Genomic DNA, 57,671 nt, shown 5'->3' with positions numbered 1-57,671 from the left:
TGGCATCCGCTCGGAGTGGTCGGCATTATCTCCGCCTTCAATTTCCCCGTTGCCGTCTGGAGCTGGAACAGCATGATCGCCTGGGTCTGCGGCAACACCTGCGTCTGGAAACCCTCCGAGAAGACCCCCCTTTGCGCTGTCGCCTGCCAGAACATCATCGCATCCGTTTTCGCCGCCAACAAGGTTCCCGAAGGCGTCGGCTGTCTCGTCACCGGGGCCCGCGATCTCGGCGAATGGCTGGCCGCCGATACCCGCATCCCGCTCATTTCCGCCACCGGATCGACCCGCATGGGGAAGGCCGTGGGAACCGTCGTGGCTGCGCGCCTGGGCCGGTCGCTCCTCGAGCTGGGCGGTAACAACGCGATCATCATTTCCGCGGACGCGGACCTCAATATCGCCATTCCCGGCGCGGTCTTCGGGGCTGTCGGCACGGCCGGTCAGCGCTGCACCACCACCCGACGGTTGATCATCCACGAAAAAGTGTACGACAAGGTAAAGGAAAAGCTGGCCGCCGCCTATGGCCAGTTGAGGATCGGCGATCCGCTGAATGAGAACAATCACGTAGGTCCGCTGATCGATACCGATGCCGTCAAATCCTACCAGCAGGCGATTGCCGCCGCCAAAGAACAGGGTTGCCGTTTCGTCGTTGACGGCGAAGTGCTCGCCGGGGACGGCTTCGAAAGCGGTTGCTATGTCCGTCCCTGTATCGCCGAGGCGCCTGCTACGGCCCCCATCGTGGCGCAGGAGACCTTTGCCCCCATTCTTTACCTGCTGAAATATAGCAGTCTCGAGGAAGCCATCGCCATCCAGAACGGCGTTCCCCAGGGGCTTTCGTCCGCTATCATGACGCTCAACCTGCGGGAGGCCGAACAGTTCCTTTCCGCCGCCGGCAGCGACTGCGGCATCGCCAATGTCAATATCGGCACCAGCGGTGCGGAGATCGGCGGCGCTTTCGGTGGAGAAAAAGAGACGGGCGGCGGCCGGGAAAGCGGCAGCGATGCCTGGAAAGCCTATATGCGGCGCCAGACCAATACTATCAACTATTCGACCCAGTTGCCTCTGGCTCAGGGGATAAAGTTTAATCTGTAGGTTGGGCCGAAGGCCGGGAGTCAGCAAAATAAACGGCTGCCCGTAGGCCCGGAGGGCCTTCGCCCGAAGGGCAGACATTAGCGAAAATGCGCCAAAGGCGCAAAAAATAAAAGACTGGTTTGCACGTTAATAGGGTATCAGTTTATGAAAAAATGGGTACCGCTTTTACTGTTCGCCGTAACCAGCTACTGTTCTCTCCATGCACAGGTCAAGCTGGGTATCCTCGGTGGTCTCAATTCGTCTAAAGTTATCGAAACCAACCATATACCGGGATGGGACACGACTACGAAACCCTTTATGAACTCGCGTTCCGGCTTCCAACTCGGTTTCATTCTGGAAATACCCACCGGTATCAAGGGCCTTTTCTTCCAGCCCGCCATTACGTATATCACCAAGGGCCGGGTCTATAATAAGAACAACGACAGCCTGGCGGCTCTCTCCACCGATACGGTCTACAACAAACAGACGCTTAAGCTCGGCTACATGGAGGTTCCGCTAAACCTGACGTATAAGTTCCCGCTCACCGCCAGCCGCCAGAGTTTCTTCTTTATCAGCGCCGGTCCTTATCTTAGTTTCATTCACAACGGAAGCACCACAACGGAAAGTCTCCTTTCGTCTACTCATAAGTACCATAGCGAGACCGACCCCATAACCGTCGGCAAAGGTAGTGAGACCTACACGACCTTTGACTGGGGCGTTAACGGCCGCGCCGGTTTCGAGATCGGGAAGATGATGCTTAGCGCCTACTACAGCCGCGGATTCGGCGATTTCTACCATGCCGGTTATTCCGGTACATTCCATCATGAAGTGATAGGCGCGACTCTCGCCGTCTGGCTTACGGCTTCGGGCCCGGCAAAGGTCCCGCGCAAGAAAGATACCGATCGCGACGGGGTCACCGACGATGTCGACCTCTGCCCGCTCCAGCCCGGCTCCGCTGCCTGGCATGGCTGCCCCGTCCCCGACACCGACCATGACGGAGTTGACGACGACCACGACTCCTGCCGGTATGTGCCCGGCGTAAGCCGCTACCACGGCTGCCCGATTCCCGATACCGACCACGACGGGATCGATGACGACCACGACTCCTGCCGCACGGTCGCCGGCCTGGCCCGCTACAACGGCTGCCCGATCCCCGACCGCGATCACGACGGCGTCAATGATGAAGAGGACAAATGTCCCGACAGTGCAGGCACCGCCGGGAACCACGGCTGCCCGGTGATTGTCGTCCCCGAAATCAAAAAGGAAGAGACCGACCGGATCAACTTCATCGCCCATAATGTCAACTTCACCTCGGCCAGCGACAGGCTGATGGATAGCTCTTTCGTGGCCATGGATCAGCTGGCGGGTCTGCTTCTTGCCCATCCCGCATGGCATCTCACCATCGAAGGCTATACCGACAATTCCGGCAGCCCGGCAAAGAACCTTGCCCTGTCCCGCAAACGGGCGCAGGCCGTGAAGGTCTTCCTGATCCACAAGGGCATCGCCGCATCGCGGCTGACCGCGGAAGGATTTGGCCAGGAACACCCGATCTCCGACAACCTGACCGCGAAGGGCCGATCGATCAACCGCCGCGTAGAACTAAAGCTATCCATTGAGAAGAAGCCGGCCCCTTAAGAAAACTTTAACATCTTGATAGTGCCATTCCTGTAATTTATCATCGGGTTGGCGTGAGTTTTATTTATTTTACAGGATTCACGACACTTCGTTTAAACTAAAAAAAGACAACATGATTCGACGCCGGAACGGATGGTTATTGATGACGATACTTGGTTGCCTGCCTCTAGCGATATTTGCCCAGGGGACCAGTGCAAAAACCGAACTGCCGAAAGGCTGGCACCTCCTCGACAAACAACAGGATGGATATTATGGGATCAGCCTCAATAAAGCCTATGAATTCGCCAAATTAAAAAAGCTGAAAAGCAAGACGGTCCTCGTCGCGGTCATCGACTCCGGAGTCGATACCCTGCATGAAGATCTCAAAGCTATTCTCTGGACCAATCCCAAAGAGATCCCTGGCAATGGCGTCGATGATGACCACAACGGCTATGTCGACGACATCCATGGCTGGAACTTCATCGGCGGCAAGGACGGCGCCAATGTAAAGGACGACTCGCAGGAAGAAGCCAGGGTCTACTATGCATTCAAAGAAAAGTTCGACGTACCGAATCTGGACACGGCGGCGCTGAACCCCGAGGATAAGGACAATTTCCATATGTGGCAGAAAGCCCGTCGCAGCGTGATGGGCGACGGCACCGACGCCGGCGTGGATCTGGTGATGTTGCACAAGGCCCTCATGGCATCTATCCGCAACGACAGCATCCTCCAGCTGGCCATGGGTAAACCCGAATATACCGGCAACGACCTGGATACTTTCGAGACCCGGACCACGGAAGCCCGCAATGCCAAGGCCGTCTTCCTCTATCTCTTCAAGGCCAATAAGATCATGGACATGAGCAATAAGACCTTCCTTTCCGAGTTCTCCGAACAGGTGGACCAGGAGGAAAGAAAGGCCTCGGCAAAAGAAAACCCGCCCAAAAATTACCGCCATGATATCGTAAAGGATGACGAGAACGATATCAACGACAGCCATTACGGGAATCCCGACGTGATGGCCGGAGATCCGATGCACGGCACGCACGTCACCGGCATCATCGCCGGGGAGAAGCTGCCCGGCAAAAGTCAGATAGGCATCTGCGACAACGTCCGGGTGATGATGATCCGCGCCGTTCCCAACGGCGACGAACACGATAAGGACATCGCGCTGGCCATCCGGTATGCCGTCGACAACGGCGCCCGCGTCATCAATATGAGCTTCGGCAAGAATCTTTCCCCTGAAAAGATCTGGGTGGATTCGGCCGTCAGATATGCAGAGAGCAAGGGCGTCCTGCTGATCCATGCGGCAGGCAACGACAACGCCGATGTCGACACGACGGACAACTTCCCCAATCCGAATTTCAAAAACAGCGACTACACGGCTTCCAACTGGATCACCGTCGGCGCCAGCAGCGACCCGCTCGCCGAGCCCGGTTTCCAGAGCTATACCGCCTCCTTCTCCAACTACGGGAAGAAAGAGGTCGATGTCTTCGCCCCCGGCACACGGATCTATTCCACCCTGCCCGGCGGCAAGAACTACGGCAATCTGCAGGGGACCAGCATGGCCGCCCCCGTCGTTACCGGCGTGGCCGCCCTTATCCTGGAATACTATCCCAGCCTGACCCCGCAGCAGGTAAAATATTGCATCGAGAAGTCGGCCGTCGCCCCGCCCGCCAAGGTAAAGGTGCCCGGCTCGGAGTCTACCATGGTTCCGCTCTCGGATATCGATAAGTCCGGCGGCATCCTGAACGCTTATGAAGCATTGAAGCTCGCCTCGACGCTGAACGCGGCGCCGGAAAGACCAAAGAAGTCGACGTTAAAGAATAGCATGAATTAAAAAAAATACCGGGGCTTGCCCCGGTTTTTTTTATATTTAACCTATGATCCCAAAGACCGAAATTATCGCCGACGACGCCTACAATGGCTATATCGCCCTCGTCAGGGAGAATGATTTTCGCGAGGCTATCAAGAAGAACACCAGGCAGTTTCGGAAGCTCATCGAAAGCATTCCCCGCAAGCAATACGATCATGCCTATGCCGAAGGCAAATGGACCATCCGTGAAATGCTTCAGCATATCATCGATGCTGAAAGGGTCTTTGCCTTCCGCGCGCTTCATCTCTCGCGCAAGGATGCGACGCCGCTTCCCCCGTTCGACGAGAACCATTGGGCGGCCAATGATGGGGGCGCCACCCGTAAGTGGAAAGATCTGCTGGAAGAATTCAAGGCCGTTCGCGCCGGCACCGAATATCTCTACGACGCGCTGACGGACGATCAGCTTCGCTTCGTGGGCACCGTCCGGTCGAAGGCGCTAAACGCGTTTACCATCGGCTATATCATTCCCGGTCACGTTACTCATCATATGAAGATATTGGAAGAGCGTTATCTATGAGATCTCTCCCACCCCGGCGGCTGAATCGTATCGCCGTCAGCGTCTTCTTTTTCCTGGCCGGCCTTTGCTTCTCTTCCTGGGCTTCCCGGATCCCCAGCATCCAGCAAAACCTCGGGCTCAACAACGTCTCGCTGGGCGGCGTATTGCTGTCCCTGCCCTGCGGATTGCTGGTCTCCCTGCCTCTTGCGGGCTGGCTGGTGGCCCGGTTCGGCAGCAGGCCAATCGCCATCGGTGCGGCCGTACTCTACTCGTCCATCCTCCCTGTGTTAGGCTTCGCCTCGGAAGTTTGGCAACTGGTGACCGGCCTGTTTTTCTTCGGCATGGCGGGCAACCTGCTCAACATTGCCGTCAATACCCAGGCGGTCGGCACCGAAGCACTCTATGGACGCAGCATCATGGCTTCCTATCATGGACTGTGGAGTCTTGCCGGCTTTACCGGCGCCTCGGCCGGCAATCTCTTCCTGGGTCTTGGCTGGCGGCCCTGGCAACATTTCCTCGTTATCACCGGCCTGGCCTGGATCATGCTCCTTGTGACGGCCCGGAAACTCATCGTCCGCGACCTCGCCGCCGATGAAAACCGTCCCATCTTTGCCCGGCCGGACCGGTCGCTGATCAACCTCGGCGTTATCGCTTTCTGTTCGATGATCTGCGAAGGGACGATGTTCGACTGGAGCAACGTATACTTTCAGAAGGTCATCCTGCCGCCCAAAGCGCTCGCCGGCATCGGCCTCACGGCCTTTATGTCGACAATGGCCTCCGGCCGGTTCTTCGGCGACTGGGTCGCCACCCGTTTGGGTGTCCGCCGTATCCTGCAACTCAGCGGCAGCCTTACCGCTTCGGGTCTCCTGCTGGCCATCCTGTTCCCCTCGCTGTTGCCGGCCCTGCTCGGCTTCCTGCTCGTCGGCGCCGGTGTATCCTCTGTCGTACCCCTGGTCTATAGCGCCGCCGGCCGTAGCAAAACCTTCTCTCCGGGAGTGGCCCTCGCCGCCGTTTCTACTCTGGGCTACCTGGGATTCCTCTTCGGCCCGCCTTTTATCGGCTTTGTCGCCCAGCTCTCCAGCCTTCGCGTTTCCCTCGGACTTATTGCCGTCCTCGGCGCGACGATCGCCATATATGCAAATAAAATAGGGGACCGATAGATCCCCTATTTTATTTAAAGTAAGCTCTCTTATTTGTTGTATACTAAGTTCTTCTGAGCGATCATATCATCCATGACATTCACCGCCTCGCCCAACCAGAGATCCGACTTCCTATCCTTTAACCAAGCCTGGAAGCGGTCGGCTTTGTTCTTGTCATCGTCATATTTGTGCGCGTCCTGCGGCAGAGCCGCAACATTCAGCTGGCTGCCGTCGGGCAGTTTGCTGAGGTTCTGAAGCTGCTTGACCGTCTCCTTCACCTTCTTCTGCTCTTCCTGGTATTTCTTCAGGCTCAGCGGGTATACCTTGTCCTGGATGCTGCTCAGCCATTCCTCATCCTGGCGGATCTGGTGGAAGGAGGTGTTGGTCCTCAGCCGCTCATTGCTCAGCCCGCGGATATTATTGACGTCATAGGCATACCTCCAGGTGTTGTAGTCGGCCTTGGGGATCGTATCCCAGGGCAGCGCATCCGGGTTGTCCTTTTCGCGGATCTTGCTGTATTCATAGATATCGGGATAGATATCCGGCAATACGATATCGGAAGTCACACCGCGCAGCTGGGTGCTGCCACCATTGACGCGGTAGAACTTCTGCAGGGTCAGCTTGAGGGTGCCCAGCTCGCTGTTGGCATCCAGGAAACCCAGGTTCTTATCGAGCCCGTAAGGCCGCTGCACCGTGCCCTTTCCATAAGTGGACGTGCTGCCGATGATCACCCCGCGGTGATAGTCCTGGATCGCTGCTGCGAAGATCTCCGACGCAGATGCGCTCAATTCATTGACCATTACCGCAAACGGCCCATCATACAGTACCGTTTTGTCGTGATCGGGGATGATCGAGGGTCTGCCGTCGCGGTCCCGTACCTGTACGATGGGCCCCTGCTCGACGAAGTACCCGGCCATCTGCACGACGTCATATAAGCTGCCGCCGCCGTTATCGCGCAGGTCGAGCACGATCCCGTCGACCTTCTGTTCCTTTAGCTTGAAGATCTCCTTGGCTACATCGATGCTGCAACGGCTGCCTTTGGGGTTGTCGAAGTCGGCATAGAATTCCGGCAGGTAGATATACCCGATCTTTCCGCGAGGCGAATTGACGATCGCGCTGCGCGCAAAGGTCAGCTCATCCTGAACGATCTCATCACGGATCAGCGATACCATCTGCACCGTACCGTCCGGTTTCTTCAGCCAGAGCCGCACCTCCGTACCCTTCTGACCACGGATGATCTTGATGGCATCTTCGGTGAAATAGCCGCTCATATCCACCGGCTCCCCATTGCCCTGGGCCACCTTTTGGATGATGTCGCCGACGCCCACTTTCCCGGACTTCCAGGCAGGGCTGCCGGTTACGAGGCTGCTGATCTTTATATTACCGTCGTCGTAGGACAGCGAAGCGCCGATGCCGAAGAAGTGACCGCTCATCTGCTCGTCGAAATATCTTTTCTCCACCGGCGGGAAGTAATCCGTATGGGGGTCCATCGACTGGACGATACACTGCACGAACATATTGAACCGGTCATCATCGGTCTCCTTTACCTTCAGCCGCTCATAGATCCGGTCCTCCACCTTCAGGCTGCGGGCCCGCGCGTCCTTCTCCAGCTCCTCAGGACTCTTGGCCACGAAGCCGGGCTTGTTCTTATTGGTTTCCTGCTGGTCCACCAGCTCGGCATAGCGTTCGAGCGTAAGGTATTTGAGCCGCTTGCGCCAGGCCTCCCGGCGCTCGGCATCGCTGACCGGGAATTTGATCTGGTCATAGTTCATGTTGAAATCCTCATCCTTGGTAAAATCGAAAGGATGCGAGAGGATGTCTTTATAGATGGCCTCAGTCTCGGCGAGCCGCTTCCGGTAGACCTCGGTGACGGCCGGCACGAACTGGATCGGCGTACTGCCAAGGATCTCGTCGTCGATCTTTGACGAATACCGGCCCTTCAGGTTGTCCACATCGGACTGGAGGAAAATATCCTTTTCCCCATCCACCTCTTTGATGTACTTCTTGAACACCTCGTTGGAGAATTTATCGTCGATGGGTTTGGGACTATAATGCACGTTCGCGAGGTACTCCCCTACACTGTGCAGGATCCTTTCATACTTCGTCGGCGGATTTCCCCCGATCCCCAGGGTCCTGAAGGCCACGAAGACGCCCCCCGCCAAAATCATCAGGACGATGGGTAGATTTCTTTTATTCACCATATACTTTAGCAAGTTTAACATAGCTATCCAAAAATAACGATAAATCGGCGGGTATGTTGCCGGTTAACTCGAATATTAACAAGCAGTTTGGACCGCTCGTCAAATTATTTTTTCACAAGGTGTTTGTGGCAAACTGTTTTTACATTAATTTCGCGCTTCCAATGGTGGCTGTAGCTCAGCTGGTTAGAGCATCAGATTGTGGTTCTGAGGGTCGCCGGTTCGAACCCGGTCAGCCACCCTGGCTAAGACGAAGAGAGGTCGCGAAAGCGACCTCTCTTCTTATAATCGAATTCACATGTCGAAACTCTCCTGGTGGTTCTATACCATTCCCTTTATCTCCGCCTTTATCCACTGGCTGACGATCTGGATGGCCCTCAAGCTTCTCTTTCATCCCCGTCACCCAAAGAAAATACTCGGCTTCACACTCCAAGGCGTATTCCCCAAACGGCAGCAGCAGATCGCCGAAAGCCTCGGCCGCATCGTCGGCCAGGAGCTGCTCTCCTTCGGCGATATCGAACAGGCCATCACCCATCCCGACAATGTCCGGCGCATCCTTCCCCTGGCGGAAGAACATATCGATCATTTCCTTCGCGTACGGCTCAAGGAACAGATGCCGATGATCTCGATGTTCATCGGCGATAAGACCATCGGTCAGCTGAAGACCGTCTTTATGAACCAACTGGAAGAACTCTTCCCCGTCATCATGAAGAACTACGTCGCCAATCTCCGGCACGATCTCGATCTTGAACGCATCGTCGTCGAAAAGATCGCCTCCTTCTCCGCCGACCGCCTCGAGACCATGCTCAACGAGTTCCTGACGAAGGAGTTCCGCTTTGTCGAGATCATCGGCGCGGCACTTGGATTTTTGATCGGCGCGCTACAGATATTGCTGACTTTGCTGATGAGATAAAATTTGCTTATTGACGGTTAATTCATTAACCCTACCATATTGGATTCCTACCGTTTGTATATAAACCGGTGTTTTCCTCCCCATTTTGACCTGAATTTTGCAGGCGAAATGAATAATTAATACTCATGAGAAAAACTTGGCTTTTGTTCCTGGCTTTGGTAGTGTCGACGATTGGCTTTTCCCAGGGGCCGCCCGTGGGTGCACCCGGTGGTGGCGGCAGACGCTTCGGCGGCGGCCAGGCTGCCGCTATAGGGCATTTCTATGGCAAAGTGGTGGACGCAAAGACGGGAAAGGGGATGGACGGAGCATCGGTTCAGCTGGTGGCTACGCGCGGCCAGAAGGATACCGTCATCGGCGGCCAGATCACCGGCCGCCACGGCGATTTCAGCCTCGAGAACCTGCCCCTCTTCGGCAACTTCAGGCTCCGGATCACCGCCATCGGTTATAAGACCTACGAACAGAAAGTGGCTTTCGATCTCAAAGGATTGCACGGCGCGGGCGGCGGCGGCAATCCCAATGGAGACGGCCAGCCCAGCAATGCGGCCCTGCAAGCGCTCAATGCGATCGATAAAGACCTGGGTAATATCAAGCTCACCGAAGACGCGCAAAACCTCGAGCAGGTGACGGTCACCGCCTCCAAACCCCTCATCCAGATGGGCGTCGACCGCAAGATATACAATGTGGAAAAGGACATCTCTGCGGCCGGCGGATCGGCTACCGATGTCATGAAGAATGTCCCCTCCGTGCAGGTCGATATCGACGGAAACGTAACCCTACGCAACAGCCCGCCCACCATCTTCGTCGACGGCCGGCCCACGACGCTGACGCTCGACCAGATCCCGGCCGATGCGATCCAGAGCGTGGAGATCATCACCAACCCCGGCGCCAAATACGACGCTTCCGGCGGAACGGCAGGCATTCTGAATATCGTCCTGAAGAAAAATCGGAAGGCCGGTTATAACGGCAACGTACGTGCGGGCATCGACCAGCGCGGAAGAGGCAACCTCGGTGGAGATATCAACGTCAAGCAGGGAAAGGTCAACTTCTTCCTCAGCGGTAACTACAACCAGCGCAAGAGCATCGCTACCGGCAATACCGAACGCGTCAGCATGTTCGACGCCGACCCTACCCGCAACCGGTCGGCCTTTTCCAGCGACCTCAACCAGGCCGATAAGAACGTCAACAAAGGCTACTTTGCCTTTGCCCGCGGCGGGTTCGACTTCCTCGTTGACAACCGGAATACTATCTCGCTCGCCGGCAATATCGTCCATGGCACCTTCAAGCCGTTTATCAACAGCGATCTCTTTACGAACAACGATTCGGCAGGCGGTCAGACCTCGGCGTTCTATACCAACCGGTATTCGACCACCAACGCGCAGTTCAACAATCATGGCGCGATGCTGAGCTTTAAGCACACCTTCCCCAAGGCAGGTGAAGAGTGGACCGCCGATGTCAACTATAGCCAGGGTTCCAACGACAATTTCAACCTGGTCCAGACCCAGCAGCATACCACGATCGACAAAGGCAGCCCTTCCCTGGGCGTCTACCAGCAGCAGCAGACGGGGAACGGCGACAATAAATATTTCACTGCCCAGACCGATTATACGCTGCCGCTCGGTGAGAAATCCAAGTTCGAGGCAGGCGGCCGCATCGCGATCCGCAACAACACCAGCATCAACAATATCGACACCCTCCAGAACGGGCAGTTCGTCGTCAATCAGCTGCTTTCCTCCAACTATACCTTCCGCGACCGTGTCTTCGCCGGTTATGTCACCTACTCCAACGCGATCAACAACTTCAACTACCAGTTAGGGTTACGCGGTGAAAGCTCCGACTATAAGGGTACCGAACATTTCACCAACGTGGATGCCGGCGGTAACCAGTTCCCCGATATCGGTCATTTCAGCAACAAATTCCCGATCAGCCTCTTCCCGAGCGTCTTCCTGACCCAGAAGCTCGGCGGGGACCAGGACCTGTCCTTCAATTATACCCGGAGGATCGACCGGCCCAACTTCTTCCAGTTGTTCCCCTTTACGGACTACTCCGACTCCCTCAACCTGAGCAGGGGTAACCCCGGGCTGACGCCACAGTTCACCAACTCCTTCGAAGCCGCTTACCAGAAGACCTATTCGGGCAATAATACGTTCCTGGCTTCGGTATATTATAAATACACTACCGACCTGATCACCCGCTACCAGCAACCGGGCGTCAACCCCGTCACCAAACTCCCCGTATTTATCAATACCTATATTAATGCGAAGTCGAGCTTCGTCGGTGGCGTCGAGCTGATCGGCCGGAACAGCCTCACAAAGTGGTGGGACCTGACCAGCAGCGTCAACCTCTTCACCTCGCACATCAATACCATCGACACCGGTAAGAATGCGATCCCCACCCAGCCGCAGTCCTGGTCCTGGTTCGGAAAGATCAACAACAGCTTCAAGGTAATGAAGGGCGTCACCATCCAGCTTTCCGGCGACTATACGTCCAAAACGGTATTACCGCCCGGCGGCAGCGCCAGCAACGGTGGCGGCGGCGGTCGTGGATTTGGCAACAACAGCAGCGGCAATGCCCAGGGCTATTCAAAACCCACCGGCGGCGTCGATGCAGCCATCCGGTATGAGTTCCTGAAGAATCGCACCGCCGCGCTGACCCTCAGCGTGAACGACATCTTCCGCACCCGGATCAACGACGTCTATACGACCTCTACCGGCATCACCCAGGACTATGCCCGCAGAAGAGACCCGCAGTTCTTCCGTCTCCAGTTCAACTGGCGTTTCGGGAAGTTCGATATGGCCCTGTTCAAACGTAAGAACATGAAGGGCGAGAGAGACAGCATGGAAGGCATACAGGGCGGCGGCGGCCAGCAACAATAAGACACCGGAAAGGGCGCCCGCCAATGGCGCCCTTTTCTTATATTAGCAGATGCATACGTATCTCGCGCTCGGCGACTCCTACACCGTCGGCGAAGGCGTCCCCCTTCACCAGGGATTTCCCTATCAGACCGTCCAGCTACTCCGCGCCGCCGGCCAGCCGTTCAATGCTCCCGAGATCGTTGCCCGGACCGGCTGGACCACCGACGAGCTGGCGCATACGATGCAAACCCTCCGGCTTCTTCCGCAATATGATCTCGTCACCCTTCTCATCGGGGTCAATGACCAGTATCGCGGGCGGAGCACCGGAGAATTCTCCGTTGTCTTCCGGCAGTTGCTTCAAACGGCGCTTCGCCTCGCCGGGAGCGCTTCCCGCGTCATTGTCCTCTCGATTCCCGACTGGGGCGTTTCCCCTTTCGCAGCCGGCCGCGACAAGGGGTTGATCGCCGGCGAGATCGACGCCTTCAATTCCGCTGCGGCGGACATCGCCCGGCCTCAGAAGGTCCGGGTCATCGATATCACCACACACAGCCGCAACCAGGGCGCAGGTCCCGATTGCTTCGTGGCCGATGGCCTCCACCCCGCCCCATCCACCTATCGCTTCTGGGCCGATCAGCTGGCGGCCGCCGTCAATACGGTCATCCCGTTGCGCCAGTTCCCGGTCGATTAATAGATACTGTTCAATCCATCCGTATTCAGGAAGACGACATCCGGCTGTCGCACATAGGTGCTGTTGTACCGGAATTGGATACCGGTATTGATCATGATCTTAAAGGAAGTGTTCTGCAGCGTCTTTCGCGGGAAATAGACTGCACGCAGCTCGATCGTATTGAAGACGAGGTTCTCGTTACGCGTCCGGATACCGGCGCCGATGCCATGGTACAACGCGGATTTTTGCAGTGCGCCGTTCTCCGGCGTCAGAAAGGAAAGATCGCCGAAGGCAAAAGGCGCGAACTTGAAGCCAAGAAGCTTGTAGTTGAGATAAAAGGTCGTCTCCGAGTGAAGCGTGATCCGCTGCGCGCCAAAGGTCGAATCGCCCGTGAAATACCGCAACCCGAAGACGTTGTTGATGGTCAGGGGATCGATACCCACCCGGTTGATGAGCCGCGAAAAGCTGAAATTGATATACTGCCGGATCTTCAGGTTCGGCCAGGTAAAGAGCGGGCTGTAATAGCTGGCTCCGACGAGTACGCTGGCGTCCTGGGCATGACCCTGGTAAAGAAACACCCCACTGCGTAGAAAAAGCTGTGCAAACCCACCCCGTTTTGTCACCACGAATTCGTTGGCATCGACACCCGTGTAAAACCGGTCGAGAAAGAGCTGCCGGTACCAGCCACTGTTAAAAGCGACGTTGTAGCCGACGGGCAGATCCTCCGTCGTTCCAAAGCCATAAACATAGTTGGTCTTGTAGAAGTCCTGCCGGAAGAAGGTGAAGGATAAAAGCGCCGCTTCCCGGTTATTGAACCGGAAATTGAATGGATCGGGATTCAGCTGTAATTGTTTGGGAATGGTATCGAAGTCATTTCGGAAATACCGCACTGCCAGGAATCGCCGGTCCCGCACGGCGGTGTTGCTCAGGAACCGGTTGGAACCGATGTTCCAACCGATCCACGCATCGTGAGTATGGTACCGGTATTTAAAGAAAAGACTGTCGGCCTGGTGATAGACATTGAAATTGTTAAAGTCTCCGATCCGGAGCCCACCCGCCAGGTGGGCGTAGGGCGCATAGAGGGGCCGGTCGAGTTGAAGGAACCAGGCCGTTTCGGTTGGCGATCCATTGTAGATATTACTGTTGATCTGGGTATAGGAGGCGGTGGCGTTGACAAAGGAATGCCCGATATTGGACTTGCTATAGAGCAACTGCGGCCCAAAGGTCGGGTTGCGGCTTTGTTCGACATTCGCGCCCACCAGCACCCGCTGGCCCATCCCCAGGAAATTCTGCTCCTGGACATTGCCCCGGATGCTGAACGGCGGATAACCCAGGCTGCCGATGGCGCCGCTGATGCTGAAAAGATCCTTGACCACCACGACAAGATCCACCGAATCGGTGTTGTCCGGCTGGGGCACCACGAGGATGCGGGCATCCTGGATAAAGTTCTGGCTGCGGATCAGCCGTTCGTTGTCGGCCAGCTTATAGGCGCTCAAAGCGGTGCCCTCTTTGATAAAAAGGCCGTCCCGGATCACCCAGTCCCGCGTCTTGCGGTGCAAGTGGTTCAGCAGGTTGGTTCCGAAATATTGCAGCCGCTTCGAGGTGTCCGTAAAGGTCTGCTCGAAACCATAGCCCCGGATAAAGATATGCCGGATGACCTTGCCTTCATAGGGTTGAAAAGGACTTTCGCTCTTGGTATTCAACGGGGCGAGCGTATTGATATTGACCACCGAGTCCGGACGGCCCTTGGTGATCGCGTTCCTGAACCAATTGAAGATATTGTTGTTCCTCCATCTTTGGAACCGGTGATGCGTGCTATCCGGACTTACCCGTGGCAGGGTGTCCTGGGCATGCCCGGCAAGGACACACCAGCAACAGGCCAAAGCCGCTACAAGCCGTATAAGGATTGCTCTCCTCAAATAAATGGGTCAAATCCCAAGGGGATTATCAAAGCCCAATATAAGAAGAATAACCCTTCGATATCGCTGCGCGAATTTTGGTTAGCAGAATGTTATATAACAAACGCGCTTCGTATGGCGGCCACCGGTGGTATCCTTTTTGAATATAAATATTAACACACCACTCTCAAATATCCACAAACCATTCTCATGAAGACAAATCCTATTCATGCCTGGCCCCTGGCGCTGCCTGAATCGACGATCAGCGCTTACAACAGCAAGACCCGCAGAAGCCGCTCAGGCTCGAAATTGCTGATACCCCCGCCTGCTCCGCCGGACGAGGCGACCATCCGCCATCTCAATGAGCTGGCGAAAAGGAAACCGTTCTGCACCCATTACAAGGTCAGAAAACACGAATTACTGTAAAGGTTTTGGGGAAAAAAATTCCCCCACAGGGGGTAATTTCTACATCGGGGCATGTGCTCCTGGAGTCGGACCCCGATGCTCCTAGAGGATATCTTCCTCCCTGAATCCATACCGGGCTTTGATCCTGCGAGTCAGCTCCTCCATGGGAATCCGCTGGGGAATGTGGTCCTCTCCCCGCTCCCACTGATCCAATTCCTCGCGGATATGCTTCTTTTGCAGCTCGTTTACCTGTTGCAGCAGGTCCTTTGTCGTCTCCTTTTGTTTTTCATTGATCGACTGCTTTTTGTCCTGCCGCATCTCCCGGTCGCGGCGCATTTCGTCTTCCGCGGAAGCCATCTGCCGCAACTCCAGCGAGGCCAGGGCCAGGTCATAGGGCCCGGTATTCATGATCAGCTTCGACAACACGGGCCCCGTTTCGATCAGGATGATCAGCAGCGACAGCAACAGGCTGGTCCAGAAGACGCTTGGTTCATGGGCCGAAAGATCGGCCAGGGCCTTGTTTCGTTCCAGGAAGCCCACGTCCGCCTTTACCTGTTCCTCGTACTGGCGGTTGCGGAGTTCCCGGCCGGCGTTGGCCTCTGCGATCAGGCTGTCCTGGTAGTGCATCTGCTGATCCAGCTGCGCCAGCTCGGGTGCGTGTTGCTGCCGGGTCGATTCATAGGCCTGCTGCTTCAACCGGGTCAGCTTGTCGATGCCCCGCCGTTGCGATCCACCCGTCCCGTCCGCTTCCCGCAGATAATCCTGTTGCAGCCGGTGGAGAGTGTCTTCCACCGCGGACTTGCGGGCGCTCAGCCTGTCCCGCTCCTGCTGGGCCGCCAGTAGTTTCCCGCGGTTCTCGGCCTGCAGGAGACTGTCGTTCATCAGCATTTTCTGGTGGCGGTTGGCGGCCATCTGCACGTCGACCTCCTTTTCGAATATCTTCAGCTCCAGCGGCCGGGCGATGGTAAACCCGATCAATATCGCCAGCGCCAGCCGCGGCGTCGCCATCCATATCTGCTTTTGTCGTGTGACCCCATACTTCCGCATGGTCGAGACCAGGAACCGGTCGAAGTTGAAGATGATCAGTCCCCATACGATCGCGAACAGCACCGCCCAGACCGGGTCGGCGAAAACGCTGTAGATCGCATAACCGGCCGATAGGGCCGCCAGTGCGAAGGTCGCCAGCAACACGCCTCCCAACCCCGCGTACTTGGACTGCTCGGAAGGACAGTCCTTCAGCAATCCCTGGTAGGCGCCCGAGCACCACCATAAAAAATGTCTTTCGAGAGGCTGCTTTGCCCTTTTCGTCGTCCCGGTGAAAGAGTCATAGGTATAGCCGCCCTCTAGCCGGCCGCCGTCGGTGGTCGTTGTTGCCATAAAAAATGGATTGGGTTACGCCCGGCAAATCCGCAGGACGCATTCGTGGGTTGAAGTGGGAACCCTGAAAGAACGGGAATTCTCCGGACAAATTGCAAAGGAAAAGCTAAAACGGCGCCGCGATCCGCACTGCTTCGGCGCTGAGCGCCCCGTGGATCAACCGGGCAAACTCCACCGCATGCGCCCCATCCCCATGCAGGCAAACCGTCTCCCCACGCCCCTCGCGCACCATCTTCAACACCTGCGCCACCGCCACCGCGCCATCCCCGATCAGCGCGCCTGGCTCCGACCTCGGCGTAAGACTCCCATCCGGCCGGTAGCTGCGGTCAGCAAACACCTCACGGACAAAGCGCAGCCCCGCCCTCAAAGCCGCAGGCTCCAGCAAACTCGCGCTAAGGCCATATAAAAGCAATGAACTATCGAAACCCGCCACCACACGAGCGATCACCGACGCCACTTCCAGATCCCGGGCTGCTCGGTTATATAAGGCACCATGTGGCTTCACATGGTGCAAATGCACTCCCAGCCCCTTACACACCTCATCGAGCAGCCGTAGCTGGGCAAACAGCGAATCCTCCAGCGCGTCCAGCTCGGCCGCAACGACCGGTTCGTGCAGCGTATCCACCCGCCCGAACCCGGCGCGATCGGGATAGGAAGGATGCGCCCCGATGGCCACGCCGTGCCGTATCGCCAGCTCGACCGTCCGGCGCATGACGTCAAGATCACCCGCATGAGCGCCACAGGCAATATTCGCACTACTGATAAAAGGAAAGATCGCCGCGTCCGTCTCCATCCCCTCCCCCATGTCGCAATTGAGGTCCACCGAAAACACGGCATCGGCACGAGATTTCAACACACCATCTCATTTAAGTGATCCATACAGCTGCGCTGCAGGATGTGCAGCTCTTTCTGACGCGACAGGAGCAACTGTTCGGCAAGGATAGGGTCCATCAGCTTGAACTGGATCGTATCGGAAGGCCGCAGCTGCGCCAGCTTGGGCAGATGGGCGGTGACGACATGCGCGATACGCGGATAGCCGCCGGTCGTCTGGTGGTCGGCCATCAGCACGATCAGCTGCCCGCTGGGCAACAGCTGTACCGTCCCGAAGCTGACCGCCGAAGAGACCAGCTCCACGGACCGCTCGAGGGCCAGCGGAGAGCCCTTCAGCTGGTAGCCCATCCGATCGGAGGAAGGATGGATCAGGAAATTGTTCTCCAGCAAGGCGTTCTTCGAAGAGGGAGAAAGACATTCCCATTCCCGCCCGGGGAGAAACCCGATCTCGTGCGGATATTGGTAGATCTTTTCGGTATTGACCCGCCAGGGAAGCGTCTCAAAATTGCTTTCGTTCTTCAAAAGCCCGGCGAAGTAGATCGTGTTCTCGTTAAAGGGAAGCTCATCTCCCTTCTTTAACGCCAGCCCGGCAAAGCCCCCGGCCCCGGCCTTGAGGTTCGTGCTGTAGCTGTTGAGCCATTTCTTCAGGCAGTACCCGCCATGCACGCTCAGGTAGCATCTTCCGCCCTGCACGAGGGAGGGAAAATGCAGGACAGTATTCTTCCGGACCACGACAGGCTGCCACCGCGGGATCTCTTCATCGTTGATCGTTGGGGAGAAGTTGGCGCCGGTGATGGCGATCAGCGTATTCTGCTCGAAAAGGATCTGCGGACCCGGAAAATGGATCTCGATCACCGCCTCATGCTGGTCATTCCCCACCAGCAGGTTGGCCACCTGGGCCGCATACACATCCATCGCTCCGCCGGGATTTACCCCGATGTTTCCGAAACCATGCCTGCCCAGATCCTGAATAGTGTCGAGCAAGCCGGGCTTAATAATGGAGAAAGCCATAGAATGAGTTTGATTTGGGGTGTGGGTCGCAACAGTGGCTTCAAGAGACGGGATTTATCGGGCGCTGCGGAATACTTCGGAGGCATGTAAGCTACAAATTCGCGCTTGAATTTGCAAATGAGATTTCGCGAAAGTCCACGGGTGAGATCGTCCGAAACCGGACCTGGTCGCCGGCCCGCAGCAAGGCCGGCGCTTCGGCGTCTGCATCGAACAGCTTTACCGGCGTCCGGCCAATGACCCACCATCCACCGGGACTGTCCAGCGGATAAATGCCAGTCTGCATGCCCGCAATCCCCACGCCACCCGCTCGAACAGCCTCCGGTTGCGGCTTTCGGGGGATCTCGAGCCGGCCGTGCAATCTCCCCAGGTAGGGAAAACCCGGCAAAAAGCCAATCATATAGACCCGGTATAAGCCGGCCGTATGCAACCCGACCAGTTCCTCCGGCGGCATTCCCTTTTGTGCCGCCACCTTTTCGAGGTCAGGGGCATATTCGCCGGCATAACAAACCGGTATCTCGACGATCCGTCCCCCTTCAAGGGTATCCGGCAGAGGCCCCGCCTCCTCAAAGGCCTTCCGCAATAACCCCTCCAACCAGGCATACGCCTCTCCCGGACCGGCAATTCCCGCCAGCACCATCCCGGCAGGATCGTAGAATACCGTCACGGAGCTGTACGCTGCGACGATATCCAGCCGGCCGGGAAAGGGCCGTGCAACCAACCAATCCTGAATAGCAATGGATTTTACATTAAGGTATTCATCAATGCAGTTGCCGAGGTCAATTGTGATTGCCGAATCACCCAGGGGGAAGACGGAATAAGAAGAGGACAGGCCACTCACGGCATATGATTTGGTTGACAAAATACGCTATTTTGAACAATGAGCCGGCCCCGGGTGTTCATAAACTTATAACTTCAATTTTTTACCTGTTTGTAACCTTCTGATTTTCATTGGATACGGAAAACGTCTCATCCGTCTGCCGTCCCCTACGGGTTCCGGCTGATTTTTTAGTTTGATGGTTATACTGTAAAATTGCAAGCCGACAAGGCGTAAACGGGCCACGGGCCCGTTGGCCGAAGGCCGATAATTGGCCGTCTGGCGCAAGGGCTGATTTTGCTCTTAGCCCGATGGCGACAGACAATAATATTATAATGGCGAAAAATCTATTGATAGTGGAGTCTCCGGCGAAAGCCAAGACCATAGAAAAGATACTGGGCGAAGACTTTGAGGTGAAGAGCTGCTATGGGCACATCCGCGACCTCGAAAAGGATGATATGGGCATCGATATCAAGAACAACTATCGCCCGCGATATATCGTTCCAGCTGATAAAGAAAAGGTTGTCAAAGAGTTAAAATCCGTCGCGAAGAAATCCGGCGAGGTATGGCTCGCGACGGATGAGGACCGTGAAGGGGAGGCCATATCCTGGCATCTGTGCGAGGTCCTGGGTCTCGATCCCGTGACCACCAAGCGGATCGTCTTCCATGAGATCACCAAACCCGCCATCCAGTCGGCGGTCACAAAACCCCGGACGGTGGACATGAACCTGGTCAACGCCCAGCAGGCCCGCCGGATACTGGACCGCATCGTAGGCTTTGAGCTCAGCCCCGTCCTCTGGCGGAAGATGAGCATGAAGAACAACCTCAGCGCCGGCCGCGTACAAAGCGTTGCCGTCCGCATCATCGCCGAACGCGAACGCGAGATCAACGCCTTCACACCCGTCAGCTCGTTCAAAATAGAAGCCCTGTTTACGGCCAAGGACGTCAGCGGCAAGGCCGTCACCTTCTCCGCCGAAGGCCGCAAACAATCCTCGGCCGAGAACGCCGAGAAATTCCTGCAGGGCTGTATCAAGGCCGACTATACGGTAACGGATATCCAGGTCAAACCCGGGAAGAAAAGTCCGGCCGCGCCGTTCACCACCTCCACCCTCCAGCAGGAAGCCAGCCGCAAACTGGGCTATTCCGTCAGCCGCACCATGCTGCTGGCCCAGAAGCTCTACGAAAGCGGTAAGATCACTTATATGCGTACCGACAGCGTCAACCTGAGCGACCTCGCGATGGACGCCGCCGCCAACCAGATCAAGAGCCAATACGGCAATAAATATCACCAGGCGCGGAAATTCAAAAACAAGAACGAATCCGCGCAGGAGGCCCACGAAGCCATCCGCCCCACCTATATGGACGCCATGACGGTGGAGGATGCCGACTGCCGCCGCCTCTATGAGCTGATCTGGAAACGGACCATGGCCAGCCAGATGGCGGACGCCGAGTTGGAGAAGACCATCGCCAAGATTAGGATCAGCACGAATAAAGAAGAACTAACCGCCAGCGGCGAAGTGCTCAAGTTCGACGGCTTCCTGAAAGTCTATATGGAAGACCGTGATGAAGAGGATATGACGGAGGAAGATGGCCAGGAAGGAATGCTTCCCCCATTGACGGTCAACCAAAAACTCCCGCTGAAGGAAATGCGGGCCGTCGAGCGGTTCACCCGCCCCCAGCCCCGGTACACGGAGGCATCTCTCGTAAAGAAACTCGAAGAATTGGGCATCGGCCGGCCCTCCACCTATGCCCCCACCATCTCCACGATCCTCAAACGCGGCTATGTGGAAAAACGCGATAAGGAAGGCGTAAAAAGAGATTTCCGTATCCTGCAGCTGAAGAACGACAAGATCGAAAAGCTGGTCGAGCAGGAGAACACCGGCGCCGAAAAGTCCAAATTATTCCCCACCGACCTTGGCCTGGTGGTGACGGACTTCCTCAAGCAATACTTCGACGACATCATGGATTACCATTTCACCGCGCGTATCGAAGAGGAATTCGACGAAGTGGCGCGGGGAAAAATACAATGGAGCAAGATGATCGATGATTTCTACAACCCTTTCAAAAAGGATGTGGAGAACACCATCGAGAATGCCGAACGCATCAAGGGCGAACGCGAGCTGGGCATCGATCCGGCCAGCGGAAAAAAGGTCGTCGCCCGCATGGGCCGCTATGGTCCCATGGTGCAGATCGGAGATGTGAATGACGAAGAAAAGCCGCGTTTCGCCAAGCTGAAGAATACGCAAAGCATCGAGACCATCAGTTATGATGAGGCGATGGAGCTGTTCCGTTTGCCGCGTAACCTGGGGCCCTTCGAGGATAAGGATGTGACGGTCAATATTGGCCGCTTTGGTCCCTATATCGCCCATGACGGGAAGTTCTATTCGCTGGGCAAAGAATTCGATCCCTATACGATCACCTTCGACCAGGCCCAACCTATGGTCGTTGAAAAGCGGGCGGCAAAGGAACAACGCACCATCAAGGTCTTCGAGAAAGAGAAGATCCAGCTGCTGCGCGGTCCCTACGGCCCCTATATCAAGCAGGGCCTGCGCAATTACAAGCTGCCGAAGGAAAAGCAGGAAACCGCAGCCGATCTGACCCTTGAAGAGGTGAAAGCCATCATCGAAGAGGTCAAGGCCAACCCGCCCAAGCGGGTGCCCCGCAAGAAAAAAGGCAGTTAACCCGCAGTTCCCATGATGGGAATATCCGCCGCGTCCGAAATAGTCTGGCACGCAATTTAATGAACATCCGGGGCGTTAGTGTGGATAAGAAGTCCACTAAACTCTTATGAACTTCCCCGATCTTGGTGCCGTACGGAATCCGTAGATTTGAGAAGGCAACGAACCGCTATGCAGGAAAACAAGGAAATATTAGCCCTGTTCCATTTGATCGACGACCCCGACCAGGAAGTATTCGACTCTGTCAGCAGCCGCATCGTCAGCTACGGCAGGGGCATCATTCCCAATCTCGAGAGCCTGTGGGAGAATACGATCAGCAACGAAGTGCAGGAACGTATCGAGCTGCTCATCCACAAGCTGCACTATCACGATCTTACCGAAGATTTCAACCACTGGAAAAACAGCAGCTACCAGGACCTGCTGACCGCCTCCCTCCTCGTGGCCAAATTCCAGTTCCCCGATCTCATTACCACCCCGGTGCTGCAGGAAGTCGAAAAGCTCCGCCGCAATATCTGGCTCGAGCTCAACAGCTATCTCACTCCGCTGGAGCAGGTACATGTCGTTACCAGCATCCTCTATAACTACTATGGACTGAAAGGAACCGAGGTCGCCTACCAGCATCCCGAAGAATTCCTGATCAACAAGCTGATCGAGACGAAACGAGGGAATTCCATCACCAACGGTATCCTCTACCTGCTGCTCAGCGAGCTGCTGGACATCCCGGTAAAGGCCATCAATATTCCCCGGCAATTCGTTCTCGCCTACATCAAACCGTATTACGAGGAGAATCCCGAAAAGCTCAGCCCCCTGCAGCGCATCGAGTTCTTCATCGATCCCACCAGCGGCCAGGTGTTCTCCCACAAGGACGTCGAAAGCTATTTCAAGCGCATCTCCGTCCCGCCCGTGAACAGCTACTTCAAGCCCCTGACGCATAACCGCATCATCCAGACCGCGCTCGAAGAGTTCAGCAAATGCTTCGACGACGAACGCAACGCCTACAAGCAAAAGGAATTATTGGAACTGGCTAAACTGCTTTGCGATTAACGACCGCCGCCAACGCCCTCCCACAAAGCACTAAGGGCCGCCCCTTGCGGAGCAGCCTCTTAGGTATTTTGCCGAACCAAGACAAAAACTATTTATTCCAAACCGTCCACTGGGCCGTCCAGTCATTGGAGGCATCCAACGCGCCGATATAGGTCACTTTATCGAAAAAGGCCACATTCAGCCTGGTAAGATCGAATTTCGCCGGCGTCGTCAGCGCCGGTGAGCCGGAAGCGGGTTTCAGATTCGGGCTGGCGTTGTTGAATGGATCCGTCAGCTTGATATCCGTCGCATTGGGGTACAGCACACTGCCGTTTGTCGTCGTCGTGATCGTCTGCAGCGTAGCTGCATCGAGAACGGCCGGGCTGATCGCCAACCCACCCACCTGGAACGGGTTGTTGACCGCATGCAGGAAGCTGTTGTAGAATTTCGAATCGCCCCGGGAATAGTACAGCGCCGTAGAATCCTGCTCGACATCCAGACCGGCCTTCTGACCGCCCATGACGATGGAATTGGCGAGGATGAACTTGCAGCCCCTTCTCCACCGCATTCCGTAACCATAATCCGCCTTGACGCCTGCTGCATTGTTGGGACCCACGGCCGTGAAATTCGACAGCACCGGGTAAGTGATCGGCGTCTTACCGTACGAGATCGAGTTGGCCGGATTCACATTGTCCACCTCGAAGTTGTTCGAAAGGTCGCCCGATCCCCCTTTGTCGTCCGTAAATCCGGGGTCCTTGACCGAGATCGCAAACTGGATATTGCCGGAGAAACCATCGTCCATATCGAAATCGTCATCGGCGCAGTTGTAGGCGATGAGGTGTTTCGCGTTGACAGTGCCGCCAAAGAATTCGAATCCATCGTCCAGCCCGCGAACGACCTGGATGTAGTCGAGCGTCGTGCCGGAACCGACACCATACAGCGAAAGGCCGTTGACTTCATCGCCGGGATTGACGGCTTTGCCCGCATACTCGATCCGGACATATTTCATCGTACCCGAATTGTCCGCATCATTGGTGCCGCCGAAGACGCTGAACTGGGGATCGACGCCGCCCTCGATGAACTGATGGTTGGTGTTCCCTTTCGCCTGCCCCACCAGGATCACGCCGCCCAGGTCGCCAGGCTTTGGACCTGCTTCACCCGACGTGAACACGATCGGCTCGGCGGCCGTACCCGTTGCATTGATCTTTGCGGTACGATAAATGACCAGCACCCCTGCTGAATCCTTATTGGAAACGATCTTCGTACCCGGATCGATCGTGATGGTGGCGCCACTGGTCACGTATACATACCCGCGGAGATGATAGGTCTTGGTCTTTACCCAATGCTGGTCGGTCGTGATGGTGCCCCGGACAAAGATATTTGTCGAAGTGTCCGTACCCGGGCCGTTGTTGCTTCCGCCGCCGGGATTTGGTTTGTCGTCGCTCTTGCTACAGCTCACGCCCAGCAGTGTCGCGCCAAAGGCGGTCGCTAACAGAATGTTCTTCATAAATCGTGTTTTCTTTTGGATGTTTATTTAAAATGGTATCGTAGGCCGATGGTGGCGGTGGTGCCGAAGGTGAAGCTCCGGATGATCGCGTCCTTCGCCGGATCATATGCAGTATGCGTCGCGGTCGGATCGAATTTGTAATACCACCTGTAAGGTTGAGCCAGGAGATCGCTCAGGGTGAGCTTTAGCTCCAGTTTATCTTTCAGCAGTTTCTTACTCACCTGCACATCCAGTGCGTCTCGCGACGCTTCGAAGATATTGGCGCCTCCTGCAACGGCGCGGGTCAGCAGCCGCTGGCCAATGCGATTGTACAGGACGTTCGCCGACCAGCTTTCACCCTCGGGAAGATACAGCAGCCCCGCATTGATGAGATAAGGACTCTGCCCCTGCATCGGGCTCTTCAGGTCCTGACCGTTGAACTGGACCCCTCCCTTGATGTAGGCCGCATTCGTGTACACCGTCAGGTGGCTGAGCCAATCGCTCCCGACGAAATCCAGTTTCTTTCGGACCTCGATCTCCGCACCATACACATAGGCATGATCGGCGTTCTCAGGCTGGAAATTGCCGTTGCCATGGTTGGTCAGCTCGATCGGGTCGGTGAAATATTTATAGAAAAGGCTGCCGGACAATATTTCTCCCGCCTGTGGGAAGAATTCATAGCGGAGATCCGCATTCGTATTCTTTGACCGGACAAGGAGGGGGTTGCCGGTGACCGAAACATCATTGTCATAATCATAAACGGCATAGCTGGCGAGCTCGCGGAACTCAGGGCGGTTGACGGCCCGGCTGCCGGAAAGCCGCAGGTTGGTGCGGCTGCTCAAGGAATAGGTAAGCAACAGCGAGGGCAGCACGTCGGTATTGGCAATATCGATCGGGACCTTGTTCCTGGCCGTCAGTTTTTGATGATAGCGTTCTACCCGGGCTCCCCAGGTAGCCTTCAGCTTCGAAGACAACCGGTTTTCCATCAACGCATAACCGGCATTCAGCAGGGAATTGGCGTCATAGTCGGTGGAATTGGCGAAGATATTGGCTACCGTCAGGTTGTACTTGTCGATATTGTCCGGGGTGAAAAGGGTTCCAAAGCTGATATCCTTCGACATGGGAATGGCCACCGTTCCGCTGCCCAGATTGGCATACCCCAACGCGCTTACCTGCACACTCCGGTCGCGGTACGCGTTCAGCGATCCGATCTGCCATTTCTGGGGCTGTTCCCCCCATTTAAAGGTGCGGCTTACGGAAAAACCTCCGTCATAGATCCACTCCCCGAGGAAGGAATATACCCGCCCCGCCGTCCGGATGGCCGGGGAGTTCTCGTTGCTGAGGCTCACGGAATAATCCGCGTCCACGTTATCGGCGCTCCGGAAGGCCAATATCTTCTGGTCCGGCTGATTTCGATAGGTATATCCAACTGCCCCCATCCACTCGATGTTCCAATTCTTCCCGGGCTTATGCGCACCCTCTACCACGGAATGCACGATCCCGTTCTGGCTCACTTCGTTATTCAGGCTTTGGGTGTAAAAGAAATTCGGATCGTTTATTCGGTTGATTCCCTTTCGCGGCGCCAATGTTTTTACAAACTCGTTATTGTAGATTGTCTTCCAGGCGATCTTGCTCCGCCCAAAGGAGTAGGCCAGGCTCAGCAGACCCGAAAGATTGTTCTTGTCCTCGTAGTTGACGGTGCTGTACCCTACCTGGAAGGCCCGGTTGATATCGTATTCGTCGCGTTCCCTGTCCGATACGGCGCGGCCGGCGCCGTATCCAAGACTGAAGATGGCGCCCAGCTTTCGGCCGTTCGACAACAGCCGGGTATTCCCGCCGGTGTACTGGACACTGACGGCCGGCAGGCTTTGTCTCGCCGTTTCGAACCCAAAAGTATTTGGGAATAGTTTTGTTACCGCTCGTTTGTACGCATCGGAATTGTTGATGAAGTCCGCGCCGCGCTGGCGATAGTAAGGACCGGGGATCAGCCGGGAGTTATCCAGGTACCCCAGCCAGTCATACTTCCCGTTCGGCTGTCCTTTGTAGAAATTCTTCCCGGTGGTCTTGGAGTTGACTCCCACCGAGACCGAAAGCTCGCTGATCGGCTGCGCCGGGAAATCTTTTGTCTGCACTTTCACCGCGCCACCCGAAAAATCCCCGGGCAGATCGGGCGTGGCCGCCTTATAGATCACCAACTGGTCCACCAGCGAGGACGGCAGGATATTAAAGGCAAAGGCTTTCTTGTCCGCCTCCGTGCTGGGCAACGGCGCGTTGTTCAGCAGCGCCACATTATACCGCTCGTTCATCCCCCGGATGACCACGAACTTGTTCTCCTGCACCGAAGCGCCGCTCACCCGCTTCAGCACATCCCCGGTATTCTTGTCGGGACTGCGCCGGATGACATCCGCGCTTATCCCGTCCGAAATAGCAGAGCTGTTCTTCTGGATGGCATATAACGACGCAACCGAAGCCCTGCGGACGCTCGTACTGACGACGACCTGCTGGAGGCTTTCCGAGTTGGTGGAGACCAGTATATTTAGAGAAGTTCCATTCTCGTTCACCACCACGCTGTCGAGCCGTCGCGTTACCAGGCCGACGCCCGAAACCGTCAGGCTATAGAACCGGCCTTTCTCCGCCGGAAGGAAGAACTGCCCTTCCACATCCGTGCTAACACCCCCCTTTGTCCCCTCCAATACCACCGAGGCCCCCGGCACCGGGGTATTTGTCCCGGCATTCCACACTTTGCCCGTGATACGGGCGGTCTGCGATTGAGCGCGGATACCAATAAACAATAGAATAATGGCAAGGAAGGGGGATTTTGCTTGGTTCATGGGCCAAAACTACCCCGGCCTTGTTAACGCGTCGTTAACCGTTCATTAACGAGCGGTTAACAACAAGGTATAAAAAAAATCCGCAGTAACTTATCTGCGGATTTTCCAGAAACTATCTAAAAGTGACTATACACCCAGGGACCAGCCCTGGCGGTAGGTCCGCTTGACAAACTGGTTGGCTTCGTCGAAGTTGGTGATCTTCATATTCTGCGCATCCCAGAGCAGCTTCTTCCGGCCGGGGAAATGGCCGTTGGCGTCCTTGATCATATACGAGCGCAGGGCCAGGTTGCCCATCAATATCGTCTCGGTCAACGGTCCGGCATAATCGAAGGGAGAGCTGAGCTCCTTCTGGCCATAGCCCGCGATACAGGCGTTCACCCATTGATGATAGTGGCCCTCGGGCACCCGCGCGATCGTTTTGGGAATGCTGGCCGTCTCCGGCATCCGCGAAGTTGGCAGCAACGTAGGATTGGCCCCATAACAGGAGCACATGATCTTTCCCTTGGTCCCGGTGATGATCGCTCCCCCGTCCTCATTACCCATCGGCTCATTGGGGCCCAGTTCGTCGGGCCGCACGGGACGGATACCGCCGTCCATCCAGTGCAGCGCGACATCCGGCTTACCCGGCTTGCCCGGGAAGTTCATCTTTACATAGGAAGAAACGGGACAACTGTCGGGATGATAGGTTGGATTCCACATGACCTCATAGGTGGAAGCGATACTGCACTCCACGGCATTGGGGTAACCCAGACCGACGGTTTTGAACGGCGGATCGATCAGGTGACAGCCCATATCGCCGAGGGCGCCTGTGCCATAGGCCCACCAGCCGCGCCAGTTGAAGGGCAGGTAGAGTTTATGGTACTCGTCGGCCTGGGCCGGACCCTGCCAGAGATCCCAGTTCAGCTCCTTGGGAATCTCTTCCTGGCCTGTGGGCTTAGCCAGCCCCTGCGGCCATACCGGCCGGTTCGTCCAGACGTGGATCGCCGTGGCGTCGCCGATAAGCCCGGCATTGTACCACTCCTGCATCAATCGGACGCCGTCACCCGAAGAACCCTGGTTGCCCATCTGGGCGACCACCTTATAGCGTTTGGCCGCCTCGGTGAGCATGCGGGCCTCGTAGATATCGTGCGTCATCGGCTTCTGGCAATACACATGCTTGCCGAGCTGCATGGCGGCCATCGCCGCCACCGCATGGATATTGTCCGGGGTAGACACGGAAACGGCGTCGAAATGCTTGTGCTCCTTGTCCAGCATCTCGCGGAAGTCCTTATAATATTTTGCCTTGGGATATTCCTTCACGGAAGCCGCCGCCTGGCGGTCATCCACGTCACAGAGATAGGCGACATCCACCTTTCCGCTGCTGAAAAAATTCTTGAGGTCATCGTGTCCTTTGCCGCCGGCGCCGATCGCGGCGACGGTCAACCGGTCACTGGGAGCCAAAAATCCGCGGCCTAATACATGGCGCGGAACGATAAAAAAGCCGGTGGCGGCCATCGCGGTGCCGCGCAGGAATTCGCGGCGGGAGTTTTTCTTAGTTGACATACGACTAAAATAAAACTAAAAAAGCACCCGGCGGGTGCTAAAATTTCAAAATTAATTTTGCTCTAATGTCGGCTTACGCCAACGTCGCCTGCGAGGTGATCTCGCATTTCAGCACCCGGCTCACCGGGCAGCCTTGCTCCGCAGCCTTGACCAGCTCCTGGAATTTCTCATTGGAGATACCCGGCACCTTGGCTTTGATCACCAGCGCCGATTGAGTAATGGTCGGCGGCTGCATGGCGATGTCGAAGTTGATCGTAGCGGTAGTCTCCAGGCTATCCGGCGTGAAGCCTGCTCCCTGCAGCTGGAAGGCCAGGGCCATCGTGAAACAGCCGGCATGCGCCGCGGCGACCAGTTCTTCGGGGTTGGTCCCTACGCCTTGCTCGAAACGCGTCTTGTAAGAATACTGTGCATTGTTCAGGGTCGTGCTTTGTGTCGTTAAATGGCCGTTACCGTCTTTTCCGGAGCCGTTCCAAGCGGCCGTTGCTGTACGTTTCATAACTTTTGTATATTTAATTTAAAGAACTCAGAACAATGACGACCATCCAATGGCCCGATTTTGCGAAGATAGAGATTCGGGCCGGAACGATCCTTGAAGTTAACGATTTTCCCAAAGCAAAAAAGCCGGCCTGGCAGCTGACCATCGATTTCGGAGAATTGGGTATTAAACGGTCATCCGCACAGATAACCGAGCTCTATGATAGGCAGGAACTTATCGGGAAACAGGTGGTGGCGGTCGTCAATTTCCCGCCCAAACAGATCGCGAATTTTTTCAGCGAATGTCTGGTCCTGGGTGTGTATACTGACAAAAAAGAAGTAGTTTTATTGACCCCTGATAAAAAGGTAACAAACGGCTGGAAAATAGGCTGAATCATGTCAACGACGCTGGCCATCACCTCGACGTATTACCAATCCCCGCTAGGCCTCCTGCGTATCGGCGGAACGGATACGTATATCAGCGAGATCAGTTTTGTCGATCATCTCGAAGAATCCGACTACCAGCATACCAGCATTCAGGGCCCTGTCACGCCCATGGTCATCCAGTGCATCGAACAGCTGATCCAGTACTTCCAGGGCCAGCGCCGCGTCTTCGAATTCCCCGTCTACCAGGAAGGCACGCCCTTTCAGCAGCGGGTCTGGAATGAGCTCACCTCCATTCCCTTTGGAAAGACCCTCTCCTATCTCGACCTGTCCCGCCGTCTCGGCGACACGAAGGCTATCCGCGCCGCCGCTTCCGCCAACGGCCGCAACAATGTCGCTATCGTCGTTCCCTGCCACCGGGTCATAGGCTCCAAGCGCGATCTCGTCGGCTATGCCGGCGGACTCTGGCGCAAAAAATGGTTGCTCGACCATGAGACGAAGATCATGTATGGAGTGCAAACCCTCTTCTAGGCCGGACGGCGACCGCTAATAAGTCAATTGATTCGCATATCGCCTCAAGGCGATCTCCGCCGCCTTCGCCGCATAGCTCACATTCACCAGCAAAAATCCCGCATTTTCAAAACTCTGTTGCGCATTCTTCACTTCCACAATGGTCGCCTGGCGGAGCTGGAACCGCTTCATCACCAGGTCCAGCAGCTTCTGTGACAATTCGTAATTGGCCCTCGCCGTCTCCACCTGCTGGAGATTGTTCGTATAGGCCTGGAAACTCTTGACGGCATTGGAAGTATAGTTCAGCAGCAGGGTGTCGCGCACCAGCTGCGCATTCTTCGTATTGACCCCCGCGATCTGGGCCTGCTTCTTATAGATATTCCCGTTGAAGATCGGCACGTTCAGCGTAATCCCCGCATAAGGCCCGTAGTTGAGGTTCAGCAGCGAAAAACCCACGGAGTTTTGCGTCCGGCTATAGTTATAGCCCGCATTGGCGACCAGCGAAGGATAACGCAGGGCTCCCGTCTCCTTCTCGATATATTGGTTGATCGTGATCTGCTGGTTGGCCGCGATGACATCGGGATTGGCCGACTGAACCCCGCTGAGGATATCGGCCAGCTTGACATTCCGGTCGATCAGGATCGTATCCTCCACAACGATAGCGCTGTCGGGATTCAGCGTCAGCAGGGTCAGCAGATCGGTCTTGCCCTGGTCGATCACCAGTTGCTGCGCCTGCAGGTTCTGGATCTGCGTGTTGAGGTCCACCTGGGATTGGAACAGGTCGGCGTTGTTGGCCAGCCCGACGCTCTGCTGCGCCTGGACGATGGCCAGTTGCTGCTTCTGCGCGTCGATGGAGGCCTGCAGGGTCCTGGCATAGCTCTGCTGCCGGACGATATCATAATATTTCAGCAGTACATTGTTCACCAGGATCAGCGCCCGGGAAGACAACTGCTGGCGGGTCTGGGTCTCGATGGCCCCGAGCCGCTTCTTGGCCGTGACCACCCGCTCGCCGTTGTAGAGCAGCATATATCCATTGACCCCCGCCGACAGGTTATTCGAAAAAGCATTGTTGCTGGACTTATTATTGGCGGGGTTGGCATACACCTGCTTGAGGCTGGTGGACTGCTCCTGGTCCGACACGCTGCCGGTGACTACAGGCAGGCCTCCGGCGACCCCATAGCTGTTGTTGATGCCGGCGATCGTGACGATGTTCCTGGCCAGTTCGATCCCCAGGTTGTTCTTCAGCGCCACCCGCACCGCTTCATCCCGGGTCAAAGTTTGCGCATTCAAAAAGCCTGCCGGCAATAACAGGGCCAGCCAGCCGAAATACAGTTTTCTCATAGATTACTCCGTTACTTCCGTCAAATGGACTTTGTGTTTGCTCGATATGAAGGTATACACTGCCGGGATCACAAACAAGGTCAGGATCAGCGAGAACATTATGCCGCCCACCACGACGATCCCCAGCGGGATCCGGCTGGTGGCCGCGGCCCCAAGGCTCATGGCGATCGGTAATGCCCCCAGCGAGGTCGCCAGCGAGGTCATGAGGATCGGGCGTAATCGCTGCGACGCCGCCTCGATCACCGCCGCCTTCTTCGCCATCCCCTGCTCCCGCTTCTGGTTGGTGAACTCGATGATGAGAATGCCGTTCTTCGTGACCAGTCCAATGAGCATGATCATCCCGATCTCCGAGAAGATATTCAAGGTCTGGTGGAACACCCATAGACTGAGCAGGGCTCCCGCCAGCGCCAACGGCACGGTCAGCATGATCACGAAGGGATCGATAAAGCTCTCGAATTGCGCGGCCAGTACGAGGTAGATCAGCACCAGCGCGAGGACAAAGGCAAAGACGATGTTGGACGAGCTCTCCGCGTAGTCCCGTGAGGGACCGGAAAGCGCCGTCTGAAAGCTGGCGTCGAGCATCCTGTTGGCGATAGCCTGCATCGCCTTGATCCCATCGCCGATCGTCTTACCTTCCGCAAGCGCGGCGGAGACGGTAGCCGATTTATACCGGTTGAAGTGATAGAGCGTCGAAGGACTGCTGTTTGGCTCCACATGGACGACCGCAGACAACGGGATGGGGTCCCCATTCTTGTTTCGTACATAGATCTTGCTGATATCCGTCGGGTCGTTCCGTTGGTTTCGTTCCAGTTGGGCGATGACATAATACTGGAAGCCGTTCATCAGGAAATAGGCCAGCCGGCCGCCGCTGAACGCCGCCTGCATCGCCGAGATCACCTCGTTGGTCGACAGGCCCAGGTCCTTGATCTTCATCCGGTCGACGGTGATCTGCAGTTCCGGTTTATTGAACTTCAGGTTCACATCCACGTTCGAAAAGGTCTTGTCCTTGCGGCAGGCCTCCAGGAAGGCGGGCATGATTTGTTTCATCTTGTCCAGGTCCTGGTTCTCGATCACGAATTGCACCGGCAGGCTGGTCTTGGATCCCGAGCCCACCGCGATGGTCTGCTCCTGGATGGCAAAGACCCGCGCATCATTGAACCGGGCGACCTTCTTTTGCAGATCGGCGGCTATTTGATTCTGACTCCGGTGCCGTTCCATCGGATCGACAAGCCCGATCCTCGGCTGGGCCGTATTGGTCCCGCTGCCCGCCGGCGTCCGCGCAAACACAAAATCCCGTTCGGGCACCGAATCCAGCAGGTAGTTGGCGATCTGGTCGGTCACGCTCTGTGTATAGGAATAGCTGGCGCCCTCGGGTAGCGTCACCTGGAACCGGATGCTGCTCCGGTCTTCCAGTGGCGCGATCTCGCTTTGCAAATTTTTCATGATCAGCGCGATCATCACCCCGCAGATGCCGATCAGCACCCAGGCCATCCACCGGATCTTCATAAAGCCTTGCAACGCCCTCCGGTAGCCGTTCTCCATACCTGTAAAGAACGGCTCGGTCTTATTATAGAACCATCCATGTCCCGATCTACTGGTCGTCAGGTAGACGTTCAGCACGGGCGTGATGGTCAGCGAGACAAAGGACGAGATCAATACGGCCGCGGCCAGCACCACCCCGAACTCGCGGAATAGCCTGCCGACAAAGCCTTGCAGGAACACCACAGGCATGAAGACCACCGCCAGCGTCAGCGAAGTGGAGATGACGGCAAAGAAGATCTCCTTGCTGCCCTCCAGCGCCGCCTTCCGGATCGGCAGACCCTGTTCCAGTTTGCGGAAGATATTCTCCGTCACCACGATCCCGTCATCCACTACCAGCCCTGTTGCCAGGACGATCCCCAGCAGGGTCAGGATATTGATCGTGAACCCCGCTACGTACATTATAAAGAAGGTCGCGATCAGCGAGATCGGGATATCGATCAGCGGCCGTAGCGCGATCAGCCAGTTGCGGAAGAAGAAGAAGATCACCAGCACCACCAGCGCAAAGGCGATGATCAGGGTCTCTTTCACCTCGGAAAGGGACTGGCGGATCGTTTTGGTATTGTCGATCAGCACGCTGAAAACAAGATCGGATTTGTTGGCCTTCTTGATCTCTTCGAGCCGCCTGTTGAATTCGTCGGCAATGGCGATATTGTTGGCGCCCGGCTGCGGGATGATGGCCAGGCCTACGGCATTTACGCCATTGTATTTCCAGCTCTGCTCGGGATTCTGCGGCCCCAGTTCCACCCGGGCGACGTCGCTTAACCGGACGATCCCGGAGCTGTCCTCGCGTAAAATGACGTCCCGGAAATCCTTTTCCGTCGTCAGCCGCCCAAGGGTCTTGATGGTCAGTTCGGTATTGTTCCCATAGATCTTCCCCGGGGGAAGTTCCACATTCTCGCTGCTCATCGCCGCAGAGATATCGTTGAAGGCGATGCCATAGGCATTCATCTTGTCCTGGTCGAGCCAGATGCGCATCGAATAGGTCTTATCGCCGAACACATACACGGCGCTAACCTGGTCGATGGTCTGTAGCTGTTGCTGGAGCACATTCTCGGCATAATCGCTCAGCTCCATCAGACTCTTGGTTCGGCTCTGTACGGCGAGGATGAGGATAAAGTCGGCATTGGCGTCTGACTTGGTCACCACCGGCGGGGCGTCGATATCCAGCGGGAGGGATCGCTGTGCCTGGCCTACCTTGTCACGGACATCGCTGGCGGCGGCTTCCAGGTCGACACCCAGGTTGAATTCGATAGTAATATAACTGCTCCCCAGCGAGCTGGTGGATGTGATTGTCCGGATACCCGGGATACCATTGATGTTCTTCTCCAGAGGCTCGGTGATCTGGCTGGCGACAAGATCGGGATTGGCGCCGGTATAGCTCGTCTGCACCGTGATGATCGGCGGATCGATGGCCGGGTAGTCCCGTACGGCCAGGAAATTATAGCCCACGACCCCGAACAGGATGAGCATCAGGTTCATCACAGTGGCCAGCACTGGTCGCTTGAGGGACAGCTCGGAAATGTTCATAGAAAATTTATTTGCTATTATTAGCGCCGGCGGCCGGTGGGGTATTTTCGTTCTCTGTGGTCTTTACATTTCGGATAGCGACGGGTGCATCAGGGCGCGCAAAGAGAACTCCTGTAACGATCACCGTGTCGCCCGGATTGATGCCCTTGGTGATCTCGATATTGTCGGCCTCCCGCACCCCCGTCTCCACATTCACCACCTTAGCCCTGCCGCCTTTTACCAGGATCACCTGGTTGTTCCGGTCTTCTGGTATAATACAATTGGTTGGAACCATGATGGCGCGTTTGTCAACACCGGCATTGACGAATACCTTGACAAATGCGCCCGGATGGGCGACTCCATCCTGCAGTAGCGCCCGCACCTTCAGGTTGCGGCTGCTGAGATTGATCTGCGGTTCTGTTGCGACGATGAGCCCCTTGCGCCGGGTGCGGGTCAGGGCATCCAGCTGGACATCCACAAGGGCCCCCTTGCGGACGACATTGCTATACTGTTCGGGAATGGTAAAATCCACCTTGGTCTTGTCCAGTTGCTGGACGGTGGCGATAATATTAGCGGGAGTGATATAGGCCCCGGGGCTGACCTGGCGTAACCCGACGACGCCATCGAAAGGCGCGCGGATGATGGTTTTGTCCAATTGGGCCTGGGTATAGTCGATATCGGCCTTGGTACTGTTTACATTACTTACGGCGAGATCGTAATCGGCCTCGTTTATTCCGTTGATGTCCAGCAGCTTGCGTTCCCTTTCTTCGGTCTTTTGATAAAGGGCCAGCTGAGCTTTGGCCTTCTCCAGCGTCGCCTGCAGATCAGCATCGTTGATCCGGGCGATGATCGTCCCCTTCGCTACCTGTCCGCCCTCGGGCACATTCAGATAAACGATCCGCCCACTGATCTCAGGGTGCAGCTCGACATATTCATTGGCCACGACACTCCCGTTCGCCTCGATTTCATTGCTGATCGGACGGGGAGCGGCGACAAGTACATCCACGATCGGGGCCTCGCCGCCCTTTGCCTTGCGATCGGGACCGGCCGCATCGGCATGCTCTTTACAGGATGAAAGAAGGGATAGGCTACAGTAGAATAGCAACAGCGCAAAAAGGACGCCTGTCCGATAGGTTAGCGGAGTGGAACGAGCCATTAACGTTGGTTTTAGCCTCCAGGAGGGAATGGCTTCCCCGAGGGTCCGCAAAGATAAAAAGAATTACCCTTAGCAGGATGAACCGGCTCCGCAATTGGATGAACCCCCGTATTGCTGTATGATCGGTGAACGAGTTCTCATCCCGGTCCTATAGGCATCTGCGGTTGCCTTTTTCGCGATTGCCAAAAAGGCCGGGCTTTGCACCCGCCACGCATTTATTCCCGGGATGCCGTCTTCTCCCTTATTAACTCACAGAACCTGATCAGCGGATCCTTTTCAACCTGCTTCAATCTGTGAGCGAAACCATCCTTATTAGGTAGCTCTTTCCATTTAAAGTATTCTGCGAACCGATCGTCGTCCGCATCCAGCTCCAGCAGGAATTCGGCCAGCGCCTTCACAGATCCGAAATGGTCGACGTTGATGTAACAATGATCCCCGGGAGCGAATTCCGCAATATTGGGAGCCCCGAGATACAAAGGCACCGAGCCGGCCACCAACGTGGCGCATACTGCCACCTGTAAATGTCATGTCGCTCACATTCCATCGACCAGAATATCCACAATTGACCGGCCCTTTTCTTCCCGGGCTCCAGGATAGGGTCCGCCTGCTGAAGGGTAGGCATGTGAAACAATAGCGCTTCGGCCTCGTCGATACATCGATGATCCGTCGTGATGAGGAAGTCATCGGAAACGGGGAAATGATAATCCTTGTCCTTGTCCAGACTCCAAGGTTTACTGTACATAACGATCTTTCTCCTGGTTGCGGTCATAGCAATATGAATTTGGTTGATCAATACGGTTCGGTTCCCCGCAGGTCGCTCAGGATCTCCTCCCGCAACATCTCCGGTTCCCTTGTCGCGGTTTTCTCTTCAAGCCGGATATTTCCTTTGCGGCTTATCTTCCCCCACTTGAACAAGGATCCGTCGAGCCATTTGGCGAATATGAACCAGTAGTTGCAGAATAACAAATGCCGGTATAGCCTTTGTAACAAAATCAGTTTGAACACACCCACCCGCTCACCGTTCTTGTCTAAAATAAATAAATTGACAAACGCTTCCGAAATGATCACCGCAAACCACCATACCAGCACCTCGTGTCGCCGTTGGACGACAAACGCGTAAAGGAAATAGTAATCGGCAAACGGCAGAACAAGCGGGAACAGGACCCGGAACAACCACGTAAATGGCAGGATCAGATAGGCGACATAAAGGTTCCCATGACCGAAAAGTTTCCTGCAATGCTTCACCAGGCCCTGTGTCAGTCCCGTAGTCCATCTGACTCGTTGCCGGAAGAACATCCTGAGGTTATCGGGCGCCTCTGTATAAGCGACCGCATCGGGCGCGTTCCGGATGACATAGTCGCTGAAAAGAAGCCGCAGGGTAAGCTCGGTATCCTCCGCGATCATCTCGGACCTGAACCCGCCGACCGCATCCGCTGCCGATCGCCGGAACGCTCCCAGGGACCCGGGAACAATGAGGATGCCATTCACAGCGTCGGAAAAAGCCCGGTCGTTATCCCAGATGGCGACGTATTCGAAATACTGCATCGTCGTCAGCAGGTTCACCCGGTTGCCTACCTTGATATGGCCCGATACCGCTGCCACCCGCTTATCCTGGAAAAAACCGACGATGTTCGCAAGCGCATCCGCCCTGACCCAGGTGTCGGCGTCAATGGTGACGATTATCTCACTTTGGGACCTGCTCATGCCCGTGTTCAGAGCAGCCGACTTGCCGGCATTCCGCTGCTTGATCAGCTTCACCCTGGGATTTCCGCCGTATCGCCCTTTCACCAGGTCCCAGCTTCCATCCGTCGACCCATCGTCGATCACGACGATCGAAAAATCATTATACTTGATGTTCAGCAGGTTCTCGATGGTCTGCAATACTACCTTCGCCTCATTGTACATGGGCAGCAGGATGTCCACGCCGGGAGAATATCCATCCTCCCCGTTCGCAGACAGATGGACCTTCTTCTCATTCCCTTTCCGCAGCAGCGCAAAATAAACGATCACTTTGACCAGGCAGATACCCAGCAATACCTTAAAAGGCCACATACGATTTTCGATTTAATTACGAAGGTGAAAAAAAAAGATATGCGATTAACCGAAAAAGAATTAGTGTTTCTACTAATTCCCTCCGCTCCATTTGAGCGTATTTTGTAGGCAAATAATACTTACGGTATGGCACAGACGGACGCTCAAAAGATCTATGACGCCACGGGCGAACAAATACAAAGCTGGCATTACCATAGCTGCCTTGAAACTGGAAGAAGACACCAGACGATAGGCCTCCAGGTGATTTTGAAAGACCCTGAATTTTCACGGGTGGAAGCAACCCTGGGCATACTGGTGTGCCGGCATGAAAGCCTGAGAACCTATTTTGCCATGAGTGATGGTATCGTCAAACAATGTGTTGTGCCTTACGACAAGCGGCTTTTCGCGCCACAGTACTACGACATCCGGGGCCGGGACCCGGAAAGCGCGATAGCGGAAATACTCGATTCTCCGGCCGGAGATCTATTCACGGTCGACACGCCTCCGCTGATGAGAACACTCATATTCAGAGTCTCTGAATCCCTGGCCAGCATTCATCTCATCGTCCATCATATTGTTTTCGACCTCTGGTCGAAAAAGATACTCCTAAACGAGCTGACGGAAATCTATCGATCGCTGGGCCGGGGATTGCCGGTCAGCGCCGATCCACATCCGATCCAACTCAGGGATTATGCCATCTGGCAAAAGGATTGGCTGCGGCACAACACCAAAGCCGCCATCCTCTTTTGGCGAAGTAAACTACAACAGCCCATGTCCCAACCGGTACCCGGCGGAGTCGATGCGACCCTGTCGGTTTTGAACACGGTAAAGGCGGATCGTTATCTGCAATTTTTCGACGAGCCCGCCTTCAAAGCGCTGAGATCGCTATCTGCCCGCGCCGGCACTGGCGTCGCTACGGTACTGTATGCCAGCCTGGCAATATTGTTTTATCTGCTCGAACCGGAAAGCCGTCCCCTGTTGGCCATGCCGGTGGCCTGCCGCCACTATCCCTGGAGCCGGTCCATTGTCGGATACCTTATGGGCGGTCTGTACCTCTATCCCTCTATCGAAAAGGAGTTGCCCCTGATCGAATTTATCAGGACACTTTTTGCCGAATTCCTGCAATCTGCCGGCTACCTTATCTACGATCATGCCATCTACGAGTTGAATGAACCGAATCTGCGTTGCAATTGCACCATTTTTGTCAACTACTCCGATGCAAACGCCGGCCAGAGACTCGAGCCTAAAGATGCCGAAGGCTACTACCCTGTCAATGAACCGGCCTATTATGCACTGGCCTGGGAAACATTCGAATACGAAAATGGCCTGCAGTGTTCGTGGAAATATAATCCGGCCCGGCTCGATGCCACCCGTATCGGTACCATCGTCAGCCTGCACAAGACCCTGGTTCGCCAAATCTGCGACCAGCCGGAAATCTCATTGAGCGAACTACAAAGGGCCATCACTCCGACCGTAGCCGTTTGATCGGTTTTGCGAGCGCTGCCTTTATCGTCTGGCTGCTGATGGTTGCCATAGAGATAAATAAAGCGATGACCCCTCCGGACAGGAAGATCCACGCACTGATAGGGATATGATAGGCGAAATCCTGCAGCCAACTGTGGATGACAAGCCAGGCAACAGGAGCCGCAATGATCAGCGCGACGACGTTCAGCAGCAGGAATTCACGGGCCAGCAGACCTATGATGTTCACTGGACTCGCTCCAAGGACTTTCCGGACACTGATCTCCTTTGCCCGCTGGTCGGCCGAGAACAGCGTAAGGCTCACCAGCCCGAGACAGGAAATAAATATCGCGAACAGCGAAAAATACAGGATCAGCTTACCGAAGCTTTCTTCCCCTTTATAAAGTCTGTTCAGAGAATCACTCAGGAAATATCCATTGAATTGCTGATCATGTACCATGGCAGTCCACCTCTTTGTAATTTCGGCCAGGGTTTCGGGAAGATGATCGGATCGGACCCGCAACGAAAAATAAGCAAAGTTCGATGGGTCTATCCTGAATACCAGGGGTTCTATCTGCTCCTGCAACGACCGGTAATGGAAGTTCCCGATGACGCCGATCACCGTTCCCTCCCCTGCCTGCGAGAATCGCTTGCCGATCACCTGAGTCGGCGAATTATACCCTAATTTTAGAACGGCGGCCTCGTTCACCATGATCGCCGAGCCTGAGTCCGTTCGGAAATCCTTTGAGAACGATCGGCCCGCAACCACCGGAAATTGATATTGATCCACTACATTGTAGTCCACAAAATAAACATTCATCCCGGCCGTCTGCATGTCCCCCGCCCTGTTCTCGATCTGGATCGGCCCATTGGCATTGCCACTGCCGGGTACGCTCGAAGAGGCCGACACGGATATCACGTTTGGGATCTCCCTAAAGGAATTCTCGATCGCCTCATACCGGTTGACGATCGACGGGCTCCGGTCAAAACTGATCACATATATCTCGTCTTTCTTGAAACCCATCGGCTGATTCCGCATAAAATCTATCTGCAGGAAAATGGTCAGGGTGGCAATGATGAGCACCACCGAAATAATGAATTGTGTAACGACCAACACCTTCCTTAGGGCCAGTCCCCTTTTGCTGTTGGCGAATTTCCCTTTGAGAACCACCGCCGGTCTGAACTCGGACAATACCATCGCCGGATAAATGCCGGCCAGAAGTCCGATCACGACGGAGACCGCCAGAAGGGTCATAAGATGATAAAAAGAATCCAGTATGGAATGACTGATCGGTTTGCCGGCAAATCCGTTAAACACCGGAAGCAACAACTGGGTAAAGAGACAAGCCAGCAGAAATGCCGCCAGCGCCTGGACGACCGATTCTCCCAGGAACTGAACCACCAGTTGACTCCTGGGACAGCCCGCCACCTTCTTGATCCCGACCTCCTTCGCCCTTTCCGCCGACCGTGCCGTGGAAATATTGATGAAATTGACAGAGGAGATGATCAGGATAATGATCGCTACAACCGAGAATATCCGGACATTGAGGAGACTCCCGCTCTCGGGGCTTCCATATTTGGAGTGCAGATAGATGTCCTTCAGCGGTTCAAGTGAAAGCACGAAGCTGACCTTCGCGTCCCGCATCACCTTGCCGGCATATTTCTCGATGAAAGGAGACAACTGAGCCTCAAGTTCACCTGGTTTTGCACCCTTCCGCAGGAGCAGGTAAGTATTGCAGTTGAAACTGTTCCAGTCCTTGTCGAGATCCGGGAACAGGCGCTGCGATAGTGTGGTCATGGACACGACGATATCCCCCTTGAAATTCGAATTGGCCGGCATATCCTTCATCTCACCGGTCACGGTCAGATCGAATTGATTGTCCAGCTTCAGTACTTTGCCGATCGGATCGGCATCTCCAAAATACTTCTTCGCCGCAGACACGGAAAGAACAGCGCTGAATGGCTCCTTCAAGGCTGTATACCGGTCGCCTTTCAATAGCGGAAAACTGAAGACGGAAAACAACGACGTATCGGCGATAAGGATATTCTTTTCCTGGTATTTTTTTTCCCCGTTTTGAATGGCCAGGCTCACCGTCTGGATGCGGGCCATGGACTCAATTGCCGGAAAGTCGGATCGTAATGCCGGACCGGTCGGTCCCGATGTACCGAAAAAATGGTCCTCGGTCGGCGTTCTTACCAGGGTTACTACCCTGTAGATGCGGTCCGCATTGATATGGTAAGCGTCGTAACTGGTTTCGTAGGAAATGTAGAGGTAGAGAAGGTAAAAGACCGTAAGGGCGAAGGATAACCCGAGAATGTTGATCAGGGAGAACACCTTGTTCCGAAGGACGCCTCTTATCACATTCCTATAAATGAATCGTATCATGGAATATCATTTTATAGTTATTGAGGAAATAGCTTACCGGGATTCAATATTCCATCCGGGTCCATCAACGCCTTGATCCGCTTCATCAGCCCCAGACGGGATCCCTGCATCTGCATACCGAAATATTGCCTTTGCAGCATCCCGACGCCATGCTCTCCGGACACCACCCCGCCGTTTTGCAGGGCAAGACCGTAGATTTGGTCCGTCGCCCTCCTGTACCTGTCGGCTTGCCCTTCCTGTATCAGCAACATCGTATGCATATTGCCATCGGCCGCGTGGCCGAAACAAACCATGTCCACATTTTCCCGGGCGCAGATAGCCTCCGTGCCGGCAATGTATTCGTAGAGGAACGAAACAGGTACACAAGCATCGATATCCCGGTATCCCGGCCGGTTCACCGTCATCGCATTCCCTATCCCGAACCTGAGCCTGCTTAATTCCTCCTTTTGTGCTGCGCTCTCCCCGACGAGGATATCGCCGGACATATGCCTTTGCAGGATATCGCCGGCCAGGTCCAGCGAGCGATCCAGGCACTGTGGGTCATCCAATGCCACGAGGAGTTGCGCCTCGTCCCGCTCGCCGGTGAGCGGTAGCGTCCCGCCCAAAAATGGTGCTGCCAGTTCAATAGCATTCCGGCAGATCATTTCCACGGCGGAGGGATGCAGTGATGACCGTCTTATGGCCGTCACGGCGTCACACGCCTTTCTGAGAGAAGCAAAAGAGGTCAGCAGGTAGATCTCCCGCTCCGGCTTTGGCAGTAACCGGTAAACCGCTTTTGTGATCACTCCCAATACCCCTTCACTCCCGACGAACAGCCCTGTGAGGTCAAAACCGGCGGACACCTTTTCAACATTGTTCCCGGTCCAGAAACGTTCTCCGCTGGCCAGCACTACTTCCAGGTTCAGCACATAGTCGCCGGTCTTTCCATATTTACACGATCGGATGCTCCCCGCATTCTCTGCTATATTGCCCCCGATCATCGAAAAAGCACTGCTGGATGGCTCGACCGGGAAGAAATAACCCGCCTCCTCGACCCGTCTGCAAAGATCGGAAGTGATTACTCCCGCCTCCGCGATGATATATCCGTCCGTTGCATTCAATTCGAGAATCCGATCCAGCCGCTCCAGCGAAAGGACCATTCCGCCATCCAGGGGCAGCGCGCCACCCGTGACGCCGCTGCCGCCTCCCCGCGGGGTTATGGCTATTTTAAAGTTACTGCATATCTTCAATATATCACTCACCTCACCCGCCGTGCGGGGCTTGATCACCATCCCGGCTTCGCATTGAAGATCGAGCGTCTGATCCCGGCCATACGCAAAGACGGCTTCCGGATCAGTCAGGACATTACTCTCCCCGCAGATGTCCTTGAACATCACCGCCAGTTCCTTTCTGGAAATATTCATGTAAACCATAGAAAAGTTTATTGCCGGCTCACCCTGCGGGTTCCATGAAAGATACGCCCACCTAGCCGCATATCCGCCGTCGTGATCACCAACTCCCCTTTCAACCCCTTCCGGAAAGGGATCGCCCCCGACCCGGCGATCAGTCCTGCAGGCACTAACACCTGCAATTCCCCGCTCCCGATATCCCTGATAACCCCCTTCATCGCACCAAACCTGGGATTGGGATAGTCATCAAGCCATATCTGCACCGGTTCACCCGACCTGATCCTGTCCTTCTCCGCGTTCGGAACGTCCGCTTTCAGATAAAGATAGTTCCCGGAACCCTTCCATTCCACGAGAACTGCCCGCACACTCAGCACTTCGGGGTAATGAATCCGCCAGAGGATACAGGCTGCACAGGCCAGAATGCAAAAAAAGACAGGGAAGGCCAGCCGGGACACCCTGCCGGGTTTCCGGGAAATGACCCTGCCCTGGACATTGCTTTGAATGGAAATACGGGTTGTTGTCATAAATGGTTATTCTACACCCAACTCCAGTTGGTTTTGTACAAGCGAATAATATTTGCCCTGCTTCTCAAGCAGGTCCTCGTGCGTCCCCTGCTCGATGATCCTGCCGTGATGCAGGACGACAATGTTGTCCGCGTTACGCACGGTACTCAACCGGTGCGCAACAACGACTACAGTCCTCGATTCGAAAAAAGGCTGCAGATTGTCGACAATGGCCTTTTCATTGTTGGAGTCGAGCGCATTGGTGGATTCGTCGAAGAACAGGTAGGACGGATCTTTATATACCACTCGCGCGATCAGCAATCGCTGTTTCTGCCCCTGACTGATCCCTACCCCCCCGGCTCCCAGTCGCGTGTCGAAACCGTCCGGCAGCGACTCGATAAACGACAGGATATTGGACAGCCTGCAGGCTTCCAGCAGCCTTTCCCGGTCCCATCTCTCCGGCTCCAGCACGATATTCATCGCAATGGTATCGTTAAAAATATAACCGTCCTGGAGAACCGCTCCGCATTGGCTCCGCCAGAACGTGGGGCTGAAATCCCTGAGGTCTTCACTTCCGACCAGCAGGTTTCCTTCGTATTCCTCATATATCTTTAACATCAGTTTCAACAACGTGGTCTTGCCGCTCCCGCTTTCGCCCACAACGGCTGTTATTTTTCCCTCCGGGATTTGAAGCCGGATACGGTGCAGCACAGGCTCATTTTCGTCGCTGCCAGGGTACGTAAAGCTCACGTCATTCACAAGGATGCCCCGGTCCTTCGGCAAGATCCGGATATACCTGTACCCCGCCTTCTCTTCATCCTCCAGTTGATGGATATCGTTGAGCCGCTCCATGCTGATCCTGGCGTCCTGCGCCGCTTGTATGAACTGAATGAATTGTTCGATCGGACCGGACAATTGTCCCACAATGAACTGCACAGCCAGCATGGCCCCAAAACTCAGCTGTCCTTCGATAACCAGCCTGGCCACGACGAATGTCAGCAGGATATCCTTGCCCTGGTTGATCAATATTGCGCCGGCCTGCTGAAATTGCTGATAAGCCAGATTCCTGAAATTGAGCCCGAAGATACCCACCTGCTTCTTTTCCCAATTCCAGCGTTGCGATTGCTCGATGTTATGCAATCTGATCTCCTGCATGCCCTGTACCAGCTGCAGCGTGGTCTCGTTCTCATCCGAGGAAGCCCTGAACATCTGGTAATTGATCTGCCGCCTCACTTTCATAAAGAGCTTGATCCAGACGAAATAAAGGACCACCCCTCCAAGGAAGATAAAGAAGAGCTCAACCTTATAGGTCATCAGCACGATGCCGAATACGATAAAATTCAAAGCGGAGAACACGATATTCAGGGTTGGCCCTGTCAGGAAATCCTGTATCCGTTTGTTATCGTTTATCCGCTGCAGTACATCTCCCGTTTGCCGCCTTTCGAAATAGGCGATCGGCAGCCGGGTCAGCTTTATCCAGAAATCCGATAGGATATCCAGGTTTACCGCCGTCGAGATCTGCAAAAGCAGGAATCCCCGGATGAAGTCCACCGTGATCCTGCTGAGGACAAGCATCGCCTGGGCCACCAGAATGATGAAAATATACTGGACATTCCGCGTATTGATGCCCACGTCGACGATCGCCTGCATGAGAAACGGAAAGATCAACTGCGCCAGGGAAGTGATAAGCAAGGCAAAGATCACCTGCACGATCTGCATCCGGTAGTGCCGGAAAAAGCTCATCACCACGGGCCAGTCCAGTTTAGGTATCCCTTTGCTATTCTTTCTGCCGAATTTAAAGGTAGGCTCGATCAGCAGGATCCTGCCGGCCGTTGCCTTTCGCCCGCCGCTCTTTCCCGTCCAGTTCAGTACAAATTCCTCCGTCGGACATTCGAAAGCCCCCTTCAAGGGATCGATACACCGCATCTTCCTGTCAGACCTGCGCCCCGAAACACCCGACAGGACAATATATCCTTCCTCTCTCCAGGGCAGAATGCAGGGAAGCGGGGTATCCCGGATCAGTTTAGGAAGAGGCAGCTCGATATACCTCGTCCGGAACCCGATTTTCTCGGCTACCCGGCTCAGGACCGATATCGGGCTTTCACCATCGCCGGGACTGATTTCTCCCTGCAGACTGTCCCTGTCGAACGCAGGATCGTAGTGTGATGCTACGATCCCCAGGCAGGCAATCCCGCTGCAGACCGCGTCAGACGACGGACTGCCGGGCAATTTTCTCGTTGAGGTCATGATTTTGTTTTCCGTTTATGCTCCGGTAGGGCGTCAAGGCGAACCTGCCTTCCGGAAGATCGATACAGATGGCCGATGGTCCCCACGCGCTGTCGCGTTTGGCCGCCTCATCGTCGTTTAAAAGAAACACCCCCCCGGGACTGTACAGGAAATGCGACCCGATACTCGTGGTTACCATCTCCGTAAGGTGTTGGTGCAAAAATCGGCCTCGGGTTCCGTCTACCCCTACCCGGATCACCAGGTCGGATTGGATGCCATGCATCCGGCAATAAGCATGGGCCTTTAAAATAAGCTCGGTAGACCGGAACCTGGCCGGATCGTCGATCCGATGAACAAGGACAGGCCGTTGGTCTCTTCCGGCCGGCATCAGGCTGGCGTGACGAAATGCCAGCGTCGAGATGAGTTGACGGAAACGCCCTTCATCCGCCGGATCTGCACCGATCTGTTTCATCACCTGATCCGTATAGGAGCCCGGGTCCCTGAATATGTCTTCAATAAGGTCCGCGCATTGATATTTTTGGATCACAGCTTTGCACCATTCCGGACTTTCGCCGGTGCCGGAGACGATATAGATCACCCGGGTGCCCCCGGATCCGGGAACGAACCGGGGATCGACCGCCGGCCGGGGCAGTATCAAATGAAACCTCCAGCCCTGTGGGTCCGCAAAGATCCCACTCTCCATTCCTTCTCCCGAATCGCCCGCCAGTTCCAGGACCCAACTGCCGTTACACCGGCTGCTGAAAGTTATCCGCCTGATCTCCACATTCTCACCGGGATCGAGCACGATCTCCGTCAGCGCTTCCAGTCCCTGCCCCTTCCAGCGAAAAGCAACCCGCCCCGTTGATAATTCGGTCAGGCACTGCCCGGGATCATGCTTCTGCGGCAGAAGGGGCAGCGACCAACCCGATCCCTTGTCCAAATCGCGCACCCGCAGAACTTCTCCCCACCTCTCGCTGCCCGCACCCGCACCGCTCCTGCTGTTGACGACTCCCTGGCTTTTCCAATGGTAACCACCACCTCCCGGCTCCAGTAAAACATGATACTTGCCGTTCGACAACAGGAAGATTTCCTGTCGACGCAGGGATCCGGTGCTCCCTGCCGGTTTTTCTTTCTTCGCGGCAACGGTCTCGACCAGACAGCAGTTAGCAGGGTCTTTCAACTCCTGCTCTTGAAGAAGCAACAAATGAGCCTGCAACTCGGGAGCCGAAACAAACCGGCGTTGCATCGGCTGATCCAGAAGCACATAGGCCATCGCAAGCAGGCTCATCCCCTGGTGATGGGCCATGAACGACCGGACAATGGTCTTATTCTGTCCGGCCGCTAATCTTGAGGGGGTGTAATCGACCGCTTCAAAAAAACCAAACCTTCCTTCCAAACCCTCAGCAGACAGCCGGTTGAGGTTTCGAATGGCCTTGTCCTGCGCAACCATCAACGCCAGAAAGGTGGAATAAGGTGAGATCACAACCTCCTCGACGGCGCTCCGTTTTAGGCTAAGCTCGCGGATGCCCCTGGGGCCATATTGATATCCATCGCTTGGCTCCAGGATGGCATTCAGGCTTTCCGACACTCCCCAGGGAACTCCTTGCCGGCCACCCTCATCCATCTGGATATCCACGACATCCTTGCAGGTGACATCCAATAAGGAATGGTCATAGCCAGGCATAACCAGCAACGGCATAAGATATTCGAACATCGTACCCGTCCATGAACCCAGCACATGCTTACCCCTTACACTCACAAACGCCCTTCGTAACGCAAACCAGCTGTCATGCTGCAATCTGCCCTGCGCAATTCCCACAAAATACGCCAGCCTCGCTTCAGACGCCAGCAGATCGAAAAATCCCTGGTCTCTTTTTCCCGAGGCGACATTGAATCCGATCACGAGCAGTTGCCGCTGTTCGTCATATAAGAAATCAAGCTGCATGTCCGAAAATTCCGAACAGCGCTCGGCAAGATCCAGTAACAAGGTTTTCCTGCGGCGGATATTCGCCAGGGCCGATTCCAGTATTTCGGTCAGCGTCTGCACACGGCATATGTTATCATCGGGATAACTATCCGCATCCTTCACCCGGAGTATTTCCAGCAAGTCGTTCGTCCGGCGTTCATGCAGATCGAGCGGCAGATGTTGATCCGGGAGTAAATGCCCGGCCGGCGCTTCGGCCGCCGCCAAAGCCAGCCAGGGAGCAATGGTGACAAGATCTTCCCGAAAATCCCGGCATTGCCTGACCAGCAACTCCGGCCATCCCTGGCCCTCTGCGTTCTTTTTTTCAGCGCCGGGATACAATTCCGCAAGCATCCCAAGCAGTGAATCCAGCATGTCCCTGGTCCCGGACAACGTGGTCGGCGGGCATGCCACCGCCTTTGCTAACAGTTCCTTCAGCCCCCCAAGCCGGTTTCTGTCAGCCGATTCATCCTCCAGCAGCCTGAAGGTGTCCATCAGCCCCGGAAATAAAGAGGGCATCACTACGGGACAGGAAGACAGCTCCAGGATGCCCTGGCGCAAGGTCAACAGATGCCCCGCCAGGTTCCCGCTGTCGACAGTGGAAACATATTTCGGCGATGCCGGCTTCAGCGTCAGGGTATCATACCAATTGAAGAAATGCCCCTTGTATCGTTCCAGCCGGGACATCGTATCCATCGTCCCTTTTGTTCTCTCCAGTAACCCACTCGTGCTCAAATAACCAAAATCACGGGCCGCAAGGTTGGCCAGTAAAGCAAGACCGATATTGGTGGGCGAAGTATAGTGTGCGACCCGGTCTACCGGGTGCTCCTGGCAATGGTCCGGTGGAAGATGATTCTCCCTTTCGTTTACCAGCTCCTCGAAATAGCGCCACGTACGGCGGGCGAATGCCCTTAACCGGTTGTCCGACGTTCTCCCCACTTCGCTGACCTTCCCCGGCAGGCCCGAAAGGTAGATCAGCACCGGGGACAACAGCCACGACCCCGCCAGCGGCATGGCACAGACCGTTTCAGAGGCCCCGCCGAAAAAAGCCGCGATCAGGGCGAATGCCGCAATCGGCAGGACGCCGGCCATTTCCGTATACGTCCATAGCAACGAGTTCGAAAAGGACGGCAGGTATGACTGCGAATGACTCCATTCCAACATCCGCTTCCGGCTGACTGTCAGCCGCCATCCCGCGATCAGTATCGCATGACCCATGCAAAGGGCCTCGGAGGGCAGGCAGGATAAGACAAAAAAAGTTCGGATCATCCCGCGGCCATATTCCGAGAGATATTTTCTGCCGGTTCTGCTGTTCCATTTTTTCCCCGCGGAGCTCAACAGCCTTTCCAACATCCCCGTCAATAGCGACAGACCGATCGTAATCAGGACGAGAAGGGTATAAAAGAACGGCGCATGCAGGATACTCCATCCTGCGGCAAGCGAGACGAGTAAAGTTATGGGCAAAACACTACGCCGGAGATTGTCGGCTATCTTCCACCGGGATAGGAAGGAAAGCCGGTTCTTCTCGCGGATGTTCCCCGCACCGGGCACCCGGGGCAGCATCCAGGCCGCGATCTGCCAGTCTCCTCTCGTCCATCGATGGTACCGGCGCATATCCATCACGTAATTGGAAGGGTACGGTTCATACACCGGAATATCGCTCAGCAGGCCGCACCGGGCATAACATCCCTCCAGCAGGTCATGACTCAACACCCTGTTCTCGGGAAACCGGTTGCCCAACGCACGTAGCACAACATCCACTTCATAGATTCCCTTGCCCATGTAAGAACCCTCCCCGAACAGATCCTGGTAGACATCCGCGTTGGCATAACTGTATGGATCGAGCCCCGAATCAATCCCGTGAACCGTTGAATACAGTGAATTAGTCACCTCCGGCAGGTAAGTGCCGACCTTGGGCTGCAGGATCCCGTATCCGCGCGTCACCCTTCCGGCCCTGGAACAGAAAAAAGCCCGGTTCAATGGATGAGCCATTACCCCGATCATTCTCGCGACGGCGCCGGCCGGGATCCGGGTATCCGCATCGAGGGTGATGACATAGGTTATTTCGGAGAACAATGACCTGTCTCCCACAACGAGGGAAAAGTTCTCCTCCCCTTCCCCACGCAGCAGAGCGTTCAATTCCATCAACTTGCCTCTTTTCCGCTCATAACCCATCCAGATTCCCTCGGCGGCATTCCACCGCCTGGGCCGGTGAAAGAGATAAAAACCCCCCATCTTCCCTCCGCCGTACTTGCTGTTCAGCTGTCGTATCCTTTTCCCCAATAGCGCAACGATCTCCGCATCACCAGGCATTACGGCCTCATCTGCATCCCGGAGATCGGTCAGCAGCCCGAAATATAAATGACTCTCCCTGTTCGAAAGATAATGGATCTCGACCGCCTCCAGTACTTTTATCGCTTCATTCAGGTCGGTCAGTATCGAGGGGATTACCACCAGGCTTTTCTTGTCCGCAGGGATCCCACGGCTGAGATTCATCCGTGGAAGCACCCGCGGTTTGACGATCAGTCTCACTGCCATATTCACGATGGCGACGGCCCATTGGGCGGCGATGGACAACAACAGTAACCCTGCCAGTATACCCCCCGCATATCCTTCACCGCCACCTTTCGCCCTGAACAAAACGAACCAGACAATACAAAGAACAATGCTGATGCCACAGAAATAGGTTCTGAACGGATGCTGCCGCAGTTCGCTTTCCAGCCTCCGGGACAGCGTCTGCCGGATACCCAGCTCTTGTTCCAGTCCGGCAATGCCGTCGCTAATCAGATAATAGCCTACATGCTTCGCCCTCTCGGGGTTATCGCCAACGGGCATCTTGCCTCGCTTTGCCAGGGACAGAACAACCCGGGCAACCTCCACTTCCGGCACCCCGCTTTTCTCAGACAGTCCCTCGATAGTCCGGTAGTAGTCCGCTTGTGTACAATATTCCATCCCCGGGAATACACCTGCGGGGTCCTGCCCCAGGATCGGTGCGACGATACTTACATCACTGACGAACTGATCCCAATCGGCAGCTCGCAGATCAGCCAGGCTGGTGATGCAATTCCTTAGGAAAGCCCAGTCCCGGCCGGCATCCGTTTGCATGGAATACATCCTCGCGATGACCCTGCGGATAGCATCGATCAGCGCCAGCCGGACAATCGCCGGCGTCGCGAGCAGCTCGCTGAAATGAAGCAGGATTACCGCCTGATACGCCTTCACCGCCTCCACCAGTTCCTCCATCTCCAACCGGCCGTCTGTCTGAGCCACCAGGACAGCCGCCAATTCATACATCGCCGGGAAACCCCTGAACGGACCATCCTCCAATTCCCGGATGTTTCGTTTCCCGCCGGCCAGACCGATCCTGCATTCCCGCAGCTGATCGGCGATAAGGTGGAAATTATTCAGGAACCATTCAAAGGCCCGTTCCTGTTCGATGTCCTTTTGACCCGCCTGCCGCACCTGCAGTTTTAGCCGGGCCAGCATCCGGCGATTCCCCTCCAGGCGCCGAAGGAGCATTCCGGTTGCGCCACACCGCCCAAAACGGGCCCTGGCAGCCGTCGCTGCCCCCAATTCCTTCGCCTCACGCGTTCCGGGCATTTCATTTCGGAGCCACATTGCGGCGACGGATGCTTCACCTCCGGAAAGGGCTTTCTCGATTTTCGTGATCCTCGTTTTCATGAACTGGATATATTTCAGAATAGAAAATTGGCGATCGCCTTCGAATTCTCGCCATTGGCGATCGCACCATGGTCGCCCGGTAAATAGAATAATTTCACATTCTTCGAGCGGCTCCCCCATCCCAACAGTTCGTCCTCCTGTTCCCAATCGCCATCCATCGCCCTGAACACGAGAAGCTCTCCGCTGATCTCTCCTCCCGGCCGATATCGGATAAGGGCATTGTGGACCCTTAGATTGACCAGACGGCATAGAAACCTGACGACTTCCTCTTTGCCCGGCAGCCTCGGTTGTATTAACTGGCAAACACGATCGGTTATACCGGTCAAAGGCAGACCGGTCAGTTCGCCCCTCAATCCCATCACCCACTCCGGATAGGGAGGCGACAGAATATGAAAGCTTTGGAAGTAATCCAGCATCAGTCTCAAAATAGGGTCGAAGCCATCATCGGTGGGCATATCCGCCCGGCCGATACCCGCACTTCCATCCAGCAGGGAAACCCAGCTGACAGGCAATCCTTCCGCCTCGAGCTGCCTGGCCATCTCGTACGCGATATTGGTTCCATAGCAATAGCCAACCAGCCGATAAGGCCCTCCTGGCTGAATGCTCTTTATCCATTTATTTTGAACGGCCGCGATCTCCTCGATGCTGCTGAGCGGCACTTCGTCACTTTCCGTTCCTTGCATGTTTATGCCATATACCGTATACCTGGCTTCCAGCGCATTCGTCAACTGCCAGAAATCATCGCTCATTCCCCCGGAACCCGGTACGATGAACACCGGGGGAGCATCACCCGCCGCACCCAGAAGAACAATATGCTGATCGACACAGCTCTCCGTCCTGGAAATGGCCAGCCGGCGTTCAATAATACGCTCCGCCAGCGACCGGATCGTTGGATACTCGAACACATCGCCGATCGAGATGTGCCGAAATATCGAGCGCTTGATCTCCGAGACCATTTTTACTGCGAGAAGGGAATGGCCACCCAGGGAAAAGAAATCGTCGTCGATGCCGACCCCTTCCCGACCGAAAAGCTCCCTCCAGATAAAAGCAAGTGATTTTTCCACACCGGTGCCGGGCGCCGTATATTTCTCTACGGGGCGACTCGTCCCGGGTTCCGGCAATGCTGTTCTGTCGACCTTGCCATTGGCAGTCAGCGGAAAGGTGTCCATCTCGACAAATCGGCCGGGAACCATATGATCGGGAAGCCGCGAACGGCAGAATTCCTCCAGCCCTTTCCCGTGATAGGTCCCATCAGGCTGAATATACGCTACGAGATATTTATCTCCGTATTGATCCTCAAATGGGCAAACGATCGCCTCCCGGACAAGACCACTGGATTTCATGATATTCTCAACCTCCGGTAACTCCACACGGTAACCCCTGATCTTCACCTGGTGATCCTTTCGACCGATAAAGGCGACCTCGCCCGCTTCCGTCCAGCGGCAAAGATCACCCGTCGCATACATTTTCGAAGTGCCGGCTTCTTCGTCAAACAGGTCATCGATAAATTTCTCCGCAGTAAGCTCCGGCTGATTCAGATAACCCCTGGCCACGCCCGGGCCGGCTATGTATAATTCGCCGGGTATCCCGATGGGGCAAAGAGCCATATCCCGGTTTAAAATATAAGCCCGGCTTCCGGTAAAAGGCCTGCCAAGCACCACTGCCCGGCCGGTTTGTTCGTCTTCCGCCACCAGGTGCATCAGCTTGCCAATGGTCGTTTCCGTGGGACCGTAATGGTTGAGGATGCGGCAAGCACGGTGAGATGTCCGGATCGTATCGACGATCTCCCCGTTAAGAGAATCGCCCCCGAAAATAATAAGCTTGAGTGGCAGCAACAGACCACTTGCATAGGAGACCGCTTTCCAATGCGAAGGAACGATCTTCAGACAATCGATACTGTTCTCCCGGAAATACTGTTCCATCAATGCGGCATCCTGCGCAACACCGGAAGGGATAAGATGTAGCATCCCCCCCGCCACCAGTGAGGCATAAATAACGGTATTTCCAAGATCTGCCGCCAGGGTGGACACCGATGCAAAGCTTCGGCATCCGTGCGGTTCGATCTCCTCCAGCAGCCCGGCCACATAGTCGGAGAGACTTCCATGTTCTACAATAACCCCTTTGGGCCTGCCCGTCGATCCCGACGTGTAAATGACATAGGCCGCATCGTCCGGCGCAACCTCCACCGGGCTGTCTCCGAACGGCGCCGTGTATTCCACCCGCGTGATATCCACAACGGACACCCAGCCTTCTCCGCCGTTGCCGGAAAGGATGCCGGCCAATCGTCGAGTCTCTTCCTCCCCCGCAAGGACCAGCCGGGAAGAAGTATCTTCCAGCAGGTAAAGGATACGGGCGGCGGGAAGCGCCGGATCCACCGGTACATAGGCGGCCCCGCATCTCCAGATCGCCAGTATCGCCGCCAGCGCCTCGATGGTCTTATCCATGCACAATAATACCAGGTCGCCTCTTTTCACCCCCCTGTCAGCCAGGTATCGGCCCAGCCGGACCGACTGGTCCTCCATCTCTCCATAGCTCATTCTCCTACTCCCGCTTACAAGGGCCATGGCGTCCGGCCTGCTTCTCATTTGTTTCCCGATCAGGTGCAGGACCGTCACTTTCCCGCACGGTTCGGGTGCCCGGCGCCCTGCCAGCTTAAGAAGAAGCGACTCTTCTTCCCGGGAAAGCAAACGCAACCGCCCGATGCGCTCCGTTGCCGAAAGGGATGTCATCGACCCGAGAATAGTTTCATAATGCCGCAACATTCTCTCCATCATCCCTTTTGAATAAAGGCCTTCCCGGTAGGTGACCGAAATATTCAATCCCGAAGAGGTCTGTGACACGGCAATCGTCAGATCGAACTTGGGCTTGATCTGCCCGAATTCCTCGGTCCTGATCCTGAGCCCGTTCATATGAAATTTCTCCGCGTCCTGGATATTTTCCAGCACGAACATCATCGGAAATACCGAATTGCCTGCCGTCCTTTTTTGTACGCCGGATAATTCCACCTGCTTATCGAAAGGAATGTCCTGGTATTCGTAGGCTTTTAGGGTGGTCTCTTTCACTTCCCGCATTAGCTGTCGCAGGCTCATGCTTCCCTTCAGGTTCGACCGGAATATAAGAGTGTTGGCAAAGAAGCCTACCATGCCCTCCGTCTCGGCCAGCTGACGTCCGGCGATCGAACTGATAACCGGTACATCTTCGGCACCCGTATAGTTATACAACAGTATCTTGAGCCCGCTCAACAACACCATGAACAGGGTGCACTCTTCGCGATTCGCAATCGTCGCCAGTTTCGCGGCCAGATCCCTGCCGACCGTTATCGACACCCTGCCGCCCGTCGTTATCGGAACCGGTGTATCGATATCCGCTGGGATGGACAATGGCGAAACACCCTTCAACTTTTCTTTCCAGTACGCTGCACGGGCCTCCATTTTGCCTGGATTCAGGGATCGACGTTGCCAATGGGCAAAATGCCGGTACTGAACGGTCACCGGCGGCAGACAGGCCCTGCGGCCTTCCACCCGCGAATTATACAACTCGATCAATTCTTTAATAAGGATCGGCACCGTCCATGCATCCGATGCGATATGATGCATGACGACGACAAGGATATATTCCGACTCGGCGATCCTCATCAGGTGCACCCTTAGCGGATGGTCCCGGGCCAGGTCGAACGGCCTGCTCACCAACTCTTCGACGGAAGTCCGCAATCCTCCCGGATCATCGCAAAGACACGGCACGTCTTCGACTGTCATTTTCCAGGCTTCGGCATCGATCACTTTCTGGCGCGGATCCCCTCCCTCCGGACAGATCACGGTCCTCAGGGCTTCATGCCGCCGGACGATCGCCCGGAAAGCAGACTCCAGGGCAAATTCGTCGAGTTCACCCTGCAGCCTCAGAATAGCAGGGATATGATAGGCCACACTGCCCTCCAACTGGTCGATCAACCAAAGGCGCTCCTGCCCAAAAGATAAGGGCGCGTCGCCGGAACCGCCTTCGGCAGCCAAAAGAGTGAGCTCCTCTCCGGCGCCGGTTTCTCCCGGCTGCCAATCCTCACTCTTCAGCACATCGACGATATGCTTCTTGTGTTTCCTGATCTCTTCCAAAAGATGGAGATCGGGATCGCAATGTTCGGGGATCATTAACTGGAGCTTGTCGTCATCTACAGTGATGGCGTATCCCAACCGTTTGGCGGTGTGTAACAAATGAATAGCGTCGTTCATATGGTTATCAGCTTATAGGTCCCCGGATCTTTCTGCACTTCGGCATCGTTATCGATCTGCAGTTCGAGGTATTTCGACAGATCATTGATATTGTTAAGTTCAAAGATGACCCTGATGGGAATAGCCAGGGAGTATTTCTTTTTTATCGCCGAGATCACCCTCGTCGCCAGCAGGGAATGTCCACCCAGCTCGAAGAAATTATCCAGCAGGCCTACCCGCGCGACCCCAAGAAGGTTCTGCCAGACATCCGCCAGAAACTGTTCGGTCTCACTCTCCGGCGCAACATAGCGGCGACGCAGGATATTCTCCGCATCTGCCGGCAATGCCCGTTTGTCGATTTTTCCGCTGATGGTAAGCGGCAGACTTTCCATCTCTACAAGCGCCGACAGAAGCATCTGGGTCGGCAACTTTCGGCTCAGGTGATCGGCAAGACCTTCCCTGTCGAATGATGGATTCGGAACAATATATCCCACCAGTCTGTTTATTCCATCCCTGTCCTTCCTCGCCACCACCACGGCCCTGTTCACCATCCCGCTTCCCAGCAACACCGACTCAATCTCTGCCGGCTCTATCCGGTGACCCCTGATCTTCACCTGGTCATCAAGCCTTCCCCCAAATTCCAGCCGGCCGTCCGGCAGCCATCTTCCCCGGTCCCCCGTCCGATACATCCTTTCCCCCGGCCGCAGCCAGGATACGTCTGTTCCGAATTTTTCTGCCGTTTGATCCGGGGCATTCAGATAACCGCGGGCGACCCCATTCCCGGAAATACAGATCTCTCCGGTCACCCCCAACGCGGCCGGCCGGCCGTCTCTGCCAAGGATACAGACCCGCTTGTTTGCCGCCGGAGCGCCGATCAGGGAAGCGTCGGCAATATCCCCGATCCGATGATACGTGGCGCAAACCGTGGCTTCCGTGGGACCATACGTATTGAACAGGGCGACCTGCGGGAACAGGTTGCTGATATAGGCCGGCCATAATACGTCGCCGCCGCTGATGACGCATCTGAGATTGCCTTTATGGGTCAGCTCCCTGTTCAGCCAGTCGATCACCAGCGGCGTCGTGCTCAGCAAAGTGATCAACCCCTCCTCGATGTATGCTTTCATGGCAAAAAGATCTTTCCCGGAATCGCGCAGCACGACAAGCCTCGCCCCGCTGATCAAAGCAGGGTAGACCTCCTCGACCATCGTATCGAATGAAACGGACGATTGCTGGAGGATCGCGTCTTCCGCACCGATAGAGAAATACTCCGCAAAGTACCGGGCATATTCGGCCAGGCTGCGGTGTTCGATAACCACACCCTTCGGCACTCCGGTCGATCCGGACGTATACAGGATATAAGCCACATGTTCACCGGTATGAACTGCCGGCAGCGGGCCGGTCGGTTCGACGGAGATCTTCTCTCGGTCTTTATCCGGCTGGATGGTCATCACCGTCTTTTCGTCGGCGGGAAGCCGTGACCGGGCGGTTTCTTCCGTGAGCACGATCCCGCAGCGCACATCGTCCATAATGACCCTGATCCGGTCAGCCGGGTAGTCAGGGTCCACAGGCACATAGCATCCGCCCGCCTTCAAGACGGCAAGCAGGGCCACGATCATCCCGGCAGACCTCTCCATGCAAACCAGCACCGGCACTTCGCACCCTACCCCGATCCTGCGCAGATAATGTCCCAGTTGATTCGATCGTTCATCCAGTTGCCGGTAGGTCAACCTTTCCTCCTCAAAGAGGATGGCGGTCGCTTCCGGTGTAGCGGCAGCCTGTTCTTCGAATAAGGCCGTTATCGTTCTTTCGTCGATCCAATCCTTCCAACCGGCGTTGAAGCCGGTCAACAGCCGGCGTCCTTCCTCGTCGCTGATGAGCCGGAGGTCTTTCAGCAACACTGCTTCGCCATCCACCATCTGCCGCAGGACATATTCGAATTGCCGGGCGATCATGTCTGCATAATGGACATCCAGCAATTCCATGTTATAGCTGAACTGGACGTCTGTTTTGTCCGCCACCGTTATACTGATATCCAGCGGATAGTTCGCCTGATCATGCATCTCGATGTCGCCCACTTCCAGGGACCATTTCCGGGAAGCAAGGACCTTGCTGACGGGATAGTTCTCGAAGACCATCAGGGTGTCGAAGAGGTCTCCCTGGATGCCGGCCCATTGCTGGATCTCGTTGAGCGAGTTATATTG

36 protein-coding genes and 1 tRNA gene (1 of these 37 running past the window's edge) are annotated in these 57,671 nt (G+C 55.6%); 15 read left to right on the top strand and 22 right to left on the bottom strand.

The window, feature by feature from the left end:
- From VHE34_RS12895 to VHE34_RS12875, 5 genes are all read left to right on the top strand, one after another.
- On the top strand, positions 1–1,089 hold the 3' portion of the coding sequence (locus VHE34_RS12895; protein ID WP_325588479.1) for an aldehyde dehydrogenase family protein. It extends 447 nt beyond the left edge of the window; the window shows 1,089 of its 1,536 coding nt (coding positions 448–1,536); its start codon lies off the left edge, out of view; it ends in the stop codon at positions 1,087–1,089.
- A 144-nt stretch (positions 1,090–1,233) separates the two neighbouring features.
- On the top strand, positions 1,234–2,703 hold the full coding sequence (locus VHE34_RS12890) for an OmpA family protein (protein ID WP_325588477.1): 1,470 nt from the start codon (positions 1,234–1,236) through the stop codon (positions 2,701–2,703).
- 112 nt (positions 2,704–2,815) lie between these two features.
- Positions 2,816–4,519, top strand: coding sequence for a S8 family peptidase (locus VHE34_RS12885; protein WP_325588475.1), 1,704 nt, complete (start codon positions 2,816–2,818; stop codon positions 4,517–4,519).
- Between the two features lie 43 nt (positions 4,520–4,562).
- Positions 4,563–5,072, top strand: coding sequence for a DinB family protein (locus VHE34_RS12880; protein WP_325588473.1), 510 nt, complete (start codon positions 4,563–4,565; stop codon positions 5,070–5,072).
- The gene (locus VHE34_RS12875; protein ID WP_325588469.1) at positions 5,069–6,211 is read left to right on the top strand and encodes an MFS transporter; all 1,143 of its coding nucleotides are present in this window, start codon (positions 5,069–5,071) and stop codon (positions 6,209–6,211) included. The genes VHE34_RS12880 and VHE34_RS12875 overlap by 4 nt, the downstream gene beginning before the upstream one ends.
- Positions 6,212–6,240: 29 nt before the next feature.
- Here the strand turns inward: VHE34_RS12875 and VHE34_RS12870 are convergent, their stop codons facing one another.
- A complete protein-coding gene (locus VHE34_RS12870; protein ID WP_325588467.1) occupies positions 6,241–8,391 on the bottom strand; it encodes a carboxy terminal-processing peptidase in 2,151 nt (716 codons plus the stop codon).
- Positions 8,392–8,555: 164 nt separating this feature from the next.
- On the opposite strand from VHE34_RS12870, the gene VHE34_RS12865 reads away from it, so the two are divergent.
- The 4 genes from VHE34_RS12865 to VHE34_RS12850 all read left to right on the top strand — a co-directional run bounded on the left by VHE34_RS12865 (position 8,556) and on the right by VHE34_RS12850 (position 12,841).
- Positions 8,556–8,629, top strand: a tRNA-His gene (locus VHE34_RS12865).
- A gap of 57 nt (positions 8,630–8,686) precedes the next feature.
- Entirely contained in the window at positions 8,687–9,301 is a 615-nt protein-coding gene (locus tag VHE34_RS12860) for a DUF445 domain-containing protein (protein ID WP_325588466.1), read from the top strand.
- 125 nt (positions 9,302–9,426) lie between these two features.
- Positions 9,427–12,174: an outer membrane beta-barrel protein gene (locus VHE34_RS12855; RefSeq protein ID WP_325588464.1), complete on the top strand. Its 2,748-nt coding sequence runs from the start codon at positions 9,427–9,429 to the stop codon at positions 12,172–12,174.
- 49 nt (positions 12,175–12,223) lie between these two features.
- Positions 12,224–12,841 carry an SGNH/GDSL hydrolase family protein gene (locus VHE34_RS12850; protein ID WP_325588462.1) on the top strand — a complete coding sequence of 206 codons (618 nt, stop codon included), beginning with the start codon at positions 12,224–12,226 and terminating at the stop codon, positions 12,839–12,841.
- Here the strand turns inward: VHE34_RS12850 and VHE34_RS12845 are convergent.
- Positions 12,838–14,739 (bottom strand): hypothetical protein, encoded by a 1,902-nt coding sequence (locus tag VHE34_RS12845; RefSeq protein ID WP_325588460.1) that lies wholly within the window; start codon positions 14,737–14,739, stop codon positions 12,838–12,840. The genes VHE34_RS12850 and VHE34_RS12845 overlap by 4 nt on opposite strands.
- Before the next feature lie 189 nt (positions 14,740–14,928).
- On the opposite strand from VHE34_RS12845, the gene VHE34_RS12840 reads away from it, so the two are divergent.
- The gene (locus VHE34_RS12840) at positions 14,929–15,144 is read left to right on the top strand and encodes a hypothetical protein (protein WP_325588458.1); all 216 of its coding nucleotides are present in this window, start codon (positions 14,929–14,931) and stop codon (positions 15,142–15,144) included.
- 81 nt (positions 15,145–15,225) lie between these two features.
- On the opposite strand, the gene VHE34_RS12835 is transcribed toward VHE34_RS12840, so the two are convergent.
- The 4 genes from VHE34_RS12835 to pxpB form a co-directional block, all read right to left on the bottom strand.
- Positions 15,226–16,500 (bottom strand): DUF4407 domain-containing protein, encoded by a 1,275-nt coding sequence (locus VHE34_RS12835; protein WP_325588456.1) that lies wholly within the window; start codon positions 16,498–16,500, stop codon positions 15,226–15,228.
- A 106-nt stretch (positions 16,501–16,606) separates the two neighbouring features.
- Complete coding sequence (locus tag VHE34_RS12830; RefSeq protein ID WP_325588454.1) at positions 16,607–17,356, bottom strand: 5-oxoprolinase subunit PxpA; 750 nt, start codon at positions 17,354–17,356, stop codon at positions 16,607–16,609.
- Positions 17,350–18,342, bottom strand: a complete 993-nt coding sequence (locus tag VHE34_RS12825) for a biotin-dependent carboxyltransferase family protein (protein ID WP_325588452.1) — start codon at positions 18,340–18,342, stop codon at positions 17,350–17,352. Before VHE34_RS12825 ends, VHE34_RS12830 begins: the two co-directional genes overlap by 7 nt.
- A gap of 91 nt (positions 18,343–18,433) precedes the next feature.
- Positions 18,434–19,201 (bottom strand): 5-oxoprolinase subunit PxpB, encoded by a 768-nt coding sequence (gene pxpB, locus VHE34_RS12820; protein WP_325588450.1) that lies wholly within the window; start codon positions 19,199–19,201, stop codon positions 18,434–18,436.
- Positions 19,202–19,491: 290 nt separating this feature from the next.
- Between pxpB and topA the strand changes: the two genes are divergently transcribed.
- Positions 19,492–21,837 (top strand): type I DNA topoisomerase, encoded by a 2,346-nt coding sequence (gene topA / locus VHE34_RS12815; RefSeq protein ID WP_325588448.1) that lies wholly within the window; start codon positions 19,492–19,494, stop codon positions 21,835–21,837.
- A 168-nt stretch (positions 21,838–22,005) separates the two neighbouring features.
- Positions 22,006–22,878 (top strand): transglutaminase family protein, encoded by an 873-nt coding sequence (locus tag VHE34_RS12810; RefSeq protein ID WP_325588446.1) that lies wholly within the window; start codon positions 22,006–22,008, stop codon positions 22,876–22,878.
- 88 nt (positions 22,879–22,966) lie between these two features.
- On the opposite strand, the gene VHE34_RS12805 is transcribed toward VHE34_RS12810, so the two are convergent.
- The 4 genes from VHE34_RS12805 to VHE34_RS12790 form a co-directional block, all read right to left on the bottom strand.
- On the bottom strand, positions 22,967–24,364 hold the full coding sequence (locus VHE34_RS12805) for a hypothetical protein (RefSeq protein ID WP_325588444.1): 1,398 nt from the start codon (positions 24,362–24,364) through the stop codon (positions 22,967–22,969).
- Between the two features lie 23 nt (positions 24,365–24,387).
- Positions 24,388–27,174 carry a TonB-dependent receptor gene (locus VHE34_RS12800; protein ID WP_325588442.1) on the bottom strand — a complete coding sequence of 929 codons (2,787 nt, stop codon included), beginning with the start codon at positions 27,172–27,174 and terminating at the stop codon, positions 24,388–24,390.
- A 126-nt stretch (positions 27,175–27,300) separates the two neighbouring features.
- On the bottom strand, positions 27,301–28,716 hold the full coding sequence (locus VHE34_RS12795) for a Gfo/Idh/MocA family oxidoreductase (RefSeq protein ID WP_325588440.1): 1,416 nt from the start codon (positions 28,714–28,716) through the stop codon (positions 27,301–27,303).
- 73 nt (positions 28,717–28,789) lie between these two features.
- Complete coding sequence (locus VHE34_RS12790; protein WP_325588438.1) at positions 28,790–29,212, bottom strand: OsmC family protein; 423 nt, start codon at positions 29,210–29,212, stop codon at positions 28,790–28,792.
- Between the two features lie 35 nt (positions 29,213–29,247).
- On the opposite strand from VHE34_RS12790, the gene VHE34_RS12785 reads away from it, so the two are divergent.
- Entirely contained in the window at positions 29,248–29,583 is a 336-nt protein-coding gene (locus VHE34_RS12785; protein WP_325588436.1) for a tRNA-binding protein, read from the top strand.
- A gap of 3 nt (positions 29,584–29,586) precedes the next feature.
- A complete protein-coding gene (locus VHE34_RS12780; protein ID WP_325588434.1) occupies positions 29,587–30,105 on the top strand; it encodes a methylated-DNA--[protein]-cysteine S-methyltransferase in 519 nt (172 codons plus the stop codon).
- Between the two features lie 15 nt (positions 30,106–30,120).
- Here VHE34_RS12780 and VHE34_RS12775 read toward each other — a convergent pair whose 3' ends face one another.
- The 5 genes from VHE34_RS12775 to VHE34_RS12755 all read right to left on the bottom strand — a co-directional run bounded on the left by VHE34_RS12775 (position 30,121) and on the right by VHE34_RS12755 (position 37,681).
- The gene (locus VHE34_RS12775; RefSeq protein WP_325588432.1) at positions 30,121–31,425 is read right to left on the bottom strand and encodes a TolC family protein; all 1,305 of its coding nucleotides are present in this window, start codon (positions 31,423–31,425) and stop codon (positions 30,121–30,123) included.
- 3 nt (positions 31,426–31,428) lie between these two features.
- Positions 31,429–34,494: an efflux RND transporter permease subunit gene (locus VHE34_RS12770; protein WP_325588430.1), complete on the bottom strand. Its 3,066-nt coding sequence runs from the start codon at positions 34,492–34,494 to the stop codon at positions 31,429–31,431.
- A 7-nt stretch (positions 34,495–34,501) separates the two neighbouring features.
- Positions 34,502–35,629, bottom strand: a complete 1,128-nt coding sequence (locus tag VHE34_RS12765) for an efflux RND transporter periplasmic adaptor subunit (protein ID WP_325588428.1) — start codon at positions 35,627–35,629, stop codon at positions 34,502–34,504.
- A gap of 215 nt (positions 35,630–35,844) precedes the next feature.
- Complete coding sequence (locus VHE34_RS12760; protein ID WP_325588426.1) at positions 35,845–36,144, bottom strand: glycosyltransferase family 10 domain-containing protein; 300 nt, start codon at positions 36,142–36,144, stop codon at positions 35,845–35,847.
- 274 nt (positions 36,145–36,418) lie between these two features.
- A complete protein-coding gene (locus VHE34_RS12755; RefSeq protein ID WP_325588423.1) occupies positions 36,419–37,681 on the bottom strand; it encodes a glycosyltransferase family 2 protein in 1,263 nt (420 codons plus the stop codon).
- Positions 37,682–37,807: 126 nt separating this feature from the next.
- Here VHE34_RS12755 and VHE34_RS12750 point away from each other — a divergent pair, with 126 nt between their 5' ends.
- Positions 37,808–39,145, top strand: a complete 1,338-nt coding sequence (locus VHE34_RS12750) for a condensation domain-containing protein (protein WP_325588421.1) — start codon at positions 37,808–37,810, stop codon at positions 39,143–39,145.
- Here the strand turns inward: VHE34_RS12750 and VHE34_RS12745 are convergent.
- From VHE34_RS12745 to VHE34_RS12715, 7 genes are all read right to left on the bottom strand, one after another.
- Complete coding sequence (locus VHE34_RS12745) at positions 39,123–41,507, bottom strand: ABC transporter permease (RefSeq protein WP_325588419.1); 2,385 nt, start codon at positions 41,505–41,507, stop codon at positions 39,123–39,125. The two genes, VHE34_RS12750 and VHE34_RS12745, sit on opposite strands and share 23 nt — an antisense overlap.
- 17 nt (positions 41,508–41,524) lie before the next feature.
- Entirely contained in the window at positions 41,525–42,910 is a 1,386-nt protein-coding gene (locus VHE34_RS12740) for an FAD-binding oxidoreductase (RefSeq protein ID WP_325588417.1), read from the bottom strand.
- Between the two features lie 17 nt (positions 42,911–42,927).
- Positions 42,928–43,419 (bottom strand): hypothetical protein, encoded by a 492-nt coding sequence (locus tag VHE34_RS12735; protein ID WP_325588415.1) that lies wholly within the window; start codon positions 43,417–43,419, stop codon positions 42,928–42,930.
- Between the two features lie 6 nt (positions 43,420–43,425).
- A complete protein-coding gene (locus VHE34_RS12730; RefSeq protein WP_325588413.1) occupies positions 43,426–45,645 on the bottom strand; it encodes a peptidase domain-containing ABC transporter in 2,220 nt (739 codons plus the stop codon).
- On the bottom strand, positions 45,605–51,268 hold the full coding sequence (locus VHE34_RS12725) for a glucoamylase family protein (protein WP_325588411.1): 5,664 nt from the start codon (positions 51,266–51,268) through the stop codon (positions 45,605–45,607). Before VHE34_RS12725 ends, VHE34_RS12730 begins: the two co-directional genes overlap by 41 nt.
- A gap of 14 nt (positions 51,269–51,282) precedes the next feature.
- A complete protein-coding gene (locus VHE34_RS12720; protein ID WP_325588409.1) occupies positions 51,283–55,491 on the bottom strand; it encodes an amino acid adenylation domain-containing protein in 4,209 nt (1,402 codons plus the stop codon).
- On the bottom strand, positions 55,488–57,671 hold a 2,184-nt coding region (locus tag VHE34_RS12715), incomplete at its 5' end, for an amino acid adenylation domain-containing protein (RefSeq protein WP_325588407.1). The genes VHE34_RS12720 and VHE34_RS12715, both read right to left, overlap by 4 nt.

Source organism: Puia sp. (genome assembly GCF_035546395.1).
Classification (GTDB): Bacteria; Bacteroidota; Bacteroidia; order Chitinophagales; family Chitinophagaceae; genus Puia.
Note: the sequence above shows the minus strand (reverse complement) of the source record. Positions and strands in the feature narration are given on the sequence as shown.

What these genes read in the sequence shown, in the direction of transcription:
- topA (WP_325588448.1), top strand. Translation starts at nt 19,492, where the DNA reads ATGGCGAAAAATCTATTGATAGTGGAGTCTCCGGCGAAAGCCAAGACC.
- VHE34_RS12770 (WP_325588430.1), bottom strand. Translation starts at nt 34,494, where the DNA reads ATGAACATTTCCGAGCTGTCCCTCAAGCGACCAGTGCTGGCCACTGTG.
- VHE34_RS12800 (WP_325588442.1), bottom strand. Translation starts at nt 27,174, where the DNA reads ATGAACCAAGCAAAATCCCCCTTCCTTGCCATTATTCTATTGTTTATT.
- VHE34_RS12750 (WP_325588421.1), top strand. Translation starts at nt 37,808, where the DNA reads ATGGCACAGACGGACGCTCAAAAGATCTATGACGCCACGGGCGAACAA.
- VHE34_RS12875 (WP_325588469.1), top strand. Translation starts at nt 5,069, where the DNA reads ATGAGATCTCTCCCACCCCGGCGGCTGAATCGTATCGCCGTCAGCGTC.
- VHE34_RS12890 (WP_325588477.1), top strand. Translation starts at nt 1,234, where the DNA reads ATGAAAAAATGGGTACCGCTTTTACTGTTCGCCGTAACCAGCTACTGT.
- VHE34_RS12785 (WP_325588436.1), top strand. Translation starts at nt 29,248, where the DNA reads ATGACGACCATCCAATGGCCCGATTTTGCGAAGATAGAGATTCGGGCC.
- VHE34_RS12870 (WP_325588467.1), bottom strand. Translation starts at nt 8,391, where the DNA reads ATGGTGAATAAAAGAAATCTACCCATCGTCCTGATGATTTTGGCGGGG.
- VHE34_RS12735 (WP_325588415.1), bottom strand. Translation starts at nt 43,419, where the DNA reads ATGACAACAACCCGTATTTCCATTCAAAGCAATGTCCAGGGCAGGGTC.
- VHE34_RS12745 (WP_325588419.1), bottom strand. Translation starts at nt 41,507, where the DNA reads ATGATACGATTCATTTATAGGAATGTGATAAGAGGCGTCCTTCGGAAC.
- VHE34_RS12855 (WP_325588464.1), top strand. Translation starts at nt 9,427, where the DNA reads ATGAGAAAAACTTGGCTTTTGTTCCTGGCTTTGGTAGTGTCGACGATT.
- VHE34_RS12725 (WP_325588411.1), bottom strand. Translation starts at nt 51,268, where the DNA reads ATGAAAACGAGGATCACGAAAATCGAGAAAGCCCTTTCCGGAGGTGAA.
- VHE34_RS12765 (WP_325588428.1), bottom strand. Translation starts at nt 35,629, where the DNA reads ATGGCTCGTTCCACTCCGCTAACCTATCGGACAGGCGTCCTTTTTGCG.
- VHE34_RS12885 (WP_325588475.1), top strand. Translation starts at nt 2,816, where the DNA reads ATGATTCGACGCCGGAACGGATGGTTATTGATGACGATACTTGGTTGC.
- VHE34_RS12740 (WP_325588417.1), bottom strand. Translation starts at nt 42,910, where the DNA reads ATGAATATTTCCAGAAAGGAACTGGCGGTGATGTTCAAGGACATCTGC.
- VHE34_RS12775 (WP_325588432.1), bottom strand. Translation starts at nt 31,425, where the DNA reads ATGAGAAAACTGTATTTCGGCTGGCTGGCCCTGTTATTGCCGGCAGGC.
- VHE34_RS12805 (WP_325588444.1), bottom strand. Translation starts at nt 24,364, where the DNA reads ATGAAGAACATTCTGTTAGCGACCGCCTTTGGCGCGACACTGCTGGGC.
- VHE34_RS12780 (WP_325588434.1), top strand. Translation starts at nt 29,587, where the DNA reads ATGTCAACGACGCTGGCCATCACCTCGACGTATTACCAATCCCCGCTA.
- VHE34_RS12880 (WP_325588473.1), top strand. Translation starts at nt 4,563, where the DNA reads ATGATCCCAAAGACCGAAATTATCGCCGACGACGCCTACAATGGCTAT.
- VHE34_RS12840 (WP_325588458.1), top strand. Translation starts at nt 14,929, where the DNA reads ATGAAGACAAATCCTATTCATGCCTGGCCCCTGGCGCTGCCTGAATCG.
- VHE34_RS12850 (WP_325588462.1), top strand. Translation starts at nt 12,224, where the DNA reads ATGCATACGTATCTCGCGCTCGGCGACTCCTACACCGTCGGCGAAGGC.
- VHE34_RS12730 (WP_325588413.1), bottom strand. Translation starts at nt 45,645, where the DNA reads ATGACCTCAACGAGAAAATTGCCCGGCAGTCCGTCGTCTGACGCGGTC.
- VHE34_RS12755 (WP_325588423.1), bottom strand. Translation starts at nt 37,681, where the DNA reads ATGTGGCCTTTTAAGGTATTGCTGGGTATCTGCCTGGTCAAAGTGATC.
- VHE34_RS12720 (WP_325588409.1), bottom strand. Translation starts at nt 55,491, where the DNA reads ATGAACGACGCTATTCATTTGTTACACACCGCCAAACGGTTGGGATAC.
- VHE34_RS12810 (WP_325588446.1), top strand. Translation starts at nt 22,006, where the DNA reads ATGCAGGAAAACAAGGAAATATTAGCCCTGTTCCATTTGATCGACGAC.
- VHE34_RS12825 (WP_325588452.1), bottom strand. Translation starts at nt 18,342, where the DNA reads ATGGCTTTCTCCATTATTAAGCCCGGCTTGCTCGACACTATTCAGGAT.
- VHE34_RS12790 (WP_325588438.1), bottom strand. Translation starts at nt 29,212, where the DNA reads ATGAAACGTACAGCAACGGCCGCTTGGAACGGCTCCGGAAAAGACGGT.
- VHE34_RS12795 (WP_325588440.1), bottom strand. Translation starts at nt 28,716, where the DNA reads ATGTCAACTAAGAAAAACTCCCGCCGCGAATTCCTGCGCGGCACCGCG.
- VHE34_RS12860 (WP_325588466.1), top strand. Translation starts at nt 8,687, where the DNA reads ATGTCGAAACTCTCCTGGTGGTTCTATACCATTCCCTTTATCTCCGCC.
- VHE34_RS12835 (WP_325588456.1), bottom strand. Translation starts at nt 16,500, where the DNA reads ATGGCAACAACGACCACCGACGGCGGCCGGCTAGAGGGCGGCTATACC.